Here is a 55,658-nt window from a genome sequence, read left to right on the forward strand (position 1 = left end):
GTCCGAAAGATCGAGCGCCGCCCGCGCGGCGCTTCGCGGGCAAGCCCGCTCCCACATTTGTTTTCGGGCCAGTTTCTCCTGTATCCATCATCGGTACGCGGCCCCTTGGCGCATGACTGGATATGGAAGAAAGGTAACTGCTCAAATGCGATATCGAAGGGGGCAAACAAGGGGCGCGCGGCAATCACTCAGGAATAATTGGCCCGAAACAAATGTGGGAGCGGGCTTGCCCGCGAAGCGCCGCGCGGGCGGCGCTCGATCTCAGAGGCGCTGAAAAGCTTTCGACGAGCACCTGTGAGCCCTCACGCAATCACACGCAAACACCTTGAAAGGCAAGGCTATAAAAGCAAAGCTCAACCCCCCCCGCGCCTGACATGCCTGACCAGAACCTTCTCCAGCAACTCCCACATCCTGGCATCCGTACTGAACGCCACATTGAACCGCATCCACCCCGTGGCCTGCGCATCGACCATGAACAACTGCCCAGGCCCAAGCATGATCCCCTGTTCCAGCGCATCGTCCAGCAATGCCGCACTGTCGGGGATGGCCGGGTGGCGGGTCCAGATGTACATGCCTTCATCCGATTCGATGAACAGCTCGAAGCCCAGCCGATGCAGGTGTCGACCCACTTCCTGATGCGCTTCGGCCAGGCGTTGGCGCAGGCGCTTGAGGTGCTTGCGCCAGCGACCGTCGATCACTGCGGCGTACACCACGCGCTCCATCACCTGCGAGGTGGTCAGCCCTGAACGCATCTTCAACTGCAACAGCTGCTGCATCACCTCGGCTTCAGCCACCAGGTAGCCCACCCGCACGTTGGGCGAGATGCTCTTGGAGTAGCTGCCCACGTATACCACCTGCTGCAGATGGTCGAGGCTGGCAAGGCACGGCTGCGGCTCGGCGATCATGTCGGCGTAGAGGTTGTTCTCCACCAGGCGCAAGCCATGCTGCGACGCCAGTTGCAGCAGGCGGTGCAACTGCGCCAGCGGCGTGCGCGAACAGGTCGGGCTGTGCAGGTGTGGCTGGGTGAAGAACACTGTCGGGCGATGGTGGGCGAGCAAGCGCTCCAACTGGTCGAGGTCGTAGCCCACGGGTGTGCGCGGCACGCCGACCAGGGTCGCGCCCTGAAAGCGCAGGATGCTCATCAGGTTGGGATAGCCTGGGTCGTCCACCAGCACCACGTCACCCGGTCGCACCAGGGTACGCACCGCCAGGTCCAGCGCCTGGCTGGCGCCATGGGTGAGCATCAGTTGCGCAGGGCTGGCGACGATCGACAGCTCCTGCTGCAGGTTCTGCGCGGTCAGCGCGCGCAGTTCGGGCAGGCCCATCGGGTCACCATAGCCAGACAGCTCCAGCGGGCTGCCGGCCACCTGGCGCATGCCGCGACGCAAGCCGTCTTCGTACATCCAGTCGTTGGGCAGCCAGCCGCAGCCGGGTTTGAATGGCAGTTGGCGGGTCTCGAAGATCTGTTGCAGGTACCACTCGGAGTTGAACGATGGTCGGGTTGTGTCAGCTTGCGGGGTGTGCGTGTCGAGCAACTCGCCCGCCGAGCGGCTGACGAAGAAACCCGCATTGCCGCGACTGACCAGCAGCCCCTGGGCCACCAGGCGGTCGTAGGCTTCGACCACGGTGAAGGTGCTCACCGAGTAGGTCGAGGCGAACGCGCGGATAGACGGCACCTTGGCGCCGGGCTTGAGGGTCTGGTTGTCGATGAGCTCGCGCAACCCGTCAATGATCTGGTTGACCAGCGGGGTAGGGGAGTCCGGATGTAGTCGCAGCATGGGGTGCCTTCAGGTGTGCGTAACGCCAAGCGCCTGCAGGGTGTCGCGGGTGTATTGCATTGGCGGCCTGTACAGTGCAGTGCGAGTTTCATGCCACTGTGCATGGCTCTATGTGGCGGACATTTTTACATTAGGTGTCAGATATCGCCAGATGCAACACGTTCAGTTCGCCCGAGCGGCAACCCTCGGGCGCGTCAGCAGGCCGCCATGGAAGGTCTGCGTGTGTTCCTCACACCTCCTGCCCGCAATAGCGCTGATGTACAGGTGAGGCCGATAACCATCGGGGTTTCACAGTTTTTCCTTGGATAAAAAGAAGCACGGGGTACACAACTGATGGACGCAACATCCACATCCACCACCTCCGCGAAAGGCGGGCACGAGAGCAAGCTCAGTGCCTCGCTCAAGTCGCGCCACCTGACGATGATGTCGATCGCCGGGGTCATTGGCGGCGCCTTGTTCGTCGGCTCCGGCAGCGTGATCCACAGCGCCGGCCCTGCGGCTGTCCTGGCGTACCTCGCCGGCGGCATCCTGGTGGTGCTGATCATGCGCATGCTCGGCGAGATGGCGACCTCCTCGCCGGACACCGGCTCGTTCTCCACCTATGCCGACCGCGCCATCGGGCGCTGGGCCGGTTTCACCATCGGTTGGCTGTACTGGTGGTACTGGGTCATCCTCATGGCCTGGGAAGCCTACGTGGCGGGCAAGATCCTGCATGGCTTCTTCCCTGATGTCAGCGTCAACGTGTTCGTGCTGGCGACCACCTTGCTGCTGATCACCGTGAACTTCTTCAACGTCAAGCACTACGGCGAGTTCGAGTTCTGGTTCGCCTTGATCAAGGTGGTGGCGATCGTCTGCTTCCTGGTGGTGTGTACCGCCGCCGTGATGAACGTCTGGCAGTTCGGTGAGGTACGCGGCATCACCCACCTGACCGCCGAAGGCTTCATGCCCAATGGCATCACCACGGTGATCGGCGCCTTGCTCGGGGTGATGTTCGCCTTCCTCGGTGCCGAAATCGTGACCATCGCGGCCTCGGAAGCGAAGGATCCGGCCACCCAGATCGTCAAGGCCACCAACTCGGTGGTGTGGCGTGTGTGCCTGTTCTACGTCGGCTCGATCTTCCTGATCGTCTGCCTGGTGCCGTGGAACGATCCGCACCTGGGCGTTTCCGGTTATGGCGCCTACCGCCGCACCCTGGAACTGCTGGGTGTGCCGTATGCCGAGCTGCTGATGAACTTCGTGGTGTTGACCTCGGTGAGCAGTTGCCTGATCTCCGGCCACTACACCGCTTCGCGCATGCTGTTCTCGCTGTCCCAGCGGGGCGATGCGCCGTCGTTCTTCAAGATCACCCGCGCCGGCACCGGTGTCCCGGTGTACGCAATCCTCGGCTCGTGCGCCGTGGCGGTGGTCTGCGCGCTGATCAACTTCAGCGAGACCCTGCGCCCGAAGGACGTGCTGGAAACCCTGATGAACACCACTGGCATGATCGCCCTGCTGGTGTACCTGGTGATTGCCTTCTCGCAACTGCGCATGCGCCGCAAGCTGATCGCCGAAGGCCGCGAGGTGCGCCTGAAAATGTGGCTGTTCCCCTGGCTGACCTACCTGGTGATCGCCTTCATCGTTGCCGCACTGGTAACCATGGCCTTCATGCCTGACTACCAGATTCTGGTGATCTCCACCGGTATCGCCGCAGCCATCGTGGTGGCCATGGGTGTGGTACACCAGATCCGCAGCGCCAAGCGTCACTGACCGCTGCCGGGCTGTACGGAAAACGCGGCCGGCTCCCCAGGGGACCGGCCGCGTTTTCATTTGCGGCGCACCACGGTCAGCCAGTCGGTGTAGTGGGCAATCTTGATCGGCAAGCTGGCCTGCAGGTCATCGAGGGCCTGGTCGGTGTCGTCCAGGGCCAGGTCGTCGGCGACCTTCAGGTCGGCCAGCGACGGGGCATCGAACAACAGCAGGCCGCGGTGGTGTCGGGCCAGACGCTCGAGCGTTTCGTTCAGCGGTTGACCGTCGCCTGGCAGGCGCTCCAGGTACCAGGCTGCCTGGGTATCGCCGGTATCGACCTGGGTCAGGGTTGCGGGCGTGATGCCATCGAAGCGCAACTGCTGGCCGCGGTTGAGCGACAGTTGGCGACCGTTGACAGACAGTTCGACCCGCCCCTCCAGCACGGTGACTTCGCTGCTGTCCTGCAGCCGCTCGACGATCAGTTTCGCGTCCAGCGGACGCAGGCTGCCCTGTGGGGTGACGATGAACAGCGGGCGGGTATCGCCCCGGGCCACTTCCAGCAGCAACTGGCCCTTGAGCAGGTCGATCCGTCGCTGAGTCCTGTCGAACGCCAGGTCCACGGCCGACCCGCTGTCCAGGGTCAGCAGGCTGCCGTCCTCCAGTTGCCGGGTCAGGCGGTTCTGGCTGTCGGTGGACAGGTCGGACAGCTCGAAGCCCTGACCCATCCAGGGCGAGGCGAGCAGGATGGAGGCGCCGATCAATGCAAGGATGGCCAGGGGCAGGGCGAGACGCGGGTAGGGGAAGGCATTCATGGCGAGCGACGTATGGAGGTTATGCGGATGACCTCCAGCATAGGCTGTCAGTTCCTGTTTTCGTTCAGGCGAAGCGGATCGGTCAGACCGATACCCCGAACGTTCGGCAAAAGGCATATGCTAGCGCTTCCAACTGCCGAAGGAGTCGCCCATGGCCTGGTCCGCCACCCAGTATTCGCTCTTCGAAAACGAACGCACCCGTGCCGTGCGCGATCTGCTCGCGGCTGTGCCAGCGCGACCGGTACGCCACGCCACGGATCTTGGCTGCGGCCCTGGCAACTCCACCGAGGTCTTGCTGCAACAGCATGGCGACGCCCAGGTGCTGGCCTTGGACAGCGACCAGGACATGATCGACAAGGCGCGCGAGCGACCACGCCTGAAGGTGCCACGGGTGCGTTGCGAGGTAGCCGATATCGCCACCTGGAAGGCTGCCGAACCCCAGGACCTGATCCTCGCCAACGCCTCGTTGCAATGGGTGCCGAACCACCGTGAGCTGTACCCGCACCTGATCCGCCAGCTTTCCGAGGGGGGCAGCCTGGCGGTGCAGACCCCCGACAACCTCGATGAGCCTGCCCACAAGCGCATGCGCGAGATTGCCAGCCAAGGCCCGTGGAAAGACAAGTTCAGCGATTTTTCCTTGCCACCGCGACACAGCGGCGCGTTCTACTACGACCTGCTCAGCCCACTGTGCACACGCGTGGATGTGTGGCGCACCACCTATCACCATGTCCTCGAGGGCGGCGCGAGCGCTGTGGTGGAGTGGTTCAAAGGCTCGGGCCTGCGGCCGTACCTGGCGCGGCTGGACGAGGCCGAGCGCGAAAGCTTCCTGCAACTCTACCTGCAGGCCATGGAGCGGGATTACCCGAAAGCCACCGATGGCAAGGTGCTGCTGCCGTTCCCCCGGTTGTTCGTGATCGCTACCCGCTAGCACGCCTCCCGCGCCAGAGCACATAGCCGTAGATGCCGAGGTTGACCAGCAACACGATCAACCCGAGCAGCACCTGGACCTGTGGCGTCAGCCCGGCCGGGTAGATCAGCGGCCAGACATAGTGCTCGACGAACCCTCCCTGGTAGCCGGCCTGGCCGGCTGCCAGGCGCATGCGGTTTTCCCAGTCGGTCAGAGGGCACTGCAGGTGCAGGCATTCCACCGCCAGGCCCCAGGCCAGGGCCGGCAGATGCAGGAGCAGGGCGCGGCGCCAGCGCAGCACCAGCAGGCCGCCGAACAGCACCAGCAGGATGAAGGCCAGGTGCAGCAGAACCAGAGTGTCGGCGCTGAGGCGGTAGAGCATGGGCGGGGTCCGCTGTGGGGCGAGTCATCAGCATAGGGCAGATCACGGGGGGCCGGCATGGTCGCGGGGTGGCACCGCTGAACTCACAACGCTTCTTGCACCATCTGCAGAAACGTCGCCACCACGCGACGCGTGCGTTGTTCGCTCAGGCACACCAGCGTCTCGGTCAAGTGGCGTTGGCAATCGACGATGGGGAGTGCGCACACCCGTGAGTCGGCGCCGAACTCCGCCGCCGACACCACGCCCACGCCAATCCCCACCACCACCGCTTCACGCGCCGCTTCGCGTCCCTCGACCTGGATGGCCGGGCGGATGCGCAGGCCCGCGCGCTGCATTTCTTCTTCCAGGGTCTGGCGTGTCACCGAGCCGGGCTCACGCAAGACCAGCGGCGTGTCGTCCAGGTCGGCCAGGCTGATCGAGGCACGGCTGGCCCAGGGGTGGTCCTGGGAGACGAAGGCCACCATCGGGTCACGCCGCATCGGCACGCAGAACAGCCGCTCGTCATCGACGTCGCGCCCGAGCAGGGCCAGGTCAGCCTGGTAGCTGAACAGGCGCGCCAGCGACTCATCGGTGTTGCCCGTCTCGATCTTGACCTGAATCCCCGGATAGCGCTGACAGAAGCGCGCAACCTGCGGCAGTACGTGCACGGGGGCATCCACTGCCAGCACCAGGCTGCCGGTGTGCAGGGCACGCGAATCCTGCAGCAGCTCCAGTGCTTCGGCCTCGCAGGCGAACAGGCGTTGGCTGATGCCCAGCAGGCGCTCGCCCAGGTCGGTGAGCTGCACCGAACGCTTGTTGCGCTGGAACAGCAGCACGCCGAAGCGTTCCTCCAGCTTGCGCACCTGGTCGGACACCGCTGGCTGGGTGAGGAAGAGTTTCTCGGCGGCCCGGGTGAAGCTGCCGTGTTCGGCCACCGCGTGAAAGGCCTTCAGCTGCGCTTGCGAGACGGACATGGAGCACCTCGGAACAGGTTCTTTTAAAAGCTGGGCTTATGTGTGAAATACGATAAATCGATTTTATTTATCAGTCACCAGCTGTTTCCATGTCGCTCAACCCGGGGCAGCTTCACACGCCCTTGCACCGGGCCATGGTCCAGCCAGATGACGTCCCTCCGTCATGCAGTGCGCAACACAACAACAAGACAGGCGTTTCTTCACATTCTGCCGGCACACTCAGCAAGAGGTCAGAGTCAAATGAACCAGTCTTTCGGTGCCATCAAGCGGTGGCGCATGCAGATCTTCGCCATCACCTGGCTGGCCTACGCCGCCTTCTACTTCACCCGCAAAGCCTTCTCGGTCGCCAAGCTTGGCATTGCTGAAGACCCAGGTTTCATGCTCGACAAAGCCGCCATGGCCAACCTCGATGCGATCTACCTGGCGGCCTACGCCGTAGGCCAGTTCACCTGGGGCATGCTCGCCGACCGCTTCGGCCCGCGCGTGGTGGTACTCGGCGGGCTGCTGATCTCGGCCGCAGCAGCGGTGGTGATGGGCAGTTACGCGACCTTCCCGATCTTTGCCACCTGCATGCTGATCCAGGGCCTGGCGCAGTCGACCGGCTGGGCAGGGCTGTGCAAGAACATCGGCAGTTTCTTCCCCGCCTCCCAGCGTGGCCGGGTACTGGGCCTGTGGAGTTCGTGCTACGCCTTTGGCGGCCTGGTGGCCTCGCCCTTTGCCGGGTGGTGGGCGTACACCCTGGTCGGCAGTTGGCACGCAGCGTTTTTCTCCAGTGCCGTGGTGGTGGCGGTGGTGGCGCTGCTGTTCTTCCTCTTTCAGCGCAACAAGCCCGAAGACGTCGGCCTGCCAGCGGTAGAGCCGGAGCCACAGAGCATGGCGCCAGGCGCGAACCTGTGCAGCGTCTGGGCGCCGCTGCGCGAAATCCTGCGCAACCGCACGGTCCTAACGCTCGGGCTGGCCTACTTCATGCTCAAGCCGGCGCGTTACGCGATCCTGCTCTGGGGACCGGTGATCGTTTTCGAGCAGATGCCTTCGGTGGGCAAGGTTGGCGCAGCGATCATTCCCACGGCCTTCGAGCTGGCCGGGTTGCTTGGGCCGATCCTGATCGGCCTGGCCTCGGACAAGCTGTTCGGTGCACGGCGCATGCCTGCCTGCGTGATCAGTCTGCTGCTGCTGACCGTCACTCTGGCCGGCTTCATGGCGGCCATGCACAGCGGCAGCGTGCTGCTGGTGGTGGCGCTGCTGTTCGTCATGGGCCTGACCCTGTACGGCCCGGACTCGATGATCAGCGGCGCGGCCGCCATCGACTTCGGCACCGCCAAGGCCGGCGCTACCGCAGCCGGGTTCGTCAATGGCTGCGGCTCGGTAGGCGCGGTGCTGGGTGGGCTGCTGCCGGGCTACTTCGACAGCGTCACCGTGTTCATCGTGTTCGCCGGCACTGCGCTGTTCTCCGCCCTGGTGCTGCTGCCGCACTGGAACAGCCGCCCGGTCAGTGCAGACGCGGTACATGACGTGGCACCCAATACCGGCATGGCGATCAAGCCGGTACGTACCTGAAGGAAAGTGAAACGATGAGACCGTTCTGGCTGCAACAGGCCCTGGACCCGCAAAACGAAGCCGTGTGCCCGCCGCTGCAAGGCGATGTGCGCTGTGATGTCTGTATCGTCGGCGGCGGCTACACCGGCTTGTGGACCGCACTGCTGCTCAAGGAGGCGGTGCCGGCGCTGGATGTGCTGTTGATCGAGGCGGATATCTGCGGCGCCGGTGCCAGCGGGCGCAATGGGGGCTGCGCGCTGTCGTGGTCGGCCAAGTACTTCACCCTGGAGCGCTTGTTCGGTGTGGCCGAGGCGGTGCGCCTGGTCCGTGAGTCGGAGCGCAGTATCGCGGCCATCGGCACGTTCTGCGCCGAACATCACATCGACTGCGACTACCGCATGGACGGCACCTTGTACACCGCCACCAATGCCGCGCAGGTCGGCAGTACCGATGCGGTGATCGCGGCGCTGCAGCGCCAGGGCATCAACTCGTTCCAGCGTCTGGCGCTGGATGAAGTGCAGCGCCGGGCCGGCTCTGACCGCCACCGGGAAGGCTGGTTCTCGCCAGCGGCCGCCACGGTGCAGCCGGGCAAGCTGGTACGTGGCCTGCGTCGGGTGGCCTTGCAGCGCGGCGTGCGCATCCACGAAGGCACGGCGATGACCAGTCTTGAGCACGGCACCCCGGTGCAGGTGCGCACCGCCCACGGCACCGTGCGTGCCGACCGGGTGGTGCTGGGCCTCAATGCCTGGATGGCGCGGCAGTTTGCGCAGTTCGAGCGCAGCGTGGCGATCGTCTCCAGCGACATGGTGATCACCGAGCCGTGCCCCGAGTTGTTGCGCCAGACGGGCCTGGAGACCGGCATCAGCGTGCTTGATTCGCGCATCTTCGTGCACTACTACCACAACACCCCCGACGGGCGCCTGATGCTCGGCAAGGGCGGCAACACCTTTGCCTATGGCGGGCGCATGCTGCCGGTCTTCGATCAGCCGTCGCCTTACCGAGCGCTGCTGCAACGAACCTTGGGCGAGTTCTTCCCGGCGTTGGCCGAGGTGCCGCTGGCTGCGAGCTGGAACGGGCCATCGGATCGCTCGGTGACCGGCTTGCCGTTCTTCGGCCGCCTGGACGGGCAGGGCAACGTGTTCTATGGCTTCGGTTATTCCGGCAGCGGCGTAGGGCCTTGTCACATGGGTGGGCAGATCCTTTCGTCGCTGGCCCTGGGGATGGACAACGCCTGGACGCGCTCGCCCCTGGTCAAGGGGCCGCTGGGGCAGTTTCCGCCGGAGCCGATCCGCTACCTGGGGTCGCTGATGGTGCGCGATGCCGTGCGGCGCAAGGAACGCGCCGAAGACCGAGGGCAGCGCCCGCGGCGGCTGGATGTGCGGCTGGCGAAGTTCGCGGCGGCGGCGGGGAAGGCGGACAAGGGTTGAGTCGGTGTGGGCTTTTTCGCGGGCAAGTCGGGTCGCCGCACCGCCGCTCCCACAGGTAGCCACCGCTTGCAGGAGCGGCGGTTCGCCGCTGCGGGTTGCCGGCGAATGGCTGCCACGCGATTTCTTGTCGATCCCACCCGCGAGGGCGTATAAACTCTCCCCACTTTTGGCCGGTCGCTTCCTGAACCGGCCGCTGAGACAAAGAGAGTCGAAATGGGCGCACAGTGGAAAGCCAAGCATAGAGAAACCGCCGCCAACGCCAAGGGCAAGATCATGGGCAAGTTGGCCAAGGAGATTCAGATCGCTGCCAAGTCTGGCGCCGACCCGGACATGAACCCGCGCCTGCGCTTGGCCATCGTCCAGGCCAAGAAAGCGTCGATGACTCGCGAAACCCTCGAGCGTGCGATCAAGAAAGGCGCTGGCCTGGATGGCGAGGCGGTGCAGTACCATGCCGTCAGCTACGAGGGCTTTGCGCCTCACCAGGTGCCGCTGATCGTCGAATGCCTGACCGACAACGTGAACCGTACCGTCGCCCAGATCCGGGTGTTGTTCCGCAAGGGCCAGCTTGGCGCAAGCGGCTCGGTGGCCTGGGACTTCAACCATGTCGGCCTGATCGAGGCCACCCCGGAAGGTGATGCCGACCCGGAAATGGCCGCCATCGAAGCCGGCGCCCAGGATTTCGAAGACGGCGAGGAAGAGGGCTCGACCCTGTTCATCACCGACACCACCGACCTGGATGCTGTGCAGAAGGCCCTGCCCGAGCATGGTTTCACCGTCACCTCGGCGAAAATCGGCTACACCCCGAAAAACCCGGTGAGCGCCGCCAGCCTGAGTGCTGAAGCCCTGGCCGAGGTCGAAGCCTTCCTCGAGGCGATCGACGAGAACGAAGACGTGCAGAACGTCTATGTCGGTCTGACGGACTGACTTCCCGCCGGGCTGCCTCGCGGCCCGATGGGCCCCTTCATGGGGCCCTCCACCTCACCCGCGCAGGTCACCCCATGACCCCCACTTTCGCCTCACTGAGCCTGGCCCACCTGCGCACCCTCAATTGCCTCCTGCAATTGAAGAATCTCAGCCACGCCGCGGAGCGCCTGGGTTGCAGCCAGTCGGCCTTGAGCCGTCAGCTTGCCCACCTGCGCGATGCCTTCGGCGACCCGCTGCTGGTCCGCCAGGGCCGCGGCTATGTGCTCAGCGAACATGCCGAAACCTTGGTCGAACCCTTGCGCCAGGTGCTCGATGAGCTCAGCGCCCTGCGCCAGCCTGCCGCCTTCGACCCGGCACGTTGCGAGCGGCGTTTCTGCATCGCCGCCTCCGACTATGTGGCCGAGCATATCCTTCCGGACCTGGTGACGGCACTGGAGCATGAGGCGCCCGGAGTGTCCCTCGAGTACCGCACCTGGCAGGCTGGCCAATACGCCTCGCTGGCCAGTGGTGAGGTCGATCTGGCTACCACGCTGTTCGATGAGTCCCCGCCGAACCTGCATGGCCGGCTGCTCGGTGAAGACCGGGCCGTGTGCCTGATGGCGGGCGAGCATCCGCTGACTGCCTGTGCCACGATCAGCCAGGACGACTACCTTGCCTATCGCCATGTGCGGGTTTCCGGCGGCGGCGACAAGGACAGCTTCATCGACCGTCACCTGCGTGCCCAGGGGCTGCAGCGGCGCATGCAACTGCAGGTGCCGTTCTTCAGTGCCATGGTGCGGGTGATCGGCAATGGCCAGGCGTTGGCCACGGTGCCGGAGCATATCGCCCGCCAGCTTTGCCGTTTGCATGGCCTGGCCTGGCGGCCGCTGGGTTTCATCGAGCACAGTCAGCGCTACTGGGTGGTCTGGCATCAGCGCTTGCAGGCCTCGGCCGAGCACCGCTGGTTGCGTAACCGGGTATTCGAGCTGTGGCGCCAGTCGTCGTTCGGCGTGCAGGGCGCAGATGCGCGGTTGCGATAGCAGCTATGCGCGAAACGGGGTTATTGCGCGGGGACGGGTTGCCTAGACTGGGCTGATTGCGGGGTGTCGGTGCTGACACCTCATCTCTTCGCCCAGGAGCCCGCCCAGTGACCCCCGAACAATTCCGCCAGTACGGCCACCAGCTCATCGACCTGATCGCCGACTACCGCCAGACCGTCGGCGAGCGCCCGGTGATGGCCCAGGTCGAGCCCGGCTACCTCAAGGCCGCGCTGCCCGAGGCTGCGCCGCAGCAGGGCGAGCCGTTCGCCGCCATCCTCGATGATGTCTCCAGCCTGGTGATGCCCGGCCTGTCGCACTGGCAGCATCCGGACTTCTACGGCTACTTCCCCTCCAACGGCACGCTGTCGTCGGTGCTCGGCGACTTCCTCAGCACAGGGCTTGGCGTGCTCGGCCTGTCCTGGCAGTCCAGCCCGGCCCTGAGCGAGCTGGAGGAAACCACCCTCGACTGGCTGCGCCAACTGCTGGGGCTGTCGGCGCAGTGGAGCGGGGTGATCCAGGACACGGCCTCCACCAGCACCCTGGTCGCGCTGATCAGCGCACGTGAGCGCAGCACCGACTATGCCCTGGCTCGCGGCGGCCTGCAGGCCCAGGACAAGCCGCTGATCGTCTACGTCAGTGCCCATGCCCACAGCTCGGTGGACAAGGCTGCGCTGCTGGCCGGGTTTGGTCGCGACAACATTCGCCAGATCCCCACCGACGAGCGCTTCGCCATGATTCCCGAAGCGCTGCAGGCGGCCATCGAGCAGGACCTGGCGGCAGGCAACCAGCCCTGTGCGGTGGTCGCTACTACCGGCACCACCGCTACCACGGCGCTGGACCCGTTGCGCCCGGTCGGTGAGATCGCCCAGGCGGCGGGGTTGTGGCTGCATGTCGATTCGGCGATGGCAGGCTCGGCGATGATCCTCCCGGAATGTCGCTGGATGTGGGACGGTATCGAGCTGGCTGACTCGGTGGTAGTCAATGCGCACAAGTGGCTGGGCGTGGCCTTCGACTGTTCGATCTATTACGTGCGCGACCCGCAGCACCTGATCCGGGTGATGAGTACCAACCCCAGCTACCTGCAGTCGTCGGTGGATGGCGAGGTGAAGAACCTGCGCGATTGGGGCATACCGCTGGGGCGGCGGTTCCGTGCGCTGAAACTGTGGTTCATGCTGCGCAGCGAAGGGGTCGAGGCTTTGCAGCAGCGCCTGCGCCGCGACCTGGAAAATGCCCGCTGGCTGGCCGAGCAGGTCGAGGCTGCGCCGGGCTGGGAACTGCTGGCGCCGGTGCAGTTGCAGACCCTGTGCATTCGGCATGAACCCGAGGGGCTGGAGGGTGAGGCGCTGGATGATCACACCCGTGGCTGGGCAGATCGGCTCAATGCTTCCGGCGACGCCTACGTGACCCCGGCAACCCTGCAAGGCCGCTGGATGGTTCGGGTGTCGGTCGGCGCGCTGCCGACCGAACGGGCGGATGTGGAGCGGCTGTGGGGGAATCTGCAGGCGGTGGTCAAGGCTTGAGATTGCCGGGGCCGCTGCGCGGCCCCGACTGCCTTACTGGCTCACCACCTCGAAGCTGCTTTTGCGGCTGGCTTCATAGGCGTCCTTTTCCAGCGGTTTGGCCTGCGGGTTACCCAGGTCTTCCATGGCCAGCCGGTAGGTTTCAGGCGCCACATAGGCTGCCAGTGCGCACACGCAGGTGATGGCGAAGGCCAGGGCACCGACCACCAGCCAGATATGCTCTGAGCCAGGTGGGGCGACGGCCGCGAACAGCGCCGGCAGCATCGCAGTGAGCATGGTGCCGATGTTCTGTGCGATGGCCATGGCCGACACCCGGTAGCGGGTCTGGAACAGCTCCGGGTAGAAGCTTGGGAACACGGCGTTGTAGCCCTGGTAGACCATGCCCCACATCAGGATCGAGCCGACGAAGGCAAGTGGCACGTTCTGGATGCTGATCGCATACAGGTAGACGAACGCCAGCAGACCCGATCCCAGACACCCGGCAATCATGGTCGGACGTCGGCCGATGCGGTCCGACAGGTTGCCCACGAACGGAATCACCAGCACCGCGACGACATTGCCCACCACCGGGATCCACAGGTACACGCTCTTGTCGAAGCCGATGCCATAGGCCGGCTGTACCGCATAGGCCGCGCCGAAGATGGTGGCGACCACCGGGATCACGTTCATCAGTGCCATGAACATCACCAGCACCATGTGTTTCCAGCTGTGGCGGAACGCTTCGCCGATCGGCGACTTGGCCACCTTGTCCTGTTTTTCTTCCTGAACGAATGCCGGGGTTTCATGCACCTCCTTGCGGATGATGAAGCCTGCGATCAGCACCACCGCGCTCATCAGGAACGGAATACGCCAGCCCCATTCGTTGAACGCTTCGCTGGGCATGAAGTAGGCCAGTGGCAGGAACACCGCGGCGGCCATCACCTGGCCGGCCTGCACGCCTTGCAGTGTGTAGCTGGCGTAGTAGCCGCGACGCCCGAAGGGCGCGTGCTCCATGATCATGGAACTGGCGCCGGAGATCTCTCCGGCCACGGCGAAGCCTTGGACCAGGCGCAGGATCACCAGCAGGGCAGGGGCGAGGAGGCCGATGTCGTGGTAGGTGGGCAGCAGGCCTACCGCCATGGTCGAGATGCCCATCAGGAACATGCACAGCAGCAGCACGTTCTTGCGTCCTCGCGTGTCGCCCCAATGGCCGAGCACGAAGGCGCCGACCGGACGGGCCAGGTAGCCGACGCCATAGGTGGCCAGGGAGGCGATGATGGCCATCTTCGGGTCGCTGGACGGGAAGAAGATCTGCGGGAAGATCAGCGCTGCCGCCTGGGCATAGATGAAGAAGTCGTAGTACTCGAGGGCCGAGCCGATCCACCCGCTGGCGGTGGCTTTCTTGGCCTGTGAAGAGTGGGCCATGGTGTCTCCGTTGTTCTTGTTGGTTGTCGGATGGCGGTCGCACTCGGGCAGGCATGAGCCCGGATGGCGGCGACTGAATCCATGGTCGTCCAGGGTTCTGCGCTGAATCAATTCGTCTTGCTGGCTTCTGTTCGGTTATCGAACACAAACTAACCATTTCGTACAAAGCGCATTGCCGCCACGACTTTACCTGCGAATAATCGATCCTGCCATCGTCGAGAACAAGCAGGTTCACAGGTCAGACGAACCTGCCCCTGTACAAACAACAAGGAACTCCACATGCAGCGTTCGATCGCCACCGTCTCACTCAGCGGCACCCTGCCCGAAAAGCTCGAGGCCATCGCCGCCGCAGGCTTTGATGGCGTCGAGATCTTCGAGAACGACCTGCTCCATTACGCCGGCGCCCCGCGTGAGATTCGTCAGCGGTGTGCGGACCTGGGGCTGGCCATCACGTTGTTCCAGCCGTTTCGCGACTTCGAGGGCTGCCGCCGTGATCGTCTGCACAAGAACCTCGATCGCGCGGCGCGCAAGTTCGACCTGATGCAAGAGCTGGGCACCGACCTGGTGCTGGTGTGCAGCAATGTGCAGCCCGATGCGCTGGGCGATGAGCAACTGCTGGTCGATGACCTGCGCCTGTTGGCCGAGCATGCCGGTGACCGAGGCCTGCGCATCGGTTACGAAGCGTTGGCCTGGGGGCGTCACGTCAACACTTGGCAGCAGGTGTGGCACCTGGTGCGTGAGGCTGATCATCCGGCGCTGGGGGTGATTCTCGACAGCTTCCACACGCTTTCGCTCAAGGGGGATCCCCGTGGGATCCGCGATATTCCCGGCGAGAAGATTTTCTTCGTGCAGATGGCCGATGCGCCGATCCTGGCCATGGATGTGCTGGAGTGGAGCCGGCATTTTCGCTGCTTCCCCGGCCAGGGTGAGATGGACCTCGCAGGTTTCCTGGCGCCGATCATCGCCAGTGGGTATCGCGGCCCACTGTCGCTGGAAGTCTTCAACGATGGTTTTCGCGCCGCGCCTTCGCGTCAGAATGCCGCCGATGGCCTGCGCTCGTTGCTGTACCTGGAGGAAAAGGCCCGTGTGCGCCTGGCCGAGCAGTCGGTCGCGGTGGAACCCGGCGTGCTGTTCACACCGCCTGCGGCGAGCCGCTATGACGGGGTGGAGTTCGTCGAGTTCGCCGTGGATGACGCGGTCGGTGCGCGGCTGGGTGGGTGGTTGAAGCGCCTGGGGTTCGCCGAGGCTGGGCGGCACCGCAGCAAGGCGGTCAGGCTGCTGCGCCAGGGAGATATCAATATCGTGCTCAACGCCGAACCCTATTCCTTTGCCCACAACTTCTTCGAGGCCCATGGTCCATCGCTGTGCGCTGCAGCCTTGCGTGTGGATGACGCCCAGGCCGCGCTGCAACGGGCCGTGGCCTATCGCGGTCAGCCATTCCGTGGTCTGGTCGGCCCCAACGAGCGGGAAGTCCCGGCGGTGCGCGCGCCGGATGGCAGCCTGATCTACCTGGTGGAGCGGGCCGGGGCAGGGCAGAGCATCTACGACAGCGACTTCTGCCTTGATCCGTCGGCTTCTACCGATGGCGGGCTGCAGCGCATCGACCACATGGCCTTGGCCTTGCCGGCCGAGGGTCTGGACAGTTGGGTGCTGTTCTACAAGAGCCTGTTCGACTTCACCGCCGACGACGAAGTGGTGCTGCCTGACCCTTATGGCCTGGTCAAGAGCCGCGCCCTGCGCAGCCCGTGCGCAACGTTGCGCCTGCCGCTGAACATCTCCGAGAACCGCAACACCGCCATCGCCCACGCCCTGTCGAGCTACCGTGGTTCGGGCGTGCACCATATCGCCTTCGACTGTGCCGACATCTTTGCCGAGGTCACGCGGGCCAAGGAGGCTGGCGTGCCGTTGCTGGAGATCCCGTTGAACTACTACGACGATCTGGCGGCACGCTTCGAGTTCGACGATGAGTTCCTCAGCGAGCTTGCGTACTACAACGTGCTGTACGACCGCGATGCGCAGGGCGGCGAGCTGTTCCATGTGTACACCGAGCCGTTCGAGGGGCGTTTCTTCTTCGAGATCCTCCAGCGCAAGGGGGACTACGCGGGGTATGGCGCGGCGAACGTGGCCGTGCGCCTGGCGGCGATGGCCAAGCTGCGCGCGAGCCCGGGCAGCTAGCACGTTCCACATCCACCCTTGCGCTTCCCTGCACCGCCCGGCTCACGGATAATCCCCGCACATTCCAAACAACAGCCTGTGAGTCGGTATGAGTGATCCGCAAGTCAGCCTCGGTCAGTCCGAGGCCGGGGCGCGCAAGTCGCGCAAGAACAACCCGGAGAAAACCCGCGAGGACATCCTCCAGGCTGCGATCCACGAATTCGTCCAGCAAGGCCTGGCTGGCGCGCGGGTCGATGCGATCGCCGAACGCACCGCCACCTCCAAGCGCATGATCTACTACTACTTCGGCAGCAAGGAACAGCTGTACCTGGAATGCCTGGTCAAGCTCTATGGCGACATCCGCAAGACCGAGCACAGCCTGGACCTGGAGTCGTTGCCGGTCGAGCAGGCGATCCGCCGGCTGGTGGAGTTCACTTTCGATCACCACGACCACAATGTCGACTTCGTACGCATCGTCTGTACCGAAAACATCCATTACGGTGAGTTCGTCAAGCAGGCGCCGGTGATCCGCGAAATGAGCAGCCTGGTGCTCGAGTCACTGGCGCGCACCCTGCAGCGCGGGGGCGAGGAAGGCATGTTCCGTGCGGGCATCGAGGTCATCGACCTGCATATGCTGATGAGTTCGTTCTGCTTCTATCGGGTCTCGAACCGGCACACCTTCGGCGAAATCTTCCAGATCGACCTGGCGGACGAGGCGATCAAGCTGCGGCACAAGCAGATGATCTGCGAAGCCGTGCTCAACTACATCCGCGCCTGATGCCCAGCATCTGTCACTCGCCCAGCCGCTGCTCACGTGAAGGTGGGTAGCCGAAATACGCCGCGTAGCACTTGCTGAAGTGCGACACCGAAACGAACCCGCACGCTACCGCCACTTCCATTACCGACAGGTCCGAGTACTGCAGCAGCCGCCGGCTCTTGGTGATGCGCAGCTCCATGTAGTAGCGCCGCGGCGAGGTGCCGAGCTGGGCCTGGAACAAGCGGTCGATCTGCCGACGCGAGCGGCCGCTGTAGGCGGCCAGCTGATCGAGGCTGAGGGTCTCCTCCAGGTTGTTTTCCATCAGCTCGACAATGGTGCGCAGTTGCAGGCTCATGGACTTCTTCGCCCCGGGCCCGACCTGGCGATAACGGGCACCTGAGAACGACAGGATCTCTTCGACACCTTCGGCCAAGGCATCGCCATACAGCCGGCGTACCAGGCCCAGCATCAGTTCCATGGCGCCATTGGGGCTGGCGGCGGTCAGGCGATCTCGATCGAGGGTGAAGCTGGCCGGCGTGATGCGCGTCTGCGGGCTGCGTTCGGCGAGGCTGGCGCGCTGTTCGGGGTGGATGCTACAACCGTAGTCGCCCAGCACCCCGGCGCGGCCGAGGAACCATGCACCGCTCCACAAGCCCCCCAGGGCCATGCCGTGGGCCGCGCAGTCGCCCAGCAGGCGGTCGAGTTCGGGATATTTGAGCGGGGTGCGCAGGCCGGCGCAGATGACCAGGAGGTCGGGCTCCTTGAGCTTGCGCGGGTCCAGCTCGCTGGCCACCAGTTCCAGGCCCAGGTCACTGAGCACCCGGTCACCTTCGAGTGACAGCGGAGTGAAGCGGAAACTCTCGGCTCGCAGCAGGTTGGCGGTGACCAGCACGTCCATCGCCACGGTGAAACTGGCCATGGAAAAATGCTCGAGCAGAACGAAGTCGACGCGGTACGGCACCTGTTCGTCGCTGGCGCCGGATTTGAGCCGCAACATGTTACTGGTGCTAGTCTTCTTGCTGAACTGGCGAGGCGTGGGCACAGCGGACTCCGTTTCCTTCGAGGGCGCAGGAAGTGTGCTGGGAGTTGCGGGGAAAGACAATCACTGGCCGGATAATGCCGCGAGCCCTGGCACTGGCGGTAGGCGGATTGGAATGAACCCTTGGCGCCTGGCGTGAACAAATGAAGTACATGCTCACAGGAGAACGCTCATGGAAATCGGAACGGTCTGGATCCTCGTCGCAGTGCTGGTGATTCTTCTGCAGATCTGGGCGATATGGCACATCATCGGCAGCGAGCGCCGTGCCGAGCGCAAGATGTTGTGGGTCGTGTTCGTGGTTTGGGCGCCGTTCCCCGGCCTGTTGTTCTGGGCCTGGCGCGGGCCGCGGGCAGTGAAGGGCAGGGCCGTGCTGGAAGAGAAATGAGCCTTGCCTGGCGCCTGTCGCAAGGACAGGCGCCACGGACTTGGATCGAGGTGCCGATCCCTGGAAAAACCTGTCTGGGCGGGTAGAATTGGCGCTCCTGCCTTCAGCGAGTCCGCCCCATGTCAGCGCCGACACTCGAGCTGTTCCCAACCGGCGCTGAACACGCCGACGTCATCCGCAATCTGTACCAGTTCTATGCCTACGAGTCCTCCGATTGGGAGCAGGAGGACGTCGAGGCGGACGGGCGTTTCTACCTGCATGAGGCGCATATGGCGCGCTACTGGCAATCGCCCGGGTGGTGCGCCAGCCTGGTGCTGGTCGACGGTTTCATCGCCGGTTTCGTGCTGGTCGAGCGCAGCGAGCTGCCAGGCGTCGAGGCCCTGGAACTGGCCGACCTGTTCATCCTCAAGCGCTACCGTCGCCAGGGCATCGGCCGGGCGGTAGCGTCCCAGGTGCTTTGCAGTGGCGCCCACGACTGGCTGCTGCGCTGCTTTCGGCAGGATGAAGTGTCCATGGCTTTTTGCACCCGCATCGTTGCCGAGTTGCCGCGCGCGGTGCAGGTGATCGCGCTGGAAGATGATCCGCAACTGCATTCCTGGCGCGTCATGGCGGTGCGCCACTGAAGTGCCGCACGCGCGAATTTTTGTGAACCACTTCACAAAATCCTGTCGCTCAGCGGCATAATGCCAGTATCTTGAAAAACGGCCCCGCAGGTTCAGGAAGAATGCCATGTCGCTAGTCGCGAGCCCCGACGTCATGTACCGGTTGTTGATCCAGAGTGTGGTGGACTATGCCATCTACCTGCTGACCCCGGAGGGGATTGTCGCCAACTGGAACCCGGGGGCGCAGCGCGCCAAGGGCTATGAGGCCAGCGAGATCGTCGGGCAGCACTACTCGCTGTTCTACAGCGAGGCGGACCGCGCTGCCGGACTGCCGCAAGCCAACCTCGAGCAGGCACGCCGCAGCGGTCGTTTCGAGGAGCATGGCTGGCGCCTGCGCAAGGATGGCAGCCTGCTGCGCGCCCATGTGGTGATCGAGGCGGTGCATGACGACGACGGGCAACTGGTAGGATTCGCCAAGATCACCCGTGACTGCACCGAGCAGTACCATGCACAGATGGCCCAACGCGAGCAGGAGCGACATTTCCGCCTGCTGGTGCAGGGCGTGCGTGACTATGCCATCTACATGCTCGACAGCGCCGGTCATGTGATCAACTGGAACGCCGGTGCCGAGCGAGCCAAGGGCTACAGGGCCGATGAGATCGTCGGCCAGCATTTCTCGGTGTTCTACACCCACGAAGACCGCGTCCGCGGCCTGCCCGAGCATGGGCTGGAGACGGCACGGCGGGAAGGGCGCTTCCAGGCCGAAGGTGTCCGTCAGCGCAAGGACGGCTCGCATTTCTGGACCAGCGTGGTGATCGAGGCCATCCATGACGAGGACAGCGGCCAACTGATCGGTTTCGCCAAGGTGACCCGTGACATCTCCGAGCGTCGCCGCTACGAGCTGGAGCTTCTGCAGGCCAAGGAACTGGCCGAGCAGTACAGCCAGGAGATGAGCACCCTGTCGCAGTTTCTCGATTCGGTGATCGCCAATATTCCGGCCTGTGTCATCGTCCAGGACCTGGCCAGCCAGCGCATCCTGTTGGCCAACCAGCAGGCTGAGCGTTTGTTTGGTGGCCAGGGGGCGAGCCTGATCGGTACGCTGCCCGCCGAGTGCGTGGTGCCGGCTGCCGCCGAGTTTCTCGAGCAGCAGTTGGCGCGCGGCGCACGCAGTGCCAAGGGCTACGCCGCTGAAACCCGTGTCGAAACCCTCGCAGGTGCCCGCACCTTGCGCAGCCGCGCTCTGATCAGCCAGAACCGCGACAACCAGGCCGATTACGTGCTGTTCATCGCCGAGGACGCCACTGAAGAGCTGGCAGCCCACGCGCAGATCCACCACATGGCCCATCACGATGCACTGACCGGCCTGCCCAATCGCACGCTGTTCCACGAGCGTCTCAAGCAGGCGCTGGCGCGCGGCGAGGACAGTGGCAAGCTGACCGCCACCTTGTGCCTGGACCTGGACAACTTCAAGAACATCAACGACTCCCTCGGCCATGCCTTCGGCGATAAACTGCTGCGTGCCCTGGGCAAGCGCCTGCGTCGAGAGCTGCGCGAGCACGACACCCTGGCCCGGCTAGGCGGCGATGAGTTCGCCGTGGTTCTAGCCGGGCTGGACAACCGCGAGGCGGCCTGCAATACCGCCCGGCGCCTGATCGATGCGATCTGCCCGCCATTCCAGATCGAAGGGCACCAGTTCACTGTCGGCGTAAGCATCGGCATTGCCTTTGCGCCTGAGGACCAGGACAACGCCGAGCTGCTGCTGGGTTACGCCGACATGGCCCTGTACGAAGCCAAGCGCAATGGTCGCAACCGCTACGAGTGTTTCCATGTCGAACTCGACGTTGCCGCACGCCAGCGCCGCCTGGTGGAGACCGACCTGCGCACGGCCCTGCACCTGGGGCAACTGCAATTGCACTACCAGCCGGTGGTGGACCAGCAGTGCAACAGCGTCACCGGCTACGAGGCGCTGCTGCGCTGGGAACACCCCAGCCGCGGCATGATCATGCCCATGGACTTCATCCCCATCGCCGAGGAAACCGGGCTGATCCACGAGATTGGTGCCCGCGTGCTGAACCTCGCCTGCCAGGAGGCGGCAACCTGGGAAGGGCAGGAGGTGGTGTCGGTCAACCTGTCGCCGGTGCAGTTCAAGAATACCGGGCTGGTGCATACCGTTTCCCTGGCACTGTCGGACTCAGGGCTTGACCCGCAGCGCCTGGAGCTGGAGATCACCGAGTCGGTGCTGCTGGGCAACAGCGAGGAGAACGTGCGCATCCTGCGGGAGCTGAAAGACCTGGGCGTGTCGATCTCGCTGGATGATTTCGGCACAGGTTATTCGTCGCTGGGTTACCTGCGCTCGTTCCCGTTCGACCGGATCAAGATCGACAAGTCTTTCGTCCACGACATGTGCGACAGCCGCGAGGCGATGTCGATCATCCGCGCGATTACCGAGCTGTCCAACAGCCTGATGATCAAGACCACGGCCGAGGGCGTGGAGTCGGTCGAGCAGATGGAGCGTCTGGCCGCAGAAGGGTGTTCGCACTTCCAGGGCTACTTCTATGGACGACCGGCACCGGCCAGCGAGCGCTTGAAGCAGATTGTCAGGGATTGACGGGCTGGCAAAAACACTTGCCACCCGACGCCCCATCTCTTCTAAACTCGCAGGGTTCGCCTCACCCAGAGATCCGCATGACCACCCGTACCCCGCTGTCCGGCGTCAACCACCCCTTGCGCGGCATCGCCCTGGTGGTGGCCGCGACGTTCCTGTTCGCCAGCCACGACGGGCTGTCGAAGTTCCTCGGTGGGATCTACCCGGTGATCATGGTGGTCTGGGCCCGCTATGTGGTGCATACGCTGCTGATGGCCGGCATCTTCATGCCCCAGGCTGGGCTGAGCGTGCTGCGCACCCGACGCCCGTTGCTGCAGACCTTGCGTGCCTTGAGCCTGCTCAGCACCAGCCTGCTGTTCACGGCGGGGCTTCAGTACTTGCCGCTGGCCGAGGCCACGTCGGTCAACTTTCTCGCCCCGGTGCTGGTCACTGCGCTGTCGGCTCCGCTGCTCAAGGAGCGGGTCACGCCGGGCCAGTGGCTGGCGGTGGTGATGGGCTTCATCGGGGTGCTGGTGGTGGTGCATCCGGGCGGGGCGATGTTCACCCCGGCGATCCTGTTTCCCTTCGGTTCTGCCCTGGGCTTCTGCTTCTATCAGCTGCTGACGCGGATTCTGGCCGCCCACGACAGCCCAACCACCAGCAATTTCTACGCAGGGCTGTGCAACACCCTGATCATGAGTGTGCTGGTGCCGTTTTTCTGGCAGACGCCGCAATGGCAGCACGTGCTGCTGATGCTCGCGCTCGGCGGTTGCGGCATGACTGCTCACCTGCTGCTGACCAAGGCCTTCCGCCACGCAGCGCCGGCGCTGCTGGCGCCGTTCAGTTACTGCCAGATCGTCTTTGCGGGGGTGCTGGGCCTGGTGGTGTTCGGCCAGGTGCCGGACACCACCAGCATCGTGGGCATCGCCATCATCTGCTTGAGCGGCCTTGGCGCCGCCTGGATGCAGCGGCGCAAGTGACCGTCAGCCGTTGACCAGCGCCTTGAGCGAGGCGTCGAAGCTGCGCAGGGCATCGGCCTGCACGTTCTGCTCGACCTGCAACTGGTGGGCAAGATTCGTCATGTCACTGGGCAACGCTTGACGGGCCTGACCTTCGGCGCGGCCGATCTAGGTCAGTTGGTCATCGTAGAAGCGTGCGACCACCTGGGTTTCGATGTCTGGGCTGGTGGCGCTGGCGAGGCGGCTCTGGGCATCGAGCAGCACGATCACGTCGGGGTGGTCGGCGAGCAGGGTATCCAGATCGTCGTAGAAGGTGACCTCGGCGAAGGTCTGCGCCAGCGACTGGGCCAGCCAGCTGTAGGCCTGGCTGCCACCGTTGAGCGTGGCCACTTGCACGGCACGCGAGGCGCCAGGCACTGAAGGCGGGGCTTCACGATGGCGCTGCAGGTAGTCCAGGGTGGCGCAGGCATTGCGGCCCAACAGCACGGCGACATGCTGGCCCGGTGTCAGCGACACGCTGGACAGATCGGTGGCCGAATAGAAGTGGCCGTAGGGTTGCGCCACCTGCGAGGTGGCCGAGGCGGCACAGCCACCCAGGGCGGCCAGCAGGGCCAGGATCGCGGCGAGCATGCCGCCTTTGCTGATCGATGCCATGATCGTTGCCTCATCGAAGGTTCAATGAAGCCATCTTCCGCCTCCGGTTCTCGCGGTGGAACTTGAAGATATTCATGGTCGCTATCGACGATGTCGATGGGCGGCGCTGCCAAAGCCCGGCCTGACAGACCCAGCCTATCGCCTTTCAATAGTCGCTCTATTAGACCTCTGCCCATGCTGGGCTAGTCTTTCCCGTGGCCTCCCGATTTGCGCGTGCAGCGCCGCGGCCCCGCGTCGGCAACAGACCGACCACCACCTGATGAAGAGAAGGCCCGAGCCTTGCGGCTCGGGCTGCAGAACACCTGGCATAGACCGGAAATCTGGACAACCGACCCATAAGGTACCCGCAGATGTCGAACGAATCGAAATGCCCGTTCCATCAAACCGCAGGCGGCGGCACCACCAACCGTGACTGGTGGCCCGACCAGCTCAACCTCAGGATTCTCCACCAGCATGGCAGCCAGTCCGATCCGATGGACCCGGCATTCGACTATGCCAAGGCGTTCAAGAGCCTTGATTTCCAAGCCCTGAAAAAAGACCTCACAGCGCTGATGACCGACTCCCAGGATTGGTGGCCTGCGGACTTCGGCCACTATGGACCGTTGTTCATCCGCATGGCCTGGCACAGCGCAGGCACCTACCGCATCGCCGACGGCCGTGGTGGCGCGGGCTCCGGCCAGCAGCGCTTCGCCCCGCTCAACAGCTGGCCGGACAACGTCAGCCTGGATAAGGCCCGGCGGCTGCTGTGGCCGATCAAGCAGAAATACGGCAACAAGATTTCCTGGGCCGACCTGATCGTGCTCACCGGCAATGTCGCGCTGGAGTCGATGGGCTTCAAGACCTTCGGCTTCTCCGGTGGCCGCGCTGATGTCTGGGAGCCGGACGAAGATGTGTACTGGGGCTCGGAGAAGGTCTGGCTGGGTGGCGACACCCGCTACGGCAAGGCCCAGCCACCTGGCAAGGGTGATCTGGTGGCCGAGCCTGCCAAGCATGCGCAGGAGCAAAGCCGCACCGAGCCTGCGGGACGCAATCTGGAGAACCCGCTGGCTGCCGTGCAGATGGGCCTGATCTACGTGAACCCCGAAGGCCCGGAGGGCAATCCTGACCCGGTCGCTTCGGGCAAGGATATTCGCGAGACCTTCGGCCGCATGGCGATGAATGATGAAGAGACCGTGGCCCTGATCGCCGGCGGCCACGCCTTCGGCAAGACCCACGGTGCAGGCCCTGCGGACAACGTCGGCGCCGAACCTGAAGCCGCCGGGCTCGAGCTGCAAGGGCTGGGTTGGGCCAACAAGTTCGGCACTGGCAAGGGGGGCGATACCATCACCAGCGGCCTGGAAGTGACCTGGACCTCGACCCCGACCCGCTGGAGCAACGAATACCTGAACAACCTGTTCAACTTCGAGTGGGAACTGACCAAGAGCCCGGCGGGCGCCCACCAATGGCGTCCCAAGGACGGCGAGGGTGCCAACAGCGTGCCCGATGCCCACGACCCGACCAAGCGCCATTCACCGATGATGCTCACCTCCGACCTGGCCTTGCGCTTAGACCCGATCTACGAGCCGATCGCCCGGCGTTTCAAGGAGCATCCCGAGCAACTGGCCGACGCCTTCGCCCGTGCCTGGTACAAGCTGATCCACCGTGACATGGGGCCGCTGGCCCGTTATCTGGGCCCGGAAAACCCACAGGAAGAACTGCTCTGGCAGGACCCGATCCCCAAGGTCGATCACCCGCTGGTCGGCGAGCAGGACATCGCGGCGCTCAAGGCCAAGGTGCTGGCCTCGGGTCTGAGCGTTGCCGAACTGGTGTCCACCGCCTGGGCGGCAGCCTCGACCTTCCGTGGCTCGGACAAGCGCGGGGGAGCCAACGGCGGGCGTCTGCGCCTGGAGCCTCAGCGTTCCTGGGCCGCCAACCAGCCTCAGCAGTTGGACAAGGTGCTCAAGGCGCTGGAGAACATCCAGGGCGAGTTCAACAGCGGCGGCAAGAAGATTTCGCTGGCCGACCTGATCGTGCTGGCTGGCTCCGCTGCGGTCGAGAAGGCTGCCAAGGACGCTGGGCACACGGTCAGCGTGCCGTTCCGGCCGGGTCGTACCGACGCCTCCCAGGCGCAGACGGATGTCGAGTCGTTCGCCGTGCTGGAGCCGCTGGCCGACGGCCTGCGCAACTTCACCAAGGCCAGGTACAGCGTCAAGGCCGAGAAGCTGCTGCTGGACAAGGCCCAGTTGCTGACCCTCACCGCGCCGGAACTGACCGTGCTGGTCGGCGGCCTGCGGGTGTTGGGCGCCAACCATGGCGGCAGCCAGCATGGGGTGTTCACCGACAAGCCTGGCACCTTGAGCAACGATTTCTTCCGCAACCTGCTGGACATGGGCGTGGAATGGAAGCCGACCTCGGCCGACAACGAGACCTTCGAAGGCCGTGATCGCAAGACCGGGCAGGTTAAATGGACTGGCACGCGGGTCGACCTGGTGTTTGGTTCTCACGCCCAGTTGCGGGCGTTGAGCGAGGTGTACGGCAGCAGCGATGCCGAGGAGAAATTCGTCAAGGACTTCGTGGCGGCCTGGGTGAAGGTGATGGAGCTGGATCGGTTCGATTTGTAGAAGCGGGACCGTGGGGCGCTTTTTCGCGGGTAAACCCGCTCCCTCAGGTGTTGCGCAAGCCTTGAAGGTTTGCCGAGACCTGTGGGAGTGGTTTATCCGCGAAAACAGCACCGCAGTGGTCAAGACTCAGGCGACAGCCTTCTGCACCTCGGCCACCTTGGGTTTGGCCGGCTTGAGCCGCGATACCCCCAGCAACACCAGCACCAGCCCGGCAATCTGATACCCCGAGATCGCCTCGCTGAGGATGGCCCAGGACGCCAGCATGGTCAGCACCGGCCCCAGGTTGCCGACCGCCGCAGTGTGCGTCGGCCCCAGGCGCTGGATCGCCAGGGCTACCCAGTAGATCGGCAATACCGTGGAAAACAGCGCCATCATCGCTGCATAGGCCCACACCGCAGCGGGCAATTGCGCCAACTGGGTGACATCCGCCACCAGCAAGTAGTGCGCCAGCACCATCAGCGACGATGCCGAACCACACAGCCCGGCCATGCGCATCGAGCCCATGCGCTTGAGCATCATCCCGGTACCGGAGTAATACAGCGCGTAGGTCACTGCGCTGGCGAACACCCACAGCGACCCCACCAGCACTGCGTGCCCGCCGCCGGCGGCGCCCAGGTCGTGCACGAAGGCGATGCCCAGCCCCAGGTAGCACAAGCCCATCGCCAGCAGGGTGCGCGGGGTAGGGCGCTCACGCATCGCGATGGCCTGGAATACCAGCACCAGGGTCGGGTAGGTGAACAGGATCAGGCGCTCCAGCCCCGCGCTGATGAACTGCAAACCATAGAAATCGAACAGGCTCGACAGGTAGTAGCCCAACAGGCCGAGCACTGCCACGCGAAACCCGTCGCCCAGGGTCAGCGGGATGCTCGCCGGGCGACGGCTGGCCCACACCAGCCAGGCGAACAGCGGCAGCGACAGGCCCATGCGCAGCGCCAGCAAGGTCACTGCATCCACAGGCCCCGCAGCGTAGGCAAGCTTGACGAAGATCGCCTTGAAGCTGAAACCCAGGGCGGCCAGGACTGCATAGAGGCTGCCGTTTTGCAGGTGTCGTTCAAGAGAGGTACGCAGGCTGCTCATGCTGAATCCGCAACAAAATAAGTCAGAGGCTTATTCTGAATAGAAGGCCCGAAAGCTAGAATCGCTTTTTCTGGAACATGGCGTTCGCTTTTGGAGAAACCCCATGCACTTCGATCTTCAAGACCTGCGCTTGTTGGCTGCCATCGCTGCGACCGGTAGCCTGAGCAAGGCCGCAGCCGGTTTTCCGGTGGCGGTGTCGGCGGCAAGCACGCGCTTGCGCCTGTTCGAGGAGCGTAGCGGTCTGACCCTGTTCACCCGCAAGGCCGACGGTATGCAGTTGACCCCTGCCGGGCGGCTGGTGCTGGAGTCGGCCCGTGGGGTGCTGGGCGAGGCGCAGAAACTGCAGGACACGCTCAAGGAGCTGGCGGGCCAGCGGCGCATCAACTTGCGCCTGGCGGCTTCGACGGTCACCAACAGCACCTTGCTGCCAGCGGTACTCGGGCCTTTCCTGGCCGACTACCCCGAAGTCGACCTGCTGCTGGTCGAGCACAAGAGTGTCGATGTACTGCGCGTGGTGCTGGCCGGGGAGTGCGAGATCGGCGTGTTCGACGGCAACCTGGTCAACGATGGCCTGGTATCGCTGCCGTTTCGCACCGAGCGCCTGGTGCTGCTGGTGCCCGCCGATCACGAGCTGGCCGGGCGTGAGCAATTGCGGCTGATCGATGCGCTGGATCATGCCTTCGTCTGCCTGCCGGCAGAGCGCGCCATGCAGCGATTCGTCGAGGAGTTGGCGATGAACCTGGCCATGCCGCTGAAGATCCGCGTGCGTGCGCCCAGTTTCGAGGCCATTGCCCAGTTGGTCGCCCAGCGTGCCGGGCTGGCGATTGTCCCGGAGATCGCTGCCGTGCGTGCCGAGCAGGAGCTCGCAGTGCGCCGCGTGGCACTGGAGGAGCGTTGGGCCACCCTTGAGCTGCGCATCTGCTTTCGCAGTTGGGAAGGTCTCAGCTCCCACGCCAGGCAACTGGTCACCTTCCTTTCCGGGCAGTAATCCGATGAGGTAGCACTCTGCAATCCTGCCGGGAGCGCTTACAATCACCGCTTTTGCACTCCAAGACAGGCACGCCGGTCAATGACGCTCGACCCCCCAACCCTCCTGGCCCTGACCGTTGCCCTCGCGGCAGCGGCGGCGCTTTACCTGACGATCGAATGGCGCAGTGTGCGCGAGTCGTCGTTGCTCTACTGGAGTGCCGGTTTCGCCACCATCACCGTTGGCTCCACCCTCGCGCTGCTGCGCATGAACGGTTTCCTGCTGATTGGTATCTGGTTCGCCAACGGTCTGCTGGTGTTCGCGCATTTCTGCTTCCTGCTGGGCGTTGCCCGTTTCACTGAAGTGCGATTGTCACGGGGCTGGCTGCTGGTCGTGCTGCTGTGGGTGAGCCTGCTGCTGCTGCCGGAAGGGCCGTCGTGGTCCAAGATCATGCTGGTGGTCAATTCGCTGCTGGTGGCCCTGGTGTCGCTGCGGGCCAGTTTTCTGCTGCGTCCGCACGGTGTGTCGCTGAGTGTGGGGGCGGTGCAACTGCGCTACGTGATGCTGATCCACGGGCTGTTCTACGTGATCAAGGCCCTGACCGTGGTGATTCCGGGAGCCTTGCTCGATCTTGCGGCCTTTCGCGGGGAAATCATCCAGATCTCGCTGATCGAAGGGGCGATGGCGATCATGCTGATCGCCCTGTCGATGACCGGCACCGAGCGCTACCGTCGTGAGGAGCGTATCGCGCTTTTGGCCGCGCGTGATCCGCTCACGGCGTTGTTCAACCGCCGCGCCCTGGAAGTGCGCGCACCGGTGCTGCTGCGGGCGACCAGCCACGAGCGCCCTGGCGCCGTGCTGTTGATCGATATCGACAACTTCAAGCTGGTCAACGACCTGTACGGTCACACCGCGGGTGACCGGCTGCTGGTGGCGCTGAGCGAAACCATTCGCGGCCTGCTGCCGGCTAATGCCCTGGCCGCGCGACTGGGTGGCGATGAATTCGTCATTCTGCTGGGCAACGCGCGCCGCGACGAAGTCGAGGTGCTGGGCGCGATACTTCGTGAGCGCTTCCAGGACATCGCCGCACAATCCTTCGTCACCCCGATGGCGGTGACCTTGAGCATCGGTGCCAACCTGTTCGATCAGCCGCCGGCCAGCCTCACGGCGCTGATCGAACAGAGCGATGCCGCGCTGTATCAGTCCAAGCGTAGTGGACGCGACAGCATGCGCCTGGTGGACGTGACCTTGACGGGCAATTGAGCCTGCGTCGGGTTTTCACTTGTTGTTGATGCATTCGGACTGCACCGAATAACGCACGGTACGCAAGGTGCCCTGGCTGTCCTCGAAGGTCATCAGGCGCGGTACCACCTCGCAGGTGCGCGGGTCGCCCGACTGGCGCACCAGGCGCGCCACATCCAGTGGCATGCCGTAGCGGTAGTCGACGATCTCCGGCATGGGTTTGTCGCGCTTGATGGCGTAGGCGGCCACGGCTTGCTGGTGGGCCTGCAGCAACTGCTCGCTGCGCTGAGCGGAAAAGCCGGTGGTCTGGACGCCGAAGGCCAGCAGGAGCAGGGCGATCGCTGTGCTCAGTCGTTTCATGGGGTGTCTCCGGAAGGGCTGTGGTTTCCGGATCACGCTAGCGAGCAGCAGCCAACAGGGACATGACGACAGCCTTACAGTTGTGAAAGGTCCGCACGCATGACGCGATTGTAATGTGCCGATCACCTTCCCGTTATCCATCTGCGGCGAGCATCGATGCTGGCCGCGAACGCACCTGCGCAACGGCCTGACAAGAACAACAGCCGTTATCGAAGGAGCATCGCATGAGATACCGACCAGGACTTTCCCTGGCCGCGCTGGTGGCGCTGGCCGGTCCTTCGGCGTGGGCCGAGGACGCTGCGAAGGAAGGGTTCATAGAGGGCAGCCGCCTGAGCGTGCTGAACCGCAACTTCTACTTCAACCGTGACAACCGCGACGGGGTGGCGCCGACCTACAACCGGGCCAAGGCGCCCGACAATGGCTATTCCGAAGCCTGGGCGCATGCCGTCATCACCCGCTTCGAGTCCGGCTTCACCGAGGGAACCGTGGGGGTAGGGGTCGATGCCTTTGCCATGCTCGGGCTCAAGCTCGACAGCGGAGGTGGACGCAACGGTGGGCGCAGCTCGTTCGATGTACTGCCGGTGGATCGTGACGGCCAGGCGCGCGACGAATACAGCAAGCTTGGCGGCGCGGCCAAGATGCGGGTGTTCGACACGGTGCTGCGGGTGGGCGATGTGTTTCCGGCCAACCCGGTGGTCGCGGCAGGGGATTCGCGCCTGTTGCCGCAGAGCTTTCGCGGCGTGACCGTCGAAAACACCAGCCTGGCGGGGCTGAGCTTGCAGGCCGGGCGCCTGCATGCCATGAGCCAGCCGATGTCCAGCGACATGCGCGAGTCTTTCGCGACCTTCTATGGTGGGCCCGTGGACTCGCCATGGATCGCCTATGGCGGCGGCGACTATGCCGTCAACGAACAGGTCAGCGTCAGCCTGTTCGGCAGCCGCCTGAAGGATGTGTGGAACCAGTACTACGCCGGTACCAGCGTTACCTGGCCGTTGAGCGATGAGCTGGCGCTGATCGGTGGCTTCAACTTCTACAACGCCAAGGACGAAGGGCGCAAACGCCTGGGCACCTTCGACAACGACATCTGGAGCGCCAAGATGGGTGTGCGTTACGGCGCCCACACCCTCGCGTTGACCCACCAACGCAACAATGGCGACGACGATTTCGATTATCTGCGCCAGTCCGACTCGATCTTTCTCGACAACTCCATCCAGTACAGCGATTTCAACTCGCCCAAGGAGCGCTCATGGATGCTGCGCTATGACCTGAACATGGCCGGGTACGGGATTCCCGGGCTGTCGTTCATGACCCGTTATGGGCGCGGCAGTGATGCGGATTACTCGAACGCCAATGCCTACTACATGCGTCGCGACGGCAATGGCGATCCGCTGACCGACCAGAAGCGCTGGGAGCGCGACATCGAGGTCAAGTACGTGGTGCAGACCGGCGCGGCCAAGGATCTCTCGCTGCGCGTGCGCCAGGCGACCACCCGGGCGACGGCGTTCGAGTCCGATCTGGATGAGGTGCGGGTGATCGTCGAGTATCCGTTGTCGATTCTTTGAGCTTGAGCCCATTCACCTTCAGAAGCCTTGCGCTCCTTTGGTTGCAGGTGAATGTCTTGGCGCCTCGATGAGGCGCCTTTTTTACGCCTGCCATTTCGGCAGCGCACATCACCCTTTGTCGGCGGACGGCAGGATGCGATTGATGACCGTGCTGCCGTTGTCGTTACGGGTCAGGTAGATCGGCAGGACCTTGGGCAGGTTGTCCACCAGGCGGCTGACCTCACGGGTGTCGTAGATGCCGCTGATGCGGATGTTACCGACACTGCTGTCGGCCAGCAGCAGGGGTTTGTCCAGGTAGCGGTTGATCACCGGCAATGCCTGGGAGAGGCTGAGGTTGTCGAGTACCAGGCGACCGCTGCGCCAGGCCAGGCTGTTGGCATAGTCGTCGCTCTGTGCCAGTTGCGGCTCGAAGTCACCGATGCGGTAGCTGGCCTGCATGCCGGGGCCGAGGCGGTAGCCGCCTTCGCCACCATTGCTGGAAACCAGCACTGAGCCTTCGACCAGCGTCACCTTGACCTGGTCTTCGTACTTCCACACGTTGAACTGCGTGCCGGTGACCCGCGTCTGGCCGTGACCGGCGCGCACGATGAAGGGGTGCTCGCTGTCGTGGGTCACCTTGAAGAAGGCTTCGCCCTGGATCAGGTCGACCTGGCGCCGGTCCTTGTAGTTGAGGTAGCGCAGCTCGCTGTTCAGGTTGAGTTCGACCTGGCTGCCGTCGTGCAATTGCACTGTACGCACCTGCTGGTCGCTGTCGAAATGCTGGTAGCGATTGGGTAGCCAGCCTTGCTCCCAGCCAATCCAGCCGGCCAGGGGTAGGGCGAGCAGGGTGATCACCGCGGCTGAGGCCAGTGGGCGCCAGTTGCGTTGGCGGGGTCTGGCCGCAGGCAGTTCGATCACGTTGGCGGCACGCGGCAGCATGTCGGCGGTCTGCCAGATCTCCAGCATCGCCTGGTATTCCTCGGCATGCCGGGTGTCGGCGGCCAGCCACTGAGCAAACGCCTCACGCTCGTCGGCCGAGCAGTCCTCGGCGTGCAGGCGCATGCACCAATGCGCAGCGGCATCGGTGATGGCATCGTCGTCGAGGGGGGTGAAGCGGTCTTGGTTCATTGCGGCTCCCGGTTTTGCGCATTCTACCTTCCAGAAGGGCTCCGCGAGAACCGAGATAATGGCGAATGACTATCAGTTGCGATTTTTTTCGTCGGTTTTCCGGCGCAAGCGCATGGAGACAACCGAGAGGGCTGGCGGAACAATGACTTAGATAGCCTGCTAATAAAAGCTTTGACATTAACTGCCTAGGCAGTAATATTTTCTAACATCTTTGTTGAGCGATGCCGATGGCCCATTTCACCCCGGAAAATTTCCAGACCTGCGCCATTGGCATGTTGCTCGGCCGCGCCTCGTTATTGAAGGACCGCATTCTCGACTGGCACCTGGAAGCTGATGGCGTTACCGCTGCGCAGTTCAAGGTGCTGATCATCGTGACCCAGTACCAGGTGGATACCCCGGCCGAGCTGTGCCGCTGCCTGGGGCTGGACAGCGGTTCGATGACGCGCATGCTCGACCGCCTCGAGCAGAAGGGCCTGATCCTGCGCAACCGCTGCCCCGACGACCGTCGCCAGGTGCGGCTGGTGCTGACCGAAGACGGTCAACGCTTGGCTGACCGCCTGCCGGAGATCGGGGCAATGGCGATGAACGAGCTGGTCGGTTCGCTCGAACCCGACGAGCTCAAGATCCTCGAGACGCTGCTGGCAAAGATTCTCTTGGCCGCCAGCGACCCGTTGACGATTGCCCGTTTCGGCGATCGCACCCCTGATCCGACTTGATTCAAAGGTACTCTCATGGCCACACCCTCGGATGCACCCACTCCCGCTGAAGCGCCCGACGCCACGCGCAAGCGCAAGACCTGGCTGCTGGCCCTGCTGCTGGTATTGATATTGGCCGGCGCTGCCAGCTGGGCCTGGTACACGTTGATCGGGCGCTGGCACGAAAGCACCGACGATGCCTACGTCAACGGTAATGTGGTGGAGATCACGCCGCTGGTGACGGGAACCGTCACCAGCATCGGCGCCGACGATGGCGACCTGGTGCATGCCGGCCAGGTGCTGTTGCGCTTCGACCCCAGTGACAGCGAGGTGGCCCTGCAGGCCAGCGAGGCCAAGCTTGCGCGCACGGTGCGCCAGGTGCGCGGCTTGTACAGCAACGTCGATGCGCTCAAGGCTCAGGTGCAGACGCGCCAGGCCGAACTGAAGAAGGCCCGCGAGAACTACGACCGCCGTAAGGTCCTGGCTGACAGCGGGGCGATCGCTGCAGAAGAACTGTCGCACTCACGCGACGACCTGACCGCCGCGCAGAGCGCCCTGGACAACGCCCGCCAGCAACTCAACACCAGCACTGCGCTGATCGACGACACCGTGGTGTCGTCGCACCCGGAGGTGATGGCGGCCGCTTCCGACCTGCGCCAGGCCTACCTGGACAACGCTCGCACGACGTTGGTGGCGCCGGTGACCGGCTACGTCGCCAAGCGCACCGTGCAATTGGGGCAGCGCCTGCAACCAGGCACCGCGACCATGGCGGTGATTCCGCTCGACCAGGTCTGGATCGACGCCAACTTCAAGGAAACCCAACTGCGTGACATGCGTATCGGCCAGCCGGTGGAGATCACCGCAGACCTGTACGGCAGCGAAGTCAAGTACAGCGGGACGGTCGACAGCCTGGGCGCCGGCACCGGCAGTGCCTTCGCTCTGCTGCCCGCGCAGAATGCCACGGGCAACTGGATCAAGATCGTCCAGCGTGTGCCGGTGCGCGTGCACCTGAACCCCGAGCAGCTCAAGGATCATCCGCTGCGCATCGGCCTGTCCACCGTGGTCGAGGTCGACCTGCACGACCAGAGTGGCCCGGCCCTGGCCCAACAGCCACCGCAGCAGGCCAGCTACACCACCCAGGTGTATGACCGCCAACTGGCCGAGGCCGATCGTCTGATCGCCCAGCTGATCCATGACAACAGCGCCGCCAGTGGCAAGACGGCGCAGCGATGAGCAACGGCGCATCCGCCCAGTTCACCCCGCCGAGCCTGCTGCTGACCACCATCGGGTTGTCGCTGGCGACCTTCATGCAGGTGCTCGACACCACCATCGCCAACGTGGCGTTGCCAACCATTTCCGGCAATCTGGGGGTGAGCTACGAGCAGGGCACCTGGGTCATCACCTCGTTTGCGGTAAGCAATGCCATTGCCCTGCCGCTGACGGGCTGGCTGAGCCGCCGCTTTGGCGAGGTCAAGCTGTTCATCTGGGCCACCTTGCTGTTCGTGCTGGCGTCGTTCCTCTGTGGTATCGCCCAGTCGATGCCCGAGCTTGTGGGCTTTCGCGTGCTCCAGGGCGTTGTTGCCGGCCCGTTGTACCCGATGACCCAGACCTTGCTGATTGCTGTCTACCCGCCTGCCAAACGGGGGATGGCCCTGGCGTTGCTGGCAATGGTGACGGTGGTGGCGCCGATTGCCGGGCCCATCCTCGGCGGCTGGATAACCGACAGCTACAGCTGGCCGTGGATTTTCTTCATCAACGTACCGATCGGTCTGTTCGCGGCCGCCGTGGTGCGCCAGCAGATGCGCACACGTCCAGTGACCACCAGCCGCCAGCCCATGGATTACATCGGCCTGCTGACGCTGATCGTCGGTGTCGGCGCGTTGCAGGTGGTGCTCGACAAGGGTAACGACCTGGATTGGTTCGAGTCCTCGTTCATCGTGGTGGGTAGCCTGATTTCCGCGGTGTTCCTGGCCATCTTCGTGATCTGGGAGCTCACCGATCGGCACCCGGTGGTGAACCTGCGGCTGTTCGTGCACCGTAATTTCCGCATCGGCACCCTGGTGTTGGTGGGCGGGTATGCGGGCTTTTTCGGCATCAACCTGATCCTGCCCCAGTGGCTGCAGACGCAGATGGGCTATACGGCGACCTGGGCGGGGCTTGCGGTAGCACCGATCGGCCTGCTGCCGGTGATCATGTCGCCCTTCGTCGGCAAGTATGCGCATCGCTTCGACCTGCGCCTGCTGGCAGGGATCGCCTTCCTGGCCATTGGTGCAAGCTGCTACATGCGTGCGGGCTTCACCAGCGAGGTCGACTTCCTGCACATCGCCCTGGTGCAGTTGTTCATGGGGATCGGGGTGGCGCTGTTCTTCATGCCGACCCTGACCATCCTGCTCTCGGACCTGCCGCCGCATCAGATTGCCGACGGCTCGGGCCTGGCCACGTTCCTGCGGACACTGGGCGGCAGTTTCGCCGCCTCGCTGACCACCTGGATCTGGATCCGCCGGGCCGACCAGCACCATGCCTACCTGAGCGAGCACATCAGTCAGTACGACCCGGCAACGCGTCACACCCTCGAGCAACTCGGTGGGGCGAGTCCGCAGAGCTATGCGCAGCTTGAGCAGATCCTCAACAGCCAGGCCTACATGATGTCGACGGTGGACTACTTCACCTTGCTGACCTGGGTGTTCGGCGCCTTGATTTTGCTGGTGTGGCTGGCTCGCCCGCCCTTCACGGCCAAGGCAGGGCCGGCTTCGGCGGGGCACTGAGGTGTACTTGCGGCACGGCTGCGTGCAGCCGTTGCCGCGATCGGGGCTTTTCCCCTAACCTTGTAGGTCTATTCCCTCGACAGTGGCAGTTTCATGGACAAGGTCATTCTCATCACTGGCGCCAGCCGCGGTATCGGTGCCGCGACCGCGCGGTTGGCGGCGCAACAGGGCTATCGCATCTGCATCAATTACCACGCCGACGATCACGCTGCCGAACGCATCCTGGACGAGGTTCGGGCGCTGGGCGCCCAGGCCATCGCCGTGCGAGCCGATGCCAGCGTCGAGGATGAGGTGATCCAGGTGTTCCAGCGGATCGACCAGGAGCTCGGCCCTGTCACGGCATTGGTCAATAACGCCGGGACCATCGCGACCCAAAGCCGGGTCGACGAGATGTCCGAGTTCCGCCTGCTCAAGCTGATGAAAACCAACGTGGTCGGCCCGATGCTCTGCGCCAAGCATGCCTTGCTGCGCATGTCGCGCCGCCATGGCGGGCAGGGTGGTGCGATCGTCAACGTGTCGTCGGTGGCTGCACGCCTGGGTTCGCCCAACGAGTACGTAGACTATGCCGCCTCCAAGGGCGCGCTGGATACCTTCACCCTTGGGCTCGCCAAGGAAGTGGCGGGCGAGGGTGTGCGGGTCAACGGCGTGCGTCCTGGCTACATCCATACCGACTTTCACGCCCTGAGCGGTGATGCCCAGCGGGTCAGCAAGCTCGAACCTGGCCTGCCCATGGGACGTGGCGGGCAGCCGGAGGAGGTGGCGGAGGCTATCCTCTGGTTGCTGTCGGACAAGGCGTCCTATTCCACCGGCAGTTTCCTTGATCTGGGGGGCGGGCGCTGAGCCTCAAGCCAGGATCTTCGTCACCCGTTCGAGCAGTGTTTTCAACTCGAACGGGTTGGAAATGACTTCGGTGTTCGCGGGCAGACCGTCATGGGCTGCCTGTGTTTGCGTGGCATAGCCGTTGATGAGCAAGGTCGTGCAGCCAGGCGTCAAGGCCACATTCATTTCTATCAGTTGCTGGCCCTTCGGGCTGTCCGACAAGGCGGTGCCACCGACCAGCAGGTGCGGGCGCAGCCCCTTGCGCAGGGCGGCAAGCGCTCGATCGGGGCTGGCAAAGGCGTGTACGTCATAACCTGCCTCGCTCAACAGCTCGCTGATGACCAGCCTCATCGCCGCTTGATCTTCGACCAGCAGGATCGACTGCGCAGTTGGCGGGGGCGACAGGCGCTGCGGTTCGTGGGCTTGCAGGGTTTCAGCCCTGGGTAGGTAAAGGTGGACGCAGGTGCCGCTGCCCGGGATCGAATCGAGGTGCATCTGCCCACCTGACTGACGCACGAATCCGTACACCATGGACAGCCCCAGGCCGGTGCCCTGGCCCAGTGGCTTGGTGGTGTAGAAGGGTTCGATGGCCCGTTGCGCGACATCCGCAGGCATGCCCTGGCCGTCGTCCTCGACACGCAAGTGCAGGTATTGGCCCGCAGCGAGCCCCAGGCGCTGCGCTTGCGCCGGGGCCATCTCCAGGTTTTCGCAATGGATCTGCAGGGTGCCACCGTGGGGCATGGCATCGCGGGCGTTGAGGCACAGGTTCAGCAGCGCGCTTTCCAGTTGCGAGGGGTCGATGCAGGTTGGCCACAACTGTGAGGCTGTGCGGTCGATGAGCTGGATGTCCGAGCGCAGCGAGCTCTGCAGCAGCGCAAGCATGTCGCCGACCAGTTGCTGGATGTCGGTGGCGCGGGGCAGCAGTGTCTGTCGGCGCGAGAAGGCCAGCAGACGCTGCACCAATGACGCGGCCTTGGATGCATTTTGTTCGATGATGTCGAACAGGCGGCTCACCTCATCGTTATGCGGCCCGCCCAAGCGTGGCTTGGCGAGCTCCAGAGCACCGAAAATGCCGCCCAGCAGGTTATTGAAGTCGTGGGCGATGCCGCCGGTGAGCTGGCCAACCGCTTCCATTTTCTGCGCCTGGCGCAACGCCTGCTCGGCTTCGTACAGGCGCTCCTGTTCGAGCGTGCGCTCGGTGATGTCGTAGGCGAACAGACAGGCGCACAGTAGTGGGTTGTCGTCGCTGCGTAGCGGGGTGATCCGTAGCTCGTAGTGGCGCCGATAGGGTGGCCCGTCGAAGGCGACGCTCTCGATCAGGGTTTCACCCGCCAGCGCTCGGGTAACCAGCGGCAGCAGGCAGTGGAGCGGTTGTTCCAGGCCTGCGAGTGACTCGTCGATGCGATCGCCAATCCTCGGGCAGAAGCCATGTAGGCGTTGGAATGTCTGGCGGGCGGTACGGTTGATCGCTTGCAGGCGCAGGTCCGGAGCGATGACGAAGACATTGGCCAGGCTGTGATCGACCAGCTCGATGAACAGCCGGCGTTCGGCCAGGGTCTGGTCGAAGCGCTGCTCCAGTTGCTCGTGCACCCGGCGCATCAGGACGATGTCCGAGGGCGACATTTCGGCTTGCTGCGCCAGCCTGTTTTCCAGCTCGCCGTTGCGCTGCTGCAAGGCCAGGATCTGTTGGCGCAGTTGGGTGGGATCGTCCATCGCATGCTCATCCTTGGGCAGATTAGCCTCACTATAGCGGCTGATCCTTCAAAACGAGCGTACGATACGCCCCAGTGTCTCCATCGCAGTCTCCGTGGCGTCGTTCCACGGGCTGCCGTAGTTCAGCCTGATGCAGTTGCCGAAGCGCCGGGTCGGCGAGAAGATAGGCCCTGGTGCGATGCTGATGCCTTGTGCCAGGGCCATGTGGAAGAGCTTGAGCGCATCCATCTGCTCGGGCAGTTCCAGCCACAGGAAGTAGCCGCCGGCGGGCTGGCTGACCCGTGTCTGCGCCGGGAAGTGGCGGGCGATGGCGGCGAGCATGCTGGCCTGCTGGCCTTCCAGGGCATAGCGCAGCTTGCGCAGGTGGCGGTCGTAGCCGCCATGTTGCAGGTAGTCGGCGATGGCGGCCTGGGCCGGCATCGAGGCGCACAGCGATGTCATCAGCTTGAGCCGCTCGATCTTCTGTGCAAAACGCCCGGCGGCGACCCAGCCCACTCGGTAGCCGGGCGCCAGGCTCTTGGAGAACGAGCCGCAGTGCATTACCAGCCCGTCGCGGTCGAAGGCCTTGGCCGGCTTGGGCGCTTGCTGGGCGTAATACAGCTCGGCGTAGACGTCGTCCTCGATCAGTGGCACCTGGTGGCGGTGCAAGAGTTCGACCAGTGCCTGCTTTTTCGCCTCGGGCATGCTCGCACCGACCGGGTTCTGGAAGTTGGTCATCGACCATACGGCCTTGACCGGGTGCTTCTCCAGGGTTTGTGCCAGTACCCCCAGGTCCATGCCTTCACGTGGGTGCACGGGAATTTCCACGGCCTTGAGCTTCAGGCGTTCGAGTACCTGCAGGCACACATAGAAGGCCGGGGCCTCGATGGCAACCAGGTCGCCAGGCTCCGTGACGGCCTGCAGGCACAGGTTGAGGGCCTCCAGCGCGCCATTGGTGATCAGCAGCTCTTCCATCGGCAGCATCAGGCCGCCAACCATGTAGCGCAGGGCGATCTGGCGGCGCAACTGCGGGTTGCCCGGTGACAGGTCGGTGACCACCACGCGTGGGTCCATGGCGCGGCTGGCGCTGGCCAGCGAGCGGGCCAGGCGCTGCAGCGGGAACAGGGTGGGGCTGGGGAAGGCCGAGCCGAAGGGGACGGTATGGGGGTCCTTGATCGAATCAAGGATGGAAAACACCAGGGCACTGACGTCGACATCGGTGGATTCACTGACCGGTGCCTGTGCCTGTGGTTCGCTGAACTGGCGAGGTGCGTGGGTATTGACGAAGTAACCCGAACGCGGCCGGGCACGAATCAGCCCGCGGCGCTCGAGCAGGTAGTAGGCCTGGAACACCGTGGAGGGGCTGACCCCGTGGGTCTGGCTGGCGTAGCGTACCGAGGGTACACGCTGTCCGGGGCCAAGCACCCCGGAGCGGATCAGTTCGGCGATATCGTCGGCGAATCGTTCGTAACGTTTCATCGTTGTGCTTTTTTCGGCCTGGCAGGCAAGGTTGAAGGCAGTGTAAGGGATCAGCGGTTCAGTGGCGCGACGAAACGGCTGCGTGCACGGCTATACACCTGCGGCTGGTCGCTGTCCTGTACTTCGAACGTGAGGTCTACCGAGCTGCTCGTCGGGCGATCGGCGAGCATCGCCACCGATACCGGCAGCTCGCTCATTTCTCCGGCGGGAATGAACACCGCTTGCTTGCCGTGCAGCACGAAGCCTTCGGCGTCGACCAGACGCAGTTGATAGTGCTGGGGCTGCTGGGTCTTGTTGATGATCTTTAGCAGGTAGATGTTCTCGATCTGGCCCTGGGCGTTCTCGCGGAACAGGCCGCGGTCCTTGATGACGTCCAGCGACACCATGGGGCGCATCTGCAAGGCAATCACCAAGGCACCGATCATGACCACCAAGGCCGTGGCGTAACCCAGCAGGCGCGGTCTCAGCCAGTGGGTGCGGCCGCCTTGCAGGTTGTGTTCGGACTTGTAGCCGATCAGCCCGCGGGGGTAGCCCATCTTGTCCATGACCCCGTCGCAGGCGTCGATGCACGCGGCGCAGCCGATACAGGCCATCTGCAGGCCGTCGCGGATGTCGATGCCGGTGGGGCAGACCTGCACGCACAGGGTGCAGTCGATGCAGTCGCCCAGGTGCTGTGCCTGGCGATCGCTGCCTTTCTTGCGTGGGCCACGGGTTTCACCACGACGTGGATCGTAGGCCACGGCCAGGGTGTCCTTGTCGAACATCACGCTCTGAAAGCGCGCATAGGGGCACATGTGCATGCACACCGCTTCGCGCAGCCAACCGGCGTTCAGGTAGGTGGCGGCAGTGAAGAAAACCACCCAGAACAACGCGACGCCGCCCAGTTGCAGGGTCAGTAACTCCTGGGCCAGCGGGCGGATGGGGGTGAAGTAGCCGACGAAGGTGAGGCCGGTGATCACGCCGATGGCCAGCCACAACCCGTGCTTGAGGCTGCGGCGGACGAGCTTGTCGAGGCTCCAGGGCGCGGCGGCCAGGCGGATGCGCTGGTTGCGGTCGCCTTCGGTGACTTTTTCGCACCACATGAACAGCCAGGTCCAGACGCTCTGCGGGCAACTGTAGCCGCACCACACCCGCCCGGCGAAGACGGTGATGGCGAACAAGCCGAACGCGCAGATGATCAGCAGTGCCGACAACAGGATGAAGTCTTGCGGCCAGAAGGTCGCTGCAAAGATATGGAACTTGCTGTCGGCAAGGTCCCAGAGCACGGCCTGGCGGCCGTTCCAGTTCAGCCAGGCCGTGCCGAAGAACAATACGAACAGCAGGCCGGCGAAGCCGATTCGCAGATTGCGGTACAGGCCTGTGAAGCTGCGGGTGTGGATGCGCCCGATTGCTTGGCGCTTGGGGGTGTTGGCCGCAGGCTCGATCTGGATGATTCGGAAGGGGATTCTCTCGCTCATGGTGGTTCGCTCATCAGGCCTCGATCAGGCCCGGGCACTATGGCCCCCGATCTGTTTACAGCACAGGCTCAGGTAGAGCGATAAAAACCATATCAGATGACCGAGAGATCCCTTGCAGGCCTCAGATTACAGAGCCTGGGGCACTGCTCTTGAGATGTCTGCGACTATCCACCGCACCGATCACGGTCAGGGCGTCGGCTTCGGCTTCGGTGATCGGTATGCGTTCTCCAGCAAGCACCGCCACCGACATGCGCAAGTGCTCATCGGTGAAGATCTCGATCTCCGGCCCCAGGCCTTCGATGCGCAATGTGTCGCCGATCAGTGTGCAGCGTTGGTTGCTTTCGTCGATTTCTACCGGCATGGCGGGACCCTCCGCAGGTGGTTACTGGTGGGACCACAGCGGTCATCGGGTTGCTGCATCGTTCCGCCGGGCGGATGCCGCCGCACTCCGGGCAACTGTCGCGGTCCACCTCTCAAGACGCTACGAGGCGCTGGTGTGGAGAAGCCCATGGATTCCTGGTGGCAGAATGTCTGGCAAGCGATACGGGTAGAGTTCACCGACATCACCGATGAAGGCGAGGTGACGCGGATTCTCGTGCGTCTGCTGATGGCGGCGGTGCTTGGCGCGGTGTTGGGTTTCGAGCGCGAGCACAAGGGCAAGTCGGCCGGGGTGCGGACACACATGCTGGTGTCCATGGGTGCAGCCCTGTTCGTGCTGGCACCGAGCATGGCCGGTGCCGATGCACAGGCGCTGAGCCGGGTGATACAGGGGATCGTCGCCGGGATCGGTTTTCTCGGCGCGGGCACCATTCTCAAGGGCCATGCCCAGGACACCAATCACGTCAAGGGGCTGACGACGGCGGCAGGCCTGTGGATGACGGCGGCGATCGGCACGGCGGCGGGCATGGGGCGCGAGGCGACGGCGTTGGTCAGCACGGTGCTGGCGTTGCTGGTGTTGAGCAGCATGCCGGTGCTGGTGGAGAAGGTCGAGGGGGAGGGTGGTGAGGCGAAGAATGAGGAAAACACAAAGCACTGAGGGGAGCCGAAGCTCCCCTCAAAGCGTTGTTGCCTGCTCTTTTTATTATTGAAAACCGGCCTGTTGTTGTTTTTGTCAGCCTGTTTCGGTGTAACCGGGCCCCTATCCGGGGCCAAGAGCAAACGTATTTTTTTGGGCGCTGACCTGCCTTCATCATTGCTGATCCGATCCTGACAGTCGCTACCTCAAGGTAGTTTTGTTGTTCTGCGTCAGGTCGCGGGGACGAACCCCTGGAACGCGTGTCTACTCCAAAAAAATCTGCTTGCTGCGCCTCTGCCGTGTTGTTCTTGTTATGTCAGAGCCGGTGCATGTTGTTTTTATTGGGGTGTCACGTTTTTTTATTTTTGTTGTGCCAGAGATAAAGCAGATGCCGTGCCAACTTTTCAATATCCATTAAAATCAATGGCTTAGAGATTTGAGGCGATTTTTCACGACCTGAAAATCTCTCGAATTGTTTCCGTGTTACCCGACTTTTTGCTGGGTGGACGGGGCCGGGTAACACTTTTGACACAGTCGTGTGGTCGGGCGCGGCTTACCCCTGTGCGAATGCCTTCAGGCGCTCGCCATCCAGGCGATAACGTACCCATTCATCTTGCGCTTCTGCGCCCAGCGCCTGGTAAAAACCGATAGCCGGTTCATTCCAGTCCAGTACGCTCCATTCCAGGCGCCCGCACCCTCTGGCTACGGCCTCGCGAGCGATGTGCCGCAGTACCTGGCGACCAGCACCGCCGCCGCGTTGTTCGGGGGTGATGTACAGGTCTTCGAGGTAAATGCCGTTGCGGCCCAGCCAGGTTGAGTAGCTATAGAAGTACACGGCAAAGCCGATGGCCGTGCCGTCGCGCTCGCACATCAGGCTGTGCACGGTGCTGCCTTCATCGAACAGGCTGTGCTCGATATCAGCCAGGGTCGCTACCACTTCGTGGCGGGCGCGCTCGTAGTCGGCAAGCTCGGTGATGAAGTCTAGGATCTTGGCGGCGTCGGCGCGACGGGCAGGGCGAATGGTCAGACTCATGAAGGCTTCCTTGTGGTTGGCGGGCACCATGGTAATGGGCCTGGGCCGGCTTGCCGAGATGTAAAGCAAGCTTGACATGGTGCGCGGCCTCGCCTTCAATGTAAAACACACTTTACATCCGAGGCTGTTGGCATGCTGCACAAACGTCATGTGATTTCATTCGTCCTGTTCCTCGTCGCCTATATGGCCTGTGTGCTGGTCAGCAGCCATTTCCTCGCGTCCATGGCGCCAGGGGTTGCCAAGACCCTGGTGGCGCTGGTGCCGGTGCCGGCCATGATCGGTATGGCCTGGGCTGTGGTGCAGCAACTGCGCAGCCTCGATGAAATGGTCCGGCGCATCCAACTGGAGGCGTTGGGGCTGGCATTCGTCGCGACGGCGCTGTTGACCTTCAGCTACGGTTTTCTGGAGACCGCAGGCTTCCCACGTTTGTCGATGTTCATGGTCTGGAGCCTGATGGGGCCGTTGTGGGCGCTGGGGACCTTCATCGGGGTGAGGCGTTACCGTTGAACAACCGCATCCGTGAATTGCGAAGTGGGCGTGGCTGGTCGCAGGCCGAACTGGCCGAGCGACTCGGTGTTTCGCGCCAGACTGTCAATGCCATCGAGACCGGCCGCTACGATCCCAGCCTGCCGCTGGCCTTCAGCATTGCCGGCGTTTTCGAGTTGAGTATCGAAGAGATCTTCGATCCCTCTGCGGCGGTACAGTGATGTGTATAGGTGTAATTTAAGGTAACTGTACCGGTCTGCGCGAGAGGGGTTCCGCTAGTGTGGCATGACACGATAATCAGTACCTGACGGAAGTCCCTGCCATGCTCGGCTCATACGATCTGCTCACCGCATTCATCCTGTTTGCCTTCGTTTCTTCGATCACCCCAGGGCCGAACAACACCATGTTGCTGGCGTCCGGCGTCAACTTCGGTGTGCGCCGTTCGATCCCCCATGCGATGGGCATCAGCATCGGCTTCATGCTGATGGTGCTGGGCGTGGGGTTCGGGCTGGGCGAACTGTTCAAGGCCTGGCCGCCGCTGTACAGCATCCTGCGCTACGTGGGGGCCGCTTACCTGCTGTACCTGGCATGGAAGATCGCCACTTCCGGGCCGATCTCCGGGGACGCCGCAGGGACGCGCAAGCCCCTGAGCTTCTGGGGCGCGGCTGCTTTCCAGTGGGTCAATCCGAAGGCCTGGGTCATGGCGGTCGGTGCGATCACGACCTACACCCCGGCCCAGGGCTATGTGCTCAACGTCATCGTCATCGCCGCGCTGTTCGCCCTGGTCAACCTGCCGAGCGTGGGGATCTGGGTCATGTTTGGCAGCGCCTTGCGCAACCTTCTGCAAAATCCTCGCTGGCTGATGCTGTTCAATGTCCTGATGGCCTTGCTGCTGGTGATTTCGTTGTATCCGCTGCTGTTTGTAGAATCGTCGTTTTCCTAGTTCGATGAGTGCGGTACACGATGCAGCTGATTCCCTGGTCCCATGATTGCTCGGAAGGTTTCACGCTACGCGGCTGGCATTCCGAGCCGAGCGGCAAGCCGTTGCTGCATTTCTTGCACGGCAACGGTTTCTGCTGCCTGGCGTACGAGCCCATGCTGATGCGCCTGGGGGAGCACTTCGACCTGTGGTTGTGCGACGTCCAGGGGCACGGCGACAGCGATCACGGCGGCGCCTTTCGTGGCTGGAACCGCACCGCGGAGTTGGTGCTGGAGGCATTCGAGGCGGGGCGCCCGGTGTTTGGCGATGTGCCGCGCCATGCGCTCGGGCACAGTTTTGGCGGGGTACTGACCGGGCTGATCCTCGCCAGCCGGCCTGGATTGTTCGAACGTGCCGTGCTGCTCGATCCGGTGTTGTTCAGTCGCCGCATGATCGGGGTGATGGGCGCAGCGGCACTGGTGGGCCTGCACCAGCGCCATGCCCTGGCGCGCAAGGCCGCAACCCGGCGCAGCCATTGGCCGGACCGCGAGGCGGCGCTGGCGTCGCTGCAGGGGCGGGGCATCTTCAAGGGGTGGAGTGATGCGGCGCTTCACGCATATATCGGCCATGCCATCGGCGATTGCGGCGAAGGTGTGGTGCTCAAGTGCCGGCCCAGCCGCGAGGTGGAGATCTTCAGCTCGTTCCCGGCGCGGATGTGGCCAAGCCTGCAGCGCATCACCACCCCGACGCTGATCCTGCATGGTGAAACCACCTACCCGTTCGTGCCGCATTCGGTGCGGCGCCTGGTGGGGCTCAATGCCAATGTCAGCGAGCGGCAGGTGGCGGGTGGGCATTGCTTCATGCAGGAAGACCCGGTGAGCGCCGCGCAGGCGGTCGAGGCGTTCCTGCGCGGTTGAGCCTGGTCAGGCCAGTTCCAGCCAGATGGGGGCGTGGTCCGAAGGTTTCTCCATCGCCCGCAGTTCGTAGTCCACGCCTGCCGCCTTCAGGCGTGGAAGCAGTGCCTGCGACGCCATGATCAGGTCGATCCGCAGGCCGCGCTTGGGTTCGTCCTCGAAACCGCGGCTGCGGTAGTCGAACCAGCTGAAACGGTCTGCCACTTCCGGGTGCAGGTGACGGAAGCTGTCCACCAGGCCCCAGCCCTTGAGGCGTTCCATCCACTCACGCTCTTCGGGCAGGAAGCTGCACTTGCCGGTCTTGAGCCAGCGCTTGGCGTTGTCGGCGCCGATGCCGATGTCGCAATCCTGGGGCGAGATGTTCACATCGCCCATCACCACCAATGGCTGGTCATTGCGGAACTGGTCTTCGAGCAGGGCCTGCAGGTCGCTGTAGAAGCGTTGCTTGGCCGGGAACTTGGTAGGGTGGTCGCGGCTTTCGCCCTGGGGAAAGTAGCCGTTCATGATGGTGATCGGGGTGCCGTCGGCATCGGCGAAGGTGCCCCAGATGAAGCGGCGTTGGGCGTCCTCTTCATCGGTACTGAAGCCCTTGACCAGCGACAGTGGCGCCTGGCGCGAGAGCAGGGCAACCCCGTAGTGACCCTTCTGGCCATGGAAATGTACGTGATAGCCCAAGGCCTGTACTTCGGCCAGCGGGAACTGATCGTCACTGACCTTGGTTTCCTGCAGGCCGATAACGTCTGGCTGGTGCTTCTCGATCAGCGCAGCCAGCTGGTGCGGGCGGGCGCGCAGGCCATTGATGTTGAACGAGACGATCTTCATGGAAAGCCGATCCTGGTAAAAGCTTCGGATGCTAGCTGACATCGGCCGTCATCACCAGCGTGGCAGCGTGGGGGGGCGCGCTGCTAACGTGCTGGAGGGGGAACGATGTGCGACACGACGCCTCCAAGGCTCTGATACGTACATTCCAGGAGGATCATCGCAATGTCCGACGCCCCGGCGCATATCAGCCTGCTCGACGATGGCTACAGCCGCGAAGTGCGTTCGCTGCTCTACCATGCCTATCGCCACGAGCCGACCTTTGCCTACCTGTTCGATGCACAGCGCAGGGGTTATGAGCGACGCTTGCGAGTGATGGTGCGCGAATGGGTGCGCCAGCATTTCTACCTGCAGTTGCCGGCAATCGGTGTGCTGGTCGACGATCGCCTGGTCGGTGCGGCGCTGATCGTGCCGCCGCAACGTCGCCTGGGGGTGGCCGACAGTTGGGCCTGGCGCCTGCGCATGCTGTTGGGCACGGGTAGGCGCTGCACGCGTCGTTACCTCGAGTACCAAGCGGCACTGGCCGCGTGCATGCCGAGCCAGCAGGTCCACGTGCTGCCTCTGCTGGGGGTGCACCCGCAGTTCCAGGGGCGGCATTATGGTGAGCAATTGTTACAGGCAGTACACGACTGGTGCGCCGACGATCCGGATACCCAGGGCGTGATACTGGACACTGGCAATGTCCATTACCTAGCGTTTTACGAGCGCCAGGGCTATCAGGAGATTGGCGAGGTCGCGATCGGACCAATCCGCGAGAGGGTATTCTTTCATCCGAATCCGCTGTCCTCCAATCCAGCAATTGCTTGATCGCAACTACCCGCAGCTTACGCTGCCGCTTCGCTCTGGTAGCATGCCCCGCATGACGTATTCAGGAAGACTCGGTTGGGGCGTGCTGTTGCTCGCCGCCAGCTGCACAGCATGGGGCCAGAGCGAACTGCTGGTACGGGTCAAACCGTCCAACAAGGCGCTGCAGGCCAATATCGAAGGCTACATCGGCAGCCTGGGCGATCGCGACGAGGAGGCCTTGCTGCGGTTCAGCCGGGGCGCCGAGGAGCAGGCGCGCAAGGCGGCCCAGGCGCTGGGCTACTACCAGGCGCAGATCGACACGCAGGTCAAGCCGCCGAGCAAGGCCGATCAACCCGTACAACTGATCATTCGCGTCGACCCGGGCGAGCCGGTGCGCCTGCGCAATGTGACCGTGCGCATCGAAGGCCCGGCGAGCGAGATGAAGGCCTTCCGCATTCCCGACAGTAAGGCATTGCGCCAGGGCGAACAGCTCAACCATGGTGTCTACGAGGACGCCAAGCGGCTGATCCAGAACCAGGCTTCGCGCTATGGCTTTTTCGACGGGCGTTTTTCCCGTCAGCGCCTGGCGGTAGACCCGCAAGCGGGCGTCGCGGATATCGAACTGGTGTACCAGAGTGGTCCGCGTTATCGCCTGGGCAAGGTGACCTTCGGCGGCGACGCACCACTGGACGACGACCTGCTGCAACGCATGGTCGGCTTCAAGCCAGGAACGCCCTACGACTCCGAGCTGGTGGCCGAGCTGAACAACGACCTGCAGTCCAGCGGCTATTTCGACGGGGTACGGGTCGATGCGGCGCCGACCGCGGCGGTCGATGACGTCGTGCCAGTGGACGTGCGCCTGGACACCCGCAAGCCGCGAACGCTGGGGCTGGGCCTGGGCTTCTCGACCGACGTGGGGCCACGGGGCAAGGCCAACTGGACGCGGCACTGGGTCAACCCCCAGGGCCACAGTTATGGTTGGGAGACCGAGCTCTCGGCGCCTCGGCAGAACGTCGGCCTGTGGTATGACATCCCCCTGGACCCTCCGCTGACCGACAAGCTGCGTTTTGCCGGTGGTTACCAGAACGAAGAGATCTCCGGCACCGACACCCTCAGCAAACTGCTGACCGTCGGCCCCGAATGGCACAGCAAATTGCCCAGCGGCTGGCAGCGGGTGATCTCGCTGAAGTACCAGCGCGAGGAGTACCGCCTGGGTGACGATTCCGGGCTGAGCAACCTGCTGATGCCTGGCGTGAGTTTTTCCTACTTGCGCAGTGACAACCGCATCGACCCGCACAATGGCTATCGCCTGCAGTTCGACCTGCAGGCAGCCAAGGAAGGGCTGGGCTCGGACACCAACCTGGTGCATGGCAATGTCCTGCTCAAGGGCCTCACCACCCTGGGGCAAAACCATCGCTTCCTCGGGCGCGTGCAGTTCGGTGGCAGCGCTACCAACGGCTACCAGCAGAACGTCCCGCCCTCACTACGCTTCTTCGCCGGTGGCGACCAGAGCGTAAGGGGCTATGACTACCAGACGCTGTCGCCGAAGAACAACAAGGGCGACCGTATCGGTGGCCGCTACCTGGTGGCCGGCAGTGCCGAGTACCAGTATTCGCTCACGGAGAAATGGCGCGTGGCGACCTTCATCGACCAAGGCAACTCGTTCAATTCGCTGGAACTGCCCAGCCTCAAGACTGGCGTCGGCATCGGCGTGCGCTGGGTTTCGCCGGTCGGGCCGCTGCGCCTGGACCTGGCGCGCGCGCTGGATGATGACGGTGGTATCCGGCTGCATTTCTCCATGGGGCCTGAACTGTGATGCGTCTGCTCAAACCTGCGTTGTCGATCGTATTGGGCTTGTTGCTGCTGGTGGGGCTTTGCGCAACGCTGGTACTGGGAACGCAAGCGGGCAGCCGCTGGGTTCTGGGCCTGGTGCCGGGGCTTGAGGTCGAGGACTTCCAGGGCCGACTGGGAGGCCAATGGCAGGCTGCTCACCTGGTCTGGGCCCAGGATGGCAGTCGGGTCGAGCTGCAGGCACCGCAACTGCAATGGTCGCCGTCGTGCCTGTTGCGCGCCACGCTGTGCGTGCAGCGGTTGCAGGCCGAACGTATCGACATGGCGTTCGCTGCGAGTGAGTCGCAGCCGGACACCGGGCCGTTGCAACTGCCTGAGTTGCGTTTGCCGATCGCCATCGAGCTGGGTGAGGTCAAGGTCGGTCAATTACGCCTGGATGGCAGCGAGCTGCTCGGCGACCTGCAACTGGCAGCCCACTGGACGACCGAAGGCCTGCGTATCGATGCCCTGCAATTGCAGCGTGACGACCTGCACCTGAGCCTGCAGGGCAGCCTGCTGCCCCAGGGAGATTGGCCGCTTCAGGCCGATGCCACGCTGCAGTTGCCGGCAGTGGATGGTCAGGCCTGGCAATTGGTGCTCAATGCCAAAGGCGACCTGCAGAAGACCTTGACCCTCGAGGGCAGCAGCACGGGTTACCTTGAGGCTCAGCTCGAGGGTGAGCTGCAGGCGCTGGCCGATCACCTGCCCGCGACACTGCAGATCCGCGCGCAAGCGTTCCGTCCCTCTGCCTCGTTACCCGATCCGCTGCAACTGAACCAGGTCAACCTTCAGGCCAAGGGTGACCTGCTCAAGGGATACCTGCTCAAGGGCACGGCCAGCCTTCCGGCCGAGCAGGGGCCAATTGCCCTGGCCCTGAATGGCAAGGTCGATGCCAAGGGTGCCCGGCTCGAGACACTGGATCTCACGGCCAGTGAGACACAGCGACTCGCGCTGCAGGCCAGTGCCGACTGGCAGCAAGGGCTGACGGCCGATGCCAGGATCGACTGGCTCGACTTTCCCTGGCTGCGCCTGTACCCGATGGACGAAGCACCGCAAGTTACGCTCAAGCGTTTCAATGCCCAGGTGCACTATCGTGACGGCACCTACAACGGTGATTTCAAGGGAGATCTCGATGGCCCGGCCGGTGCGTTCAGCCTGGCCAGTCCGTTCGCTGGCGACCTGACCCAGGTGCGCCTGCCACAGCTGGCACTGCTTGCTGGCCAGGGCAAGGCGTTGGGAGCCGTGACGCTGGGCTTTGCCGACGCGATTACCTGGGATGTCGATCTGCAATTGTCGGCGCTCGACCCAGCCTATTGGCTGGCGGAGCTGCCGGGCACTTTGGCAGGTCCCTTGCGCAGCAAGGGCGAATTGAAGAACGAGCGTCTGCAGCTCGAGGCCCAACTTGACCTCAAGGGGCGCCTGCGTGGTCAGCCGGCGGTGCTCAAGGCTGATGCCAAAGGTGCAGGTGAGGCGTGGACGCTCGGTGCGCTGGCGATCCAGTTGGGCGACAACCGGATCAACGGCAGTGGCAGCCTGCAGCAGCGCCTGGCCGGTCGCATCGACCTCGACCTGCCGCGCCTCGGCCAGCTCTGGCCGCGTTTGCAGGGGCAGGTCAAAGGCCGCCTCGACCTTGCTGGCACGCTGGCCGCGCCGCAGGGTGCCCTGAGTCTCCAGGGGCAACAGCTGGCCCAGGCTGACAACCGCATACAGCGTCTGGATCTCGACGCACGCCTGGACAGCGCTCAGCGTGGGCTGATCACCCTCAAGGCCGGCAATATCCGCCTGGGCGAAACGGCCTTGGGCAATCTTGATGCCACGGGCAAAGGTGATATCCGTCAGCAGGCGCTGACAGTGGCGCTGAATGGACCCCAGCTCAAGCTCGACCTTGCACTGGATGGCACGCTCGGTAAAGGTGATTGGCGTGGCCGCCTGGCCAGCGGGCGTATCCAGGCGGGCGGTCAGGACTGGCAATTGCAAGCCCCCGCACGCCTGCAGCGTCTGGCCAACGGCCAGCTCGACTTCGGTGCACATTGCTGGCGCTCCGGCGCTGCCAGCCTGTGTGGCGAGGATCAGCGTCTGGCGCCGGATCCACGTTTGCGCTACCACCTCAAGCAGTTCCCCATCGACAGCCTGGCCCAGTGGCTGCCGAAGGATTTCGCCTGGCAAGGCATGCTCAATGCCGACATCAATCTGGATATGCCGGCCAGCGGCCCCAAAGGCACGGTGCGCATCGACGCCAGCGGCGGCACGCTGCGGGTCCGCGATAACGGGCGCTGGATCGATTTCCCCTACCAGACGTTGCGCCTGGACAGCACGCTGGCACCTCGCCGGGTAGACACGTCACTGGTGTTTCGTGGCGACCGGTTGGGTGAGTTGAACCTGTCGACACGCATTGATCCCTTGGGCCGGGACAAACCGCTTTCTGGCGAGTTTCGCCTTTCCGGGCTGGATCTGTCGATCGCCCGGCCTTTCGTGCCAATGGTCGAGCGCCTGGCTGGGCAGCTCAACGGAGACGGGCGCTTGTCAGGTACCTTGCTGGCGCCACAGATCAACGGCAACCTGGTGCTTAGCGGCGGGCATGTCAGTGGCGCCGAGTTGCCGGTCAGCCTGGAAGACCTGTCGCTGCGTGCGCTCGTCGCCGGGGAGCAGGTACGGATCAGCGGTGATTGGCGAAGTGGCGAGGTCGGTCGCGGGCAATTGACCGGCGAGTTGGCCTGGGGGCAGGCGTTGGCTGTCGACTTGCGTTTGCAGGGCCAGCAACTTCCGGTCAACGTTGAACCCTATGCCGCTCTGGAGGTTGCGCCGGATCTCAACATTCGTCTGTCCGGCGACAAGCTGGCAGTGACCGGCAAGGTGCAGGTACCCAAGGGCAAGATCACCGTCCGCGAGCTGCCGCCTTCGACGGTGAAGGTCTCCGACGACACGGTAATTGTCGGCCACCAGACCGAAGAGGGCACGCCGCCGATGGCGGTCGCGATGGACATCGATGTCGAAGTCGGTCGTGACAAGTTGTCGTTCAGCGGCTTCGGCCTGACCGCCAATCTGCTGGGCCATGTGCACATCGGTGACAACCTGGATACGCGTGGTGAGCTGAGCCTGGCCGACGGTCGCTATCGGGCCTATGGCCAGCGCCTGACCATTCGCCGTGCGCGCCTGCTGTTCGCAGGCCCCCTCGATCAGCCATACCTGGACATCGAAGCGATTCGCAAGGTCGACGACGTCATCGCGGGTATTCGCCTGAGCGGCAGTGCCGAGCAGCCGACCACCCAAGTGTTCTCGGAGCCGGCCATGAGCCAGGAGCAGGCGTTGTCGTATCTCGTGCTGGGACGTCCCCTGGGCAACTCGGGCGAGGATAACAACATGCTGGCTGAAGCGGCCTTGGGCCTGGGCCTTGCCGGGAGCGCCGGGATTACCGGCAGCCTGGCCTCGAGCCTGGGGATCGATGATTTCCAACTCGATACCGAAGGTTCGGGCAACAAGACCAACGTGGTGGCCAGCGGCAACCTGACCGAGCGCCTCAGCCTGCGTTATGGGGTCGGTGTGTTCGAGCCGGCCAACACCATTGCACTGCGGTACAAACTGAGCAAGAAGGTCTATCTGGAGGCCGCCAGCGGGCTGGCGAGCTCGCTGGACATCTTCTACAAACGCGACTTCTGACCCGCTCGGCGGACAGTGGCGGCTTCTATGAACTGGTTGCTGTCCGCGCCCGGCTCCGGGGTGGGTTTGGGCGGTGTGCGCAGAGGCAGGATCAGGTTGGTGTACTCCTCGATCAGCCGGTTGATCGCTTCGGGCGGCTCGCAGGCCTGGAACTGCATGCGGATCTGTACTTCGTCGGGGTCGCGTCCTTCGCCACGGCGCGCTTGGGCGCCCACGGTGACTTTGAAGTGCGAGCACGAAGTGGTCTCGTTCGCCTGCTGCAGCACTTCCTGGCGGGCCTGTGCGTTCTTCACGTGAACCGACAGGTCGACCTGCATGCGCTCCAGGGCCAGGCCCTTGGCAGACACCAGGGCAATCAGTGGGATGCGCAGGGTGTGCGTGTCGTCCATCGCCACTTCGACCATCTTGGCACGCATCGGCATGCCGGGCTGCTCGGCGTCCACGTCGAAGAACTGATCGAAGAGTCTGAGGTACTGTTGGGCAATCAGAGTATTGGTTGCCGCGGCGGCTTCCTGGAGTCCGCGCGTGATGTCGCGCAGGTCGGTGGAAGTCATGGGCGTCGGTTGAGGGTGTTCGCAGGGCTGATCCAATCATCGGTCTCCAGTGCTGATGCCGCAGGTGTCCGGGCGGAGACCTGCGGCAGGTGGGGACGGGGCACGGCGCTGGGCATCATGGCGTTGCGGAGGGTTTCTCTGCGCCGGGCAGGGTGTCTTCGCTGGAGATGTTGTCGGTACTGCGCAGTTCTGCGCTAGCGAGCACGGTAGGTTTGGTTGCGGCATCGGTGAGGAATTCCATCACGCGCATGAGGGCTTCCGGTGGTTCCTGGCGGCGCACGGTGGTGTTGAAGGCATAGCGCGCTCGGGTATCGGTCTTGCGGGTTTGTTCCGACTTGTGGCTTACACTGCCTTTCACATTCAGCTTGAAAGGTCCCCAACCGAGCGAGGCCTCCATGCTGCCTTCCATATCCTTGGCGGATCGATCCTCGGCCATCTGGTTGATGGTCATCTCGAACTCGATCTTGCCCTCGTCGATGGCAATGTTCGGGTGGGTGATGGCCGCCAGCAGCGGCACCTTCATGCTCTTGGCAACGACGCCTTTGTACTCGCCATCCTCACCGACGACGGTTTCGTCGTAGTCGAACTGGATGGCGACTGCCTTGCCGTCCTGGATGCAGACATTCATGAGGAAGTCGGCGTATGACTTGCTCGCGGTGACCTGCGCCTGGACCATGGCCTGCAAGGGGCCGGCGATCATTCGGTCCATGGGCAGAGAGTTGATGACGGAGCCGATCAGGCTGCTGTCAATGGACATAGGCATTACTCCTTGGTGGGTGGTGACCGTTCAGGTCTGTTTTCAGTGGGGGTGATTGTCTTGGCGCCGGATGTTGCCAATCTGACGCAGGCTCAGTCCGTACTTGTCTGCGAGCAGGCTGCGCGACAGCCCGCTGGCGCTTTCTTTCTGAATTTGCAGATTGCGCAACTGGCGCTGGAAGTGATCGGCCTTGGGGATCTCCAGTGCGACACCAGCGTAGCGCTTGATCAGTGCGTCCAGTGCTTCTGCCGGCAACAGCTCGGCCAGCCGTGTACGGTCCCGATGTTTGGGGATGTACTTGGGGCGGCCACCGTAGGCGCACGTCAGCCGGTAAGCATTTTCAAGGCCGACGCACTCGATCAGTGATTGCAGCGAATGGGGTAATAGAGTGACATCGATTGCAGTCAGATCTGGCAGTTCCATATGCGATTTCCTTTTGTCTTTGAAGCCTGCACGGTTGGTGTGCAGAGATTCTCAGCCACCCCTCCCAGTCATTCCTAGGCGCCAAGTGGCCCATGCTTTGTAGTTTCAGTAGCGCGTCTCTTGCAGGCAGAGGCGAGCTTTTACGTAGGAAGTTGATCTATGATTTCGCTGTAGGTCTTGATCTATCTCGATCGAGTTTTTGGTTGTGCTCCAAGGGTGTGCCCACCCATTTCATTCACAGGGATAGGCTTTACGCAGGCTTACCACGCCCAGATAGTGCTGAGGGTTGTCTACCGCGCCGGCGGGGAGTGCGCGCCAGTCCACGTCCACGCACAGCGCTTCGAGCGCTTGGCCGCCGCGATAGCCGATGACTTGCGGGCTGAATACCCGGCGGTAGCGCGCATGGGTGCTGGCGAACGCCTCCACCTGCTGCGCCTGTGCCAGGGTCAACCTGGCCAGGACCGGCAGTTCCGAGGGTTGGAGGATGAAGTGCAACTGGCCTGGCTGCGCCTGCAGCAAGCCGCTGCCACGCACTTGCTGCCACAGTTGCTGCCACTGGTTGTTACTGCTGGTGGCTTCGAGGCGTGCGCCGAGTTCGAGCAGCTGTTCGCGGGGCAGGGTGCTGGTGTCAATGGCGTGGGCGAAGGTGAGCGGGACAACTATCAGGGTGCAAAGCAGGAAGGGTCTTGTCATGGGTGCTCCAGGGCATGAGCCGGGCGTCCATGTTTTCAATCTTGAGCGGTGAAGCTCAGCAGGAAATGCATCGCACCTGGATTTGGCCATGTATCATGTGGCCGGCTCGTGACGAGCTTTTTTGTCCCCGATGTTCCAAGGAATTGCCGATGACACACATGCAGCGCTTCAAATATTCGATTCTCATCATCGCGGTGATGATGGGGGTGATGTTCGGCCTGAGCTATCTGCAGAAACAGGGCACGATCAGCGAGCAGACCTTCCAGTATTTGGCCATTGGTATCGCCGTGGTCGTCGTGGTGATCAACGGCATCATGCGGCGCAAGGTCAAGTCCTGAGACAGGCGAGCCGGCCGTCCTGGCCGGCCCGGGATTCAGCGCAAGGCGTTCTGTTCCAGCACGGCGCGAGCTGCGGGCTGGAGGCTGTAGC

At 63.8% G+C, this 55,658-nt stretch carries 51 protein-coding genes (1 of these 51 running past the window's edge); 30 read left to right on the forward strand and 21 right to left on the reverse strand.

Annotated elements, in window-relative coordinates; translation table 11 throughout:
- Positions 1-353: 353 nt before the first annotated feature.
- Positions 354-1,778, reverse strand: coding sequence for an aminotransferase-like domain-containing protein (locus tag ACPZMI_RS13715; RefSeq protein WP_411382736.1), 1,425 nt, complete (start codon positions 1,776-1,778; stop codon positions 354-356).
- 333 nt (positions 1,779-2,111) lie between these two features.
- On the opposite strand from ACPZMI_RS13715, the gene ACPZMI_RS13720 reads away from it, so the two are divergent.
- Complete coding sequence (locus ACPZMI_RS13720) at positions 2,112-3,524, forward strand: amino acid permease (protein WP_411382735.1); 1,413 nt, start codon at positions 2,112-2,114, stop codon at positions 3,522-3,524.
- Between the two features lie 56 nt (positions 3,525-3,580).
- Here ACPZMI_RS13720 and ACPZMI_RS13725 read toward each other — a convergent pair whose 3' ends face one another.
- Positions 3,581-4,315: a FecR family protein gene (locus ACPZMI_RS13725; RefSeq protein ID WP_288375104.1), complete on the reverse strand. Its 735-nt coding sequence runs from the start codon at positions 4,313-4,315 to the stop codon at positions 3,581-3,583.
- Between the two features lie 151 nt (positions 4,316-4,466).
- Here ACPZMI_RS13725 and tam point away from each other — a divergent pair, with 151 nt between their 5' ends.
- A complete protein-coding gene (gene tam / locus ACPZMI_RS13730) occupies positions 4,467-5,243 on the forward strand; it encodes a trans-aconitate 2-methyltransferase (protein ID WP_426352433.1) in 777 nt (258 codons plus the stop codon).
- Here tam and ACPZMI_RS13735 read toward each other — a convergent pair.
- On the reverse strand, positions 5,233-5,604 hold the full coding sequence (locus ACPZMI_RS13735; RefSeq protein ID WP_186707877.1) for a DUF2784 domain-containing protein: 372 nt from the start codon (positions 5,602-5,604) through the stop codon (positions 5,233-5,235). The genes tam and ACPZMI_RS13735 overlap by 11 nt on opposite strands.
- A gap of 83 nt (positions 5,605-5,687) precedes the next feature.
- A complete protein-coding gene (locus ACPZMI_RS13740; protein ID WP_186707875.1) occupies positions 5,688-6,557 on the reverse strand; it encodes a LysR substrate-binding domain-containing protein in 870 nt (289 codons plus the stop codon).
- Between the two features lie 240 nt (positions 6,558-6,797).
- Here ACPZMI_RS13740 and ACPZMI_RS13745 point away from each other — a divergent pair, with 240 nt between their 5' ends.
- The 5 genes from ACPZMI_RS13745 (at position 6,798) to ACPZMI_RS13765 (ending at position 12,983) form a co-directional block, all read left to right on the forward strand.
- Positions 6,798-8,114 carry an MFS transporter gene (locus ACPZMI_RS13745; RefSeq protein WP_411382733.1) on the forward strand — a complete coding sequence of 439 codons (1,317 nt, stop codon included), beginning with the start codon at positions 6,798-6,800 and terminating at the stop codon, positions 8,112-8,114.
- A gap of 14 nt (positions 8,115-8,128) precedes the next feature.
- Positions 8,129-9,520: an FAD-dependent oxidoreductase gene (locus tag ACPZMI_RS13750; protein ID WP_186663913.1), complete on the forward strand. Its 1,392-nt coding sequence runs from the start codon at positions 8,129-8,131 to the stop codon at positions 9,518-9,520.
- Between the two features lie 213 nt (positions 9,521-9,733).
- Complete coding sequence (locus ACPZMI_RS13755; protein ID WP_023631852.1) at positions 9,734-10,444, forward strand: YebC/PmpR family DNA-binding transcriptional regulator; 711 nt, start codon at positions 9,734-9,736, stop codon at positions 10,442-10,444.
- 74 nt (positions 10,445-10,518) lie between these two features.
- Positions 10,519-11,463: a LysR family transcriptional regulator gene (locus tag ACPZMI_RS13760; RefSeq protein WP_426352434.1), complete on the forward strand. Its 945-nt coding sequence runs from the start codon at positions 10,519-10,521 to the stop codon at positions 11,461-11,463.
- A 107-nt stretch (positions 11,464-11,570) separates the two neighbouring features.
- A complete protein-coding gene (locus ACPZMI_RS13765) occupies positions 11,571-12,983 on the forward strand; it encodes a DOPA decarboxylase (RefSeq protein WP_426352435.1) in 1,413 nt (470 codons plus the stop codon).
- A 33-nt stretch (positions 12,984-13,016) separates the two neighbouring features.
- On the opposite strand, the gene ACPZMI_RS13770 is transcribed toward ACPZMI_RS13765, so the two are convergent.
- Positions 13,017-14,387, reverse strand: coding sequence for an MFS transporter (locus tag ACPZMI_RS13770; protein ID WP_186663918.1), 1,371 nt, complete (start codon positions 14,385-14,387; stop codon positions 13,017-13,019).
- 279 nt (positions 14,388-14,666) lie between these two features.
- Between ACPZMI_RS13770 and quiC the strand changes: the two genes are divergently transcribed.
- A complete protein-coding gene (gene quiC / locus ACPZMI_RS13775; protein WP_426352436.1) occupies positions 14,667-16,562 on the forward strand; it encodes a 3-dehydroshikimate dehydratase QuiC in 1,896 nt (631 codons plus the stop codon).
- A gap of 88 nt (positions 16,563-16,650) precedes the next feature.
- Positions 16,651-17,319, forward strand: a complete 669-nt coding sequence (locus ACPZMI_RS13780) for a TetR/AcrR family transcriptional regulator (RefSeq protein ID WP_426352437.1) — start codon at positions 16,651-16,653, stop codon at positions 17,317-17,319.
- A gap of 13 nt (positions 17,320-17,332) precedes the next feature.
- Here the strand turns inward: ACPZMI_RS13780 and ACPZMI_RS13785 are convergent, their stop codons facing one another.
- Positions 17,333-18,340, reverse strand: a complete 1,008-nt coding sequence (locus tag ACPZMI_RS13785; protein ID WP_186720616.1) for a helix-turn-helix domain-containing protein — start codon at positions 18,338-18,340, stop codon at positions 17,333-17,335.
- A 169-nt stretch (positions 18,341-18,509) separates the two neighbouring features.
- Here ACPZMI_RS13785 and ACPZMI_RS13790 point away from each other — a divergent pair, with 169 nt between their 5' ends.
- From ACPZMI_RS13790 to ACPZMI_RS13805, 4 genes are all read left to right on the forward strand, one after another.
- A complete protein-coding gene (locus ACPZMI_RS13790) occupies positions 18,510-18,722 on the forward strand; it encodes a PLDc N-terminal domain-containing protein (protein WP_054891554.1) in 213 nt (70 codons plus the stop codon).
- Between the two features lie 119 nt (positions 18,723-18,841).
- A complete protein-coding gene (locus tag ACPZMI_RS13795; protein WP_186720615.1) occupies positions 18,842-19,345 on the forward strand; it encodes a GNAT family N-acetyltransferase in 504 nt (167 codons plus the stop codon).
- A gap of 106 nt (positions 19,346-19,451) precedes the next feature.
- Positions 19,452-21,932 (forward strand): sensor domain-containing protein, encoded by a 2,481-nt coding sequence (locus ACPZMI_RS13800; protein ID WP_426352438.1) that lies wholly within the window; start codon positions 19,452-19,454, stop codon positions 21,930-21,932.
- Positions 21,933-22,009: 77 nt separating this feature from the next.
- On the forward strand, positions 22,010-22,888 hold the full coding sequence (locus ACPZMI_RS13805) for a DMT family transporter (RefSeq protein WP_186663930.1): 879 nt from the start codon (positions 22,010-22,012) through the stop codon (positions 22,886-22,888).
- 147 nt (positions 22,889-23,035) lie between these two features.
- Here the strand turns inward: ACPZMI_RS13805 and ACPZMI_RS13810 are convergent, their stop codons facing one another.
- On the reverse strand, positions 23,036-23,521 hold the full coding sequence (locus ACPZMI_RS13810) for a hypothetical protein (RefSeq protein ID WP_426352439.1): 486 nt from the start codon (positions 23,519-23,521) through the stop codon (positions 23,036-23,038).
- 350 nt (positions 23,522-23,871) lie between these two features.
- Here ACPZMI_RS13810 and katG point away from each other — a divergent pair, with 350 nt between their 5' ends.
- Positions 23,872-26,121 carry a catalase/peroxidase HPI gene (katG, locus tag ACPZMI_RS13815; protein WP_426352440.1) on the forward strand — a complete coding sequence of 750 codons (2,250 nt, stop codon included), beginning with the start codon at positions 23,872-23,874 and terminating at the stop codon, positions 26,119-26,121.
- Positions 26,122-26,247: 126 nt separating this feature from the next.
- Here katG and ACPZMI_RS13820 read toward each other — a convergent pair whose 3' ends face one another.
- Positions 26,248-27,198 carry a DMT family transporter gene (locus tag ACPZMI_RS13820; RefSeq protein WP_426352441.1) on the reverse strand — a complete coding sequence of 317 codons (951 nt, stop codon included), beginning with the start codon at positions 27,196-27,198 and terminating at the stop codon, positions 26,248-26,250.
- Between the two features lie 103 nt (positions 27,199-27,301).
- Here ACPZMI_RS13820 and ACPZMI_RS13825 point away from each other — a divergent pair, with 103 nt between their 5' ends.
- Together ACPZMI_RS13825 and ACPZMI_RS13830 are read left to right on the forward strand one after the other, a co-directional pair.
- Positions 27,302-28,186 carry a LysR substrate-binding domain-containing protein gene (locus tag ACPZMI_RS13825; protein ID WP_186663942.1) on the forward strand — a complete coding sequence of 295 codons (885 nt, stop codon included), beginning with the start codon at positions 27,302-27,304 and terminating at the stop codon, positions 28,184-28,186.
- A gap of 81 nt (positions 28,187-28,267) precedes the next feature.
- Positions 28,268-29,428 carry a GGDEF domain-containing protein gene (locus ACPZMI_RS13830; RefSeq protein ID WP_426352442.1) on the forward strand — a complete coding sequence of 387 codons (1,161 nt, stop codon included), beginning with the start codon at positions 28,268-28,270 and terminating at the stop codon, positions 29,426-29,428.
- A 15-nt stretch (positions 29,429-29,443) separates the two neighbouring features.
- On the opposite strand, the gene ACPZMI_RS13835 is transcribed toward ACPZMI_RS13830, so the two are convergent.
- Positions 29,444-29,767 (reverse strand): DUF2790 domain-containing protein, encoded by a 324-nt coding sequence (locus ACPZMI_RS13835; RefSeq protein WP_426352443.1) that lies wholly within the window; start codon positions 29,765-29,767, stop codon positions 29,444-29,446.
- Positions 29,768-29,991: 224 nt separating this feature from the next.
- Between ACPZMI_RS13835 and ACPZMI_RS13840 the strand changes: the two genes are divergently transcribed.
- Positions 29,992-31,329 (forward strand): OprD family porin, encoded by a 1,338-nt coding sequence (locus tag ACPZMI_RS13840; protein WP_426352444.1) that lies wholly within the window; start codon positions 29,992-29,994, stop codon positions 31,327-31,329.
- A gap of 108 nt (positions 31,330-31,437) precedes the next feature.
- On the opposite strand, the gene ACPZMI_RS13845 is transcribed toward ACPZMI_RS13840, so the two are convergent.
- Positions 31,438-32,436 (reverse strand): FecR family protein, encoded by a 999-nt coding sequence (locus ACPZMI_RS13845; RefSeq protein ID WP_186663949.1) that lies wholly within the window; start codon positions 32,434-32,436, stop codon positions 31,438-31,440.
- Positions 32,437-32,663: 227 nt separating this feature from the next.
- On the opposite strand from ACPZMI_RS13845, the gene ACPZMI_RS13850 reads away from it, so the two are divergent.
- The 4 genes from ACPZMI_RS13850 (at position 32,664) to ACPZMI_RS13865 (ending at position 36,736) form a co-directional block, all read left to right on the forward strand.
- Complete coding sequence (locus ACPZMI_RS13850) at positions 32,664-33,152, forward strand: MarR family winged helix-turn-helix transcriptional regulator (RefSeq protein WP_426352445.1); 489 nt, start codon at positions 32,664-32,666, stop codon at positions 33,150-33,152.
- Positions 33,153-33,167: 15 nt separating this feature from the next.
- Positions 33,168-34,364 (forward strand): HlyD family secretion protein, encoded by a 1,197-nt coding sequence (locus ACPZMI_RS13855; protein ID WP_426352446.1) that lies wholly within the window; start codon positions 33,168-33,170, stop codon positions 34,362-34,364.
- Complete coding sequence (locus ACPZMI_RS13860) at positions 34,361-35,896, forward strand: DHA2 family efflux MFS transporter permease subunit (RefSeq protein ID WP_054891541.1); 1,536 nt, start codon at positions 34,361-34,363, stop codon at positions 35,894-35,896. The genes ACPZMI_RS13855 and ACPZMI_RS13860 overlap by 4 nt, the downstream gene beginning before the upstream one ends.
- A gap of 93 nt (positions 35,897-35,989) precedes the next feature.
- Positions 35,990-36,736, forward strand: a complete 747-nt coding sequence (locus ACPZMI_RS13865) for an SDR family oxidoreductase (RefSeq protein ID WP_186663955.1) — start codon at positions 35,990-35,992, stop codon at positions 36,734-36,736.
- A 3-nt stretch (positions 36,737-36,739) separates the two neighbouring features.
- Here ACPZMI_RS13865 and ACPZMI_RS13870 read toward each other — a convergent pair whose 3' ends face one another.
- From ACPZMI_RS13870 to ACPZMI_RS13885, 4 genes are all read right to left on the reverse strand, one after another.
- Positions 36,740-38,428, reverse strand: a complete 1,689-nt coding sequence (locus ACPZMI_RS13870; protein WP_426352447.1) for a PAS domain-containing sensor histidine kinase — start codon at positions 38,426-38,428, stop codon at positions 36,740-36,742.
- Positions 38,429-38,476: 48 nt separating this feature from the next.
- On the reverse strand, positions 38,477-39,886 hold the full coding sequence (mapR, locus tag ACPZMI_RS13875) for a GntR family transcriptional regulator MpaR (protein WP_186663959.1): 1,410 nt from the start codon (positions 39,884-39,886) through the stop codon (positions 38,477-38,479).
- Between the two features lie 50 nt (positions 39,887-39,936).
- Positions 39,937-41,343 carry a cytochrome c oxidase accessory protein CcoG gene (ccoG, locus tag ACPZMI_RS13880; protein WP_426352448.1) on the reverse strand — a complete coding sequence of 469 codons (1,407 nt, stop codon included), beginning with the start codon at positions 41,341-41,343 and terminating at the stop codon, positions 39,937-39,939.
- Positions 41,344-41,464: 121 nt separating this feature from the next.
- Complete coding sequence (locus ACPZMI_RS13885) at positions 41,465-41,704, reverse strand: DUF3203 family protein (RefSeq protein ID WP_186707834.1); 240 nt, start codon at positions 41,702-41,704, stop codon at positions 41,465-41,467.
- A 147-nt stretch (positions 41,705-41,851) separates the two neighbouring features.
- On the opposite strand from ACPZMI_RS13885, the gene ACPZMI_RS13890 reads away from it, so the two are divergent.
- Complete coding sequence (locus ACPZMI_RS13890) at positions 41,852-42,379, forward strand: MgtC/SapB family protein (protein ID WP_426352449.1); 528 nt, start codon at positions 41,852-41,854, stop codon at positions 42,377-42,379.
- 532 nt (positions 42,380-42,911) lie between these two features.
- Here ACPZMI_RS13890 and ACPZMI_RS13895 read toward each other — a convergent pair.
- Entirely contained in the window at positions 42,912-43,391 is a 480-nt protein-coding gene (locus ACPZMI_RS13895; protein ID WP_197893443.1) for a GNAT family N-acetyltransferase, read from the reverse strand.
- A 132-nt stretch (positions 43,392-43,523) separates the two neighbouring features.
- On the opposite strand from ACPZMI_RS13895, the gene ACPZMI_RS13900 reads away from it, so the two are divergent.
- The 4 genes from ACPZMI_RS13900 to ACPZMI_RS13915 all read left to right on the forward strand — a co-directional run bounded on the left by ACPZMI_RS13900 (position 43,524) and on the right by ACPZMI_RS13915 (position 45,713).
- Positions 43,524-43,898, forward strand: a complete 375-nt coding sequence (locus tag ACPZMI_RS13900) for a hypothetical protein (RefSeq protein WP_153772723.1) — start codon at positions 43,524-43,526, stop codon at positions 43,896-43,898.
- Complete coding sequence (locus ACPZMI_RS13905) at positions 43,895-44,098, forward strand: helix-turn-helix transcriptional regulator (protein ID WP_054891534.1); 204 nt, start codon at positions 43,895-43,897, stop codon at positions 44,096-44,098. Before ACPZMI_RS13900 ends, ACPZMI_RS13905 begins: the two co-directional genes overlap by 4 nt.
- 101 nt (positions 44,099-44,199) lie before the next feature.
- On the forward strand, positions 44,200-44,820 hold the full coding sequence (locus ACPZMI_RS13910; RefSeq protein ID WP_054891533.1) for a LysE family translocator: 621 nt from the start codon (positions 44,200-44,202) through the stop codon (positions 44,818-44,820).
- A 20-nt stretch (positions 44,821-44,840) separates the two neighbouring features.
- Positions 44,841-45,713: an alpha/beta fold hydrolase gene (locus ACPZMI_RS13915; RefSeq protein ID WP_411382714.1), complete on the forward strand. Its 873-nt coding sequence runs from the start codon at positions 44,841-44,843 to the stop codon at positions 45,711-45,713.
- A gap of 6 nt (positions 45,714-45,719) precedes the next feature.
- On the opposite strand, the gene xthA is transcribed toward ACPZMI_RS13915, so the two are convergent.
- Positions 45,720-46,532, reverse strand: a complete 813-nt coding sequence (xthA, locus tag ACPZMI_RS13920) for an exodeoxyribonuclease III (protein ID WP_186663987.1) — start codon at positions 46,530-46,532, stop codon at positions 45,720-45,722.
- A 162-nt stretch (positions 46,533-46,694) separates the two neighbouring features.
- On the opposite strand from xthA, the gene ACPZMI_RS13925 reads away from it, so the two are divergent.
- Genes ACPZMI_RS13925 through ACPZMI_RS13935 form a run of 3 tightly spaced genes read left to right on the forward strand, consistent with a single transcriptional unit; the run spans position 46,695 to position 52,802 of the window.
- A complete protein-coding gene (locus ACPZMI_RS13925; protein ID WP_411382713.1) occupies positions 46,695-47,336 on the forward strand; it encodes a GNAT family N-acetyltransferase in 642 nt (213 codons plus the stop codon).
- Between the two features lie 52 nt (positions 47,337-47,388).
- The gene (locus ACPZMI_RS13930) at positions 47,389-49,131 is read left to right on the forward strand and encodes an autotransporter assembly complex protein TamA (protein WP_186663991.1); all 1,743 of its coding nucleotides are present in this window, start codon (positions 47,389-47,391) and stop codon (positions 49,129-49,131) included.
- Positions 49,131-52,802, forward strand: coding sequence for a translocation/assembly module TamB domain-containing protein (locus tag ACPZMI_RS13935; RefSeq protein WP_426352450.1), 3,672 nt, complete (start codon positions 49,131-49,133; stop codon positions 52,800-52,802). The genes ACPZMI_RS13930 and ACPZMI_RS13935 overlap by 1 nt, the downstream gene beginning before the upstream one ends.
- Here ACPZMI_RS13935 and ACPZMI_RS13940 read toward each other — a convergent pair.
- The 4 genes from ACPZMI_RS13940 to ACPZMI_RS13955 form a co-directional block, all read right to left on the reverse strand.
- Complete coding sequence (locus tag ACPZMI_RS13940) at positions 52,784-53,356, reverse strand: DUF2589 domain-containing protein (RefSeq protein WP_186663995.1); 573 nt, start codon at positions 53,354-53,356, stop codon at positions 52,784-52,786. The two genes, ACPZMI_RS13935 and ACPZMI_RS13940, sit on opposite strands and share 19 nt — an antisense overlap.
- 115 nt (positions 53,357-53,471) lie before the next feature.
- A complete protein-coding gene (locus ACPZMI_RS13945) occupies positions 53,472-54,113 on the reverse strand; it encodes a DUF2589 domain-containing protein (RefSeq protein ID WP_186663997.1) in 642 nt (213 codons plus the stop codon).
- 42 nt (positions 54,114-54,155) lie between these two features.
- Entirely contained in the window at positions 54,156-54,536 is a 381-nt protein-coding gene (locus ACPZMI_RS13950) for a Mor transcription activator family protein (RefSeq protein ID WP_186663999.1), read from the reverse strand.
- A 231-nt stretch (positions 54,537-54,767) separates the two neighbouring features.
- Positions 54,768-55,229 carry a hypothetical protein gene (locus ACPZMI_RS13955; RefSeq protein WP_426352451.1) on the reverse strand — a complete coding sequence of 154 codons (462 nt, stop codon included), beginning with the start codon at positions 55,227-55,229 and terminating at the stop codon, positions 54,768-54,770.
- Positions 55,230-55,378: 149 nt separating this feature from the next.
- Between ACPZMI_RS13955 and ACPZMI_RS13960 the strand changes: the two genes are divergently transcribed.
- The gene (locus ACPZMI_RS13960) at positions 55,379-55,567 is read left to right on the forward strand and encodes a hypothetical protein (protein WP_186665399.1); all 189 of its coding nucleotides are present in this window, start codon (positions 55,379-55,381) and stop codon (positions 55,565-55,567) included.
- Positions 55,568-55,602: 35 nt separating this feature from the next.
- Here the strand turns inward: ACPZMI_RS13960 and ACPZMI_RS13965 are convergent, their stop codons facing one another.
- A protein-coding gene (locus ACPZMI_RS13965) for a fe2+ zn2+ uptake regulation protein (RefSeq protein WP_426352452.1) crosses the window boundary here: on the reverse strand, positions 55,603-55,658 show its end. 313 nt of this gene lie beyond the right edge of the window; the window shows 56 of its 369 coding nt (coding positions 314-369); its start codon lies off the right edge, out of view; it ends in the stop codon at positions 55,603-55,605.

It is taken from the genome of Pseudomonas wayambapalatensis, assembly GCF_049942315.1.
In the GTDB taxonomy this organism is placed as follows: Bacteria; Pseudomonadota; Gammaproteobacteria; order Pseudomonadales; family Pseudomonadaceae; genus Aquipseudomonas; species Aquipseudomonas wayambapalatensis.

Bases quoted from the DNA above. Each gene is read 5' to 3' on its own strand.
- ACPZMI_RS13715 (WP_411382736.1), bottom strand. From the start codon at position 1,778: ATGCTGCGACTACATCCGGACTCCCCTACCCCGCTGGTCAACCAGATC.
- ACPZMI_RS13720 (WP_411382735.1), top strand. From the start codon at position 2,112: ATGGACGCAACATCCACATCCACCACCTCCGCGAAAGGCGGGCACGAG.
- ACPZMI_RS13725 (WP_288375104.1), bottom strand. From the start codon at position 4,315: ATGAATGCCTTCCCCTACCCGCGTCTCGCCCTGCCCCTGGCCATCCTT.
- tam (WP_426352433.1), top strand. From the start codon at position 4,467: ATGGCCTGGTCCGCCACCCAGTATTCGCTCTTCGAAAACGAACGCACC.
- ACPZMI_RS13735 (WP_186707877.1), bottom strand. From the start codon at position 5,604: ATGCTCTACCGCCTCAGCGCCGACACTCTGGTTCTGCTGCACCTGGCC.
- ACPZMI_RS13740 (WP_186707875.1), bottom strand. From the start codon at position 6,557: ATGTCCGTCTCGCAAGCGCAGCTGAAGGCCTTTCACGCGGTGGCCGAA.
- ACPZMI_RS13745 (WP_411382733.1), top strand. From the start codon at position 6,798: ATGAACCAGTCTTTCGGTGCCATCAAGCGGTGGCGCATGCAGATCTTC.
- ACPZMI_RS13750 (WP_186663913.1), top strand. From the start codon at position 8,129: ATGAGACCGTTCTGGCTGCAACAGGCCCTGGACCCGCAAAACGAAGCC.
- ACPZMI_RS13755 (WP_023631852.1), top strand. From the start codon at position 9,734: ATGGGCGCACAGTGGAAAGCCAAGCATAGAGAAACCGCCGCCAACGCC.
- ACPZMI_RS13760 (WP_426352434.1), top strand. From the start codon at position 10,519: ATGACCCCCACTTTCGCCTCACTGAGCCTGGCCCACCTGCGCACCCTC.
- ACPZMI_RS13770 (WP_186663918.1), bottom strand. From the start codon at position 14,387: ATGGCCCACTCTTCACAGGCCAAGAAAGCCACCGCCAGCGGGTGGATC.
- quiC (WP_426352436.1), top strand. From the start codon at position 14,667: ATGCAGCGTTCGATCGCCACCGTCTCACTCAGCGGCACCCTGCCCGAA.
- ACPZMI_RS13780 (WP_426352437.1), top strand. From the start codon at position 16,651: ATGAGTGATCCGCAAGTCAGCCTCGGTCAGTCCGAGGCCGGGGCGCGC.
- ACPZMI_RS13790 (WP_054891554.1), top strand. From the start codon at position 18,510: ATGGAAATCGGAACGGTCTGGATCCTCGTCGCAGTGCTGGTGATTCTT.
- ACPZMI_RS13795 (WP_186720615.1), top strand. From the start codon at position 18,842: ATGTCAGCGCCGACACTCGAGCTGTTCCCAACCGGCGCTGAACACGCC.
- ACPZMI_RS13800 (WP_426352438.1), top strand. From the start codon at position 19,452: ATGTCGCTAGTCGCGAGCCCCGACGTCATGTACCGGTTGTTGATCCAG.
- ACPZMI_RS13805 (WP_186663930.1), top strand. From the start codon at position 22,010: ATGACCACCCGTACCCCGCTGTCCGGCGTCAACCACCCCTTGCGCGGC.
- ACPZMI_RS13810 (WP_426352439.1), bottom strand. From the start codon at position 23,521: ATGGCATCGATCAGCAAAGGCGGCATGCTCGCCGCGATCCTGGCCCTG.
- katG (WP_426352440.1), top strand. From the start codon at position 23,872: ATGTCGAACGAATCGAAATGCCCGTTCCATCAAACCGCAGGCGGCGGC.
- ACPZMI_RS13820 (WP_426352441.1), bottom strand. From the start codon at position 27,198: ATGAGCAGCCTGCGTACCTCTCTTGAACGACACCTGCAAAACGGCAGC.
- ACPZMI_RS13825 (WP_186663942.1), top strand. From the start codon at position 27,302: ATGCACTTCGATCTTCAAGACCTGCGCTTGTTGGCTGCCATCGCTGCG.
- ACPZMI_RS13830 (WP_426352442.1), top strand. From the start codon at position 28,268: ATGACGCTCGACCCCCCAACCCTCCTGGCCCTGACCGTTGCCCTCGCG.
- ACPZMI_RS13835 (WP_426352443.1), bottom strand. From the start codon at position 29,767: ATGAAACGACTGAGCACAGCGATCGCCCTGCTCCTGCTGGCCTTCGGC.
- ACPZMI_RS13840 (WP_426352444.1), top strand. From the start codon at position 29,992: ATGAGATACCGACCAGGACTTTCCCTGGCCGCGCTGGTGGCGCTGGCC.
- ACPZMI_RS13845 (WP_186663949.1), bottom strand. From the start codon at position 32,436: ATGAACCAAGACCGCTTCACCCCCCTCGACGACGATGCCATCACCGAT.
- ACPZMI_RS13850 (WP_426352445.1), top strand. From the start codon at position 32,664: ATGGCCCATTTCACCCCGGAAAATTTCCAGACCTGCGCCATTGGCATG.
- ACPZMI_RS13855 (WP_426352446.1), top strand. From the start codon at position 33,168: ATGGCCACACCCTCGGATGCACCCACTCCCGCTGAAGCGCCCGACGCC.
- ACPZMI_RS13860 (WP_054891541.1), top strand. From the start codon at position 34,361: ATGAGCAACGGCGCATCCGCCCAGTTCACCCCGCCGAGCCTGCTGCTG.
- ACPZMI_RS13865 (WP_186663955.1), top strand. From the start codon at position 35,990: ATGGACAAGGTCATTCTCATCACTGGCGCCAGCCGCGGTATCGGTGCC.
- ACPZMI_RS13870 (WP_426352447.1), bottom strand. From the start codon at position 38,428: ATGGACGATCCCACCCAACTGCGCCAACAGATCCTGGCCTTGCAGCAG.
- mapR (WP_186663959.1), bottom strand. From the start codon at position 39,886: ATGAAACGTTACGAACGATTCGCCGACGATATCGCCGAACTGATCCGC.
- ccoG (WP_426352448.1), bottom strand. From the start codon at position 41,343: ATGAGCGAGAGAATCCCCTTCCGAATCATCCAGATCGAGCCTGCGGCC.
- ACPZMI_RS13885 (WP_186707834.1), bottom strand. From the start codon at position 41,704: ATGCCGGTAGAAATCGACGAAAGCAACCAACGCTGCACACTGATCGGC.
- ACPZMI_RS13890 (WP_426352449.1), top strand. From the start codon at position 41,852: ATGGATTCCTGGTGGCAGAATGTCTGGCAAGCGATACGGGTAGAGTTC.
- ACPZMI_RS13895 (WP_197893443.1), bottom strand. From the start codon at position 43,391: ATGAGTCTGACCATTCGCCCTGCCCGTCGCGCCGACGCCGCCAAGATC.
- ACPZMI_RS13900 (WP_153772723.1), top strand. From the start codon at position 43,524: ATGCTGCACAAACGTCATGTGATTTCATTCGTCCTGTTCCTCGTCGCC.
- ACPZMI_RS13910 (WP_054891533.1), top strand. From the start codon at position 44,200: ATGCTCGGCTCATACGATCTGCTCACCGCATTCATCCTGTTTGCCTTC.
- ACPZMI_RS13915 (WP_411382714.1), top strand. From the start codon at position 44,841: ATGCAGCTGATTCCCTGGTCCCATGATTGCTCGGAAGGTTTCACGCTA.
- xthA (WP_186663987.1), bottom strand. From the start codon at position 46,532: ATGAAGATCGTCTCGTTCAACATCAATGGCCTGCGCGCCCGCCCGCAC.
- ACPZMI_RS13925 (WP_411382713.1), top strand. From the start codon at position 46,695: ATGTCCGACGCCCCGGCGCATATCAGCCTGCTCGACGATGGCTACAGC.
- ACPZMI_RS13930 (WP_186663991.1), top strand. From the start codon at position 47,389: ATGACGTATTCAGGAAGACTCGGTTGGGGCGTGCTGTTGCTCGCCGCC.
- ACPZMI_RS13935 (WP_426352450.1), top strand. From the start codon at position 49,131: ATGCGTCTGCTCAAACCTGCGTTGTCGATCGTATTGGGCTTGTTGCTG.
- ACPZMI_RS13940 (WP_186663995.1), bottom strand. From the start codon at position 53,356: ATGACTTCCACCGACCTGCGCGACATCACGCGCGGACTCCAGGAAGCC.
- ACPZMI_RS13945 (WP_186663997.1), bottom strand. From the start codon at position 54,113: ATGTCCATTGACAGCAGCCTGATCGGCTCCGTCATCAACTCTCTGCCC.
- ACPZMI_RS13950 (WP_186663999.1), bottom strand. From the start codon at position 54,536: ATGGAACTGCCAGATCTGACTGCAATCGATGTCACTCTATTACCCCAT.
- ACPZMI_RS13955 (WP_426352451.1), bottom strand. From the start codon at position 55,229: ATGACAAGACCCTTCCTGCTTTGCACCCTGATAGTTGTCCCGCTCACC.
- ACPZMI_RS13960 (WP_186665399.1), top strand. From the start codon at position 55,379: ATGACACACATGCAGCGCTTCAAATATTCGATTCTCATCATCGCGGTG.